Source organism: Thioclava sp. (assembly GCF_048263065.1).
GTDB lineage: Bacteria > Pseudomonadota > Alphaproteobacteria > Rhodobacterales > Rhodobacteraceae > Thioclava.
This window is the reverse complement of sequence record NZ_JBLXEM010000012.1, coordinates 1-57671: the sequence shown is the minus strand read 5'-3', so window position 1 is coordinate 57671 and position 57671 is coordinate 1. Positions and strand designations below refer to the sequence as shown.

Below are 57671 nucleotides of genomic sequence, written 5' to 3'. Positions count from 1 at the left end.
TGGCCCGCCCGGCACGGCATTGCTGCCCTCGCCCGTGATCTTGGTGGCAATCACCAAGTCGTCGCGCTTACCGCGCTTGGCCAGATACGCTCCGATCACCGCCTCGGTGTCGCCCGCTGTCTCTACGCGCACCGGATTAACGGGATACATCTCGGCAGTGTCGATGAAATTTACGCCCCGCTCAAGCGCAAGGTCGATCTGCGCGTGACCCTCGGCTTGCGAGGTCTGCGTGCCCCACGTCATTGACCCCAGACAGATTTCCGACACCATTATTCCGCTGCGGCCAAGTTCCAGCTTACGCATTCCCGCGTCCCTTCTTTTTGTTCCGGCGCGACCCTGCCACCGCGCCTTGCGAAGGTAAAGGCCCGGCCCTACTCGACCTGGTCGATCAGATCGCCATAGCCCTCGGCCTCCATCTCCTCAAACGGGACAAACCGCAGCGAGGCCGAGTTGATGCAATAGCGCAAACCGCCCTGATCGCGTGGCCCGTCGGGAAAGACATGGCCCAGATGGCTGTCGCCATTCTTGGAACGCACCTCGGTGCGCACCATGCCAAGCGAGGCATCGCGCAGCTCGACAACGTGATCGGAGACCAGCGGCTTGGTGAATGACGGCCAGCCGCAGCCCGCATCAAACTTGGTTGATGAGGCGAAAAGCGGCTCGCCCGAGACCAGATCGACATAGATCCCGCGCGCGTCGGTGTCGTTATATTCGCCCGTAAAAGGGCGCTCGGTGCCGTTTTGCTGGGTGACGCGGAATTGCTCGGGGGTCAGTGCCGCCAGCGCCGCTTCGGATTTTTGCCATTTGCTCATAATAGTTCTCCCTTCCGGGCATGATCTAGGGGCGCAGGGCGCGCTGAAAAGCCCTGCACATGTGTTTTACTCGCCTCACACCCGCAAGCGCCCTATCTTTTGGGCAGGAGGAATTCGCTATGACCACGCCAGCCCCCCGTGCCGACCTGTCCACGCATCACGTCGAAAACCAGCCGCCCGCGCGTGGCGATCTGGACTTATGGCAAAATGACCTGCCACTGCGCGAAGCCGTCGCGCGCGAAGGGGGCCAGCCAGATGGGCTTGCAGAGTTCGGCATGACCCTTGGACGAGCCAAGATGCGCGTGGCAGCGCGCGATGCCAATCGCCATTCGCCCGAGTTGCAGCTTTTCGATGCAGGCGGACGCAGGCTGGATGAGGTGCGCTTTCACCCTGCCTATCATCGGTTCCTGCAAACCGGCATCGCGGCGGGCTATGCTGCCGTCGCTTGGGAGGGCGCACCCGGCGGCCACGCCACCCATGCCGCGATGGTCTATCTTGCCTCGCAGGTGGAGCCCGGCACCTGCTGCCCAATGACGATGAGCTATGCCGCCTACCCCGCGCTGGCTGCAAACCCTGATGTGGCCGCGATCTGGCAGCCAAAACTGACGTCGCGGCGCTACGATCCGCGCGTGTTGCCCGTGACAGAAAAGATGGGCGTCACGGTTGGCATGGCGATGACAGAAAAGCAGGGCGGCTCGGATGTGCGCGCCAACACCACGCGCGCTGAAAAGACCGGCGATCACTACCGGCTGACAGGGCACAAATGGTTTTGTTCCGCGCCGATGTCGGACGGTTTTTTGACGTTGGCGCAAACCGGGGTAGGCCTGAGTTGCTTTCTGGTGCCGCGCTGGTTGGAGGGCGCGCGTAATGCGATCCGTATTCAACGCCTCAAGGATAAGCTGGGCAATCGCGCCAATGCCTCGGCCGAGATCGAATACGAAGGCGCAACGGCCTATCTTCTGGGCGAGGAAGGCCGCGGCATTGCGACGATTATCGAGATGGTTCACCACACCCGGCTCGATACCGCCATCGCGCCCGCCGGGCTAATGCGCGCGGCGATTTCCGAGGCGCATCACTGGACCAGCCACCGGGCAGCGTTTCAGCGCCGCCTGATCGACCAACCCTTAATGCGTTCTGTGCTGGCCGATCTGGCGCTGGATTGGGAGGGGGCGCTGGCGCTTGGCCTGCGCGTGGCGCGGGCATTTGATGGCACGACTCCCGAGGACCGCGCCTTCGCGCGCATCGGCGTGGCGCTGGCGAAATATCTCAGCAACAAACGCTGCCCGGTTGTGACTTACGAGGCGATGGAGGTGCTAGGCGGCAGTGGCTATGTCGAAGATAGCGTGATGCCGATGCTCTATCGCGAGGCGCCGCTAAACGGGATTTGGGAAGGCTCGGGCAATGTGATCTGCCTCGACATCCTGCGCACATTGGCGCGCGAACCGCTGGCGGGCGAGGTCTTGCAGACGGAACTCATCGCCGCGACGGGGACCGATCCACGCTATGACGCCGCCCTACAAGCGCATCAGCAACGCTGGCCCGCGCTGCCCCCGGAATCTGAGGCGCGTTGGTTCGCCGAACGTCTCGCCCTATTGCTCAGCGCCTCGTTGCTGATCCGTCATGCGCCGCCCGCCGTCGCCGATGCGTTCGTTGCAACCCGACTGGCAGGAGAAGGCGGGCGCACCACCGGGGCAATGGCAGGCACAGATGTTTCGTCTATACTCGCGCGGATCGCAGATTGAGAGGTCGGAGCCTCCGGCGGGGATATTTCAATCAAGAGGAAGAAGGGATGCCATGACCCAAGACCGATACTTGATCCGCGCCGCTGAAATCGCTGCAATGGAAGGACTCGCCAAGACCCATTTCCTCAATGATAACGCACAAAGGATCAACAAAAGCCTAGGCGATGCGACCGGCCTAACGGGAATCGGGGTGCATCTCATCGAAGTGGCACCGGGCTGCGAGAGCACCGAATTTCACCGCCATTTTCATGAAGATGAGGCGATTTTCGTGCTGTCGGGCACCGCCACCGCCCGGATCGGCGATGCGCGCGAGGCGATCGGGCCGGGTGATTTCATCGGCTATCGTGCGGGCGGGCTGGCGCACGCGATCGAGAATACAGGCACGGAGATATTGCGCCTGCTCGTGATCGGCCAGCGGCTGCCCCATGATGTGGGCGATTATCCCGACAAGGGCAAACGGCTTTTCCGCAATGCCGGGATGGCGTGGCAACTCGTGGATGTCGACGCATTAGAGAAGGTCATCGCTGGGGCCAAGAAATAGCCCCACGCGCCCCTTACGCGTTGAACAAGAAGTGCAGCACGTCGCCGTCTTTGACCTCGTAGGTCTTGCCCTCGACGCGGAATTTGCCCGCCTCTTTGGCGCCTGCCTCGCCCTTGTTGGCGATGTAATCATCATAGCCCACGGTTTCCGAGCGGATGAAGCCGCGTTCGAAATCGCCGTGGATGACGCCTGCGGCTGCCGGGGCCAATGTGCCCTTGCGGATGGTCCAGGCGCGCGCCTCTTTCGGGCCGACGGTGAAGTAGGTTTGCAAGCCCAGCAATTCATAGCCCGCACGGATCAGACGATCGAGACCGGCCTCTTCGAGACCCATCTCGGTCAAAAACATCTCAGCTTCCTCGGCATCAAGCTGGGAAATCTCTTCCTCAATCTTAGCCGAGATCACCACCGCGCCCGCGCCCTGTTCAGCGGCCATTTTCGCCACCGCTTCGGATTTGGAATTGCCCGCAGATGCGTTTTCTTCTTCGACATTGCACACAAACAGCACCGGCTTGGCGGTCAGCAGTTGCAGCATATCCCACGCCTTACGGTCATCTTCCGACACCTCAACCGTGCGCGCCGGGCGGCCTGCCTCTAGCGCCTCTTTCGCCTGTTCCAACAGGCGCGCGGCGTCTTTGGCATCCTTGTCGCCCGACTTGATCTTGCGTGCAAGATTGGCGAGGCGTTTCTCAAGGCTTTCGAGATCGGCGATCATCAATTCAGTCTCGATGGTTTCGGCATCCGCCACCGGATCGACGCGCCCCTCAACGTGGGTCACATCGCCATCCTCGAAGCAGCGCAGCACATGGGCAATCGCATCAACTTCGCGGATATTGGCAAGGAATTGGTTGCCCAGCCCTTCGCCCTTTGAGGCACCCTTCACCAGACCCGCGATATCGACAAAGGTCATGCGCGTGGGGATGATTTCTTTCGAGCCCGAAATCGCGGCCAGCTTCTCAAGGCGCGCATCGGGCACGGCGACTTCGCCGACATTGGGCTCGATCGTGCAGAACGGGAAATTGGCCGCCTGCGCTGCCGCTGTCTTGGTCAGCGCGTTGAACAGGGTCGATTTGCCAACATTCGGCAACCCCACGATACCCATCTTGAAACCCATTGCGCCCTCCTGATTGCGGCTTGGCGCTTCTTATTCACTGGGCATCGTTTGCGCAAGCCAGACGCGCAGAGCCATTGATTTTCCCTCCACCATGGCGCAAACCGCGTCTAAATTGACCGGAGAGACGCCATGACTCGCATCGACGCCAAATTCGCAGACCTGAAAGAACAGGGCAAGAAAGCCTTCGTGTCTTATATTATGGCGGGCGATCCCGATCTGGAAACCTCGCTGGAGGTGATGAAAGGTCTGCCGGGTGCTGGAGTTGATATTATCGAGCTGGGCATGCCGTTCACCGACCCGATGGCCGATGGTCCGACGATTCAGCTTGCAGGCCAGCGCGCGCTTGATGGCGGGCAGACGCTGCAAAAGACGCTCGATATGGTGGCTGCGTTTCGCAAAACTGATGACACCACGCCGATCGTGCTGATGGGCTACTACAACCCGATCTATAGCCGCGGCGTGGACCGTTTTCTGGTGGACGCGAAAGCGGCGGGCATTGACGGGCTGATCGTGGTTGATCTGCCCCCCGAAGAAGACAGCGAGCTGTGCCTTCCCGCGCAGGCAGCTGGCATCAATTTCATCCGGCTTGCCACACCGACCACCGATGATGCGCGCCTGCCCAAAGTGCTACAAAATACCTCGGGTTTTGTCTATTATGTCTCGGTCACCGGCATCACTGGCGCTCAGGCAGCGCAAGCGGGCGAAGTCGGCCCCGAAGTGGCCCGGATCAAAGCGCAGACCGATCTGCCCGTCATCGTGGGCTTTGGCATCACTACGCCTGAGGCCGCCCAAACCATCGCAAGCGTGGCCGATGGCTGCGTTGTGGGATCGGCCATCGTGAAAGAAATCAGCACCGGCAAGCCCGTCTCCGAAGTGCTTGATTTCGTCGCGGGCTTGGCTAAGGGTGCGCATTCCGCCTAAGCAGGTCGGGGGCGCTGCCTCCACCTGCCACACAAGCTCCCGGCGATATTTAGAGAATTTGGAGGCGGCAGACGCGTCCCGGCCTCCAATACGACATGTACCCTTTGCACCAAGCACAGAGCCTTGGAGAAAACCCAAAGCGCCAAGGTAATTGCGAAACGCGCGCGTTATTGGTAAAGAAAACTGACCGAACCGGGGAGGATACCATGCCCGTCATCACCTGTATCGACGACCTCAAAAGGCTGCACAAACGCCGCACGCCGAAAATGTTCTACGATTACGCTGAAAGCGGATCGTACACGGAACAGACCTTCCGCGAGAACACCACGGATTTCGCGCAGATCCGGCTGAATCAGAAGGTCGCGGTGGATATGACCGGGCGCTCGACGCAAGGACCGCTGCTAGGCAAAACTCACGCGATGCCGCTTGCCCTCGCGCCGGTCGGGTTGACGGGGATGCAGCGCGCCGATGGCGAGATCAAGGCGGCAAAAGCGGCTGAGAAATTCGGCGTGCCGTTCACGCTTTCGACGATGTCGATTTGTTCGATCGAGGATGTGGCCGAAAACACCAATGCGCCGTTCTGGTTTCAGATTTACACGCTGACCGACGATGAGTTCAACAAGCGGGTGCTGGATCGCGCGCGTGCGGCGGGATGTTCGGCACTGGTGATCACGGTCGATTTGCAACTGTTGGGGCAGCGTCACAAAGATCTGAAAAACGGGCTGACTGCGCCGCCGAAATTCACGCTGCCGGTGATGATGGATCTGGCGACGAAATGGCGTTGGGGGCTTGAGATGCTGGGCACCAAGCGGCGCTTTTTCGGCAATATCGTGGGCCATGTCGAAAGTGCGGCGGACCCTTCGTCGCTGGCCTCGTGGACGGCTGAGAAATTCGATCAGGCGTTGAACTGGGACCGCATCAAGAAGCTGATGGATATGTGGGGCGGCAAGGTGATCTTGAAGGGCATCCTGAGCCCGGAGGATGCCGAACTGGCCGCAGCCACAGGGGCGGATGCGATCATCGTGTCCAACCATGGCGGGCGACAATTGGACGGCGCGCTCAGCTCAATCCGCGTGCTGCCCCATATCGTTTCGGCGGTGGGCAACAAGACTGAGGTCTGGCTCGATAGCGGCATTCGCTCCGGTCAGGACGTGCTCAAAGCGCTGGCGCTTGGCGCTAAGGGCGTGATGATCGGGCGGGCTTATATTCACGGTCTCGGTGCGATGGGCGAGGCGGGCGTGACCCGCGCGCTCGAAGTGATCCAGAAAGAGCTGGATATCTCGATGGCGTTGTGTGGTGAACGGCGGATCGAGGATTTGGACCGTCACAACCTACTGATCCCGAACGGTTTTTTCGATACCTATAACTGAGGCGCGCGCATCAGCCGGGCCAGCCCAGGCAAGATCGCGATCAAAATCAGCGCGATGGCCGCAAAGGCCCAGCGCAGCCCCACGCCTTGCGCAATCGCGCCCATCACCACCGGCCCGACGAAGAATCCGGTAAACCCGATCAGCCACGCGCGCGACATCGCAAGCGCACGCCCCGCACGCGCAACCCGCTGACCCAGCAGCGAATTGACCGAGGGGACGACGACGGCACTGCCGACTCCAATCAACGCGATACCCGCCACGGCCAGCCATTGCACCGGTGCCGTGGCGCTAAGGGTCGCACCAAAGGCGGCCAACACGGCTGACAGCGCCACAAGCTGTGCCTCTCCCAAACGCGCGGCGGCCATCTGACCAAAAACCCGCCCCAGCCCCATCATCAGCCCGAACATCATTGGGCCGAAAGCGCCTGCCCCCGTAGTCGCGCCGAAACTGCGCTCGATATGCAGCGCAGACCAGCTTTCCGTGGAATTTTCGGCGACGAAGGCCAGAAACAGAATGATCCCCGCCGGAACCACTATGGCCCAAGGTGGATGCCCCAGACTGGCACGCTCAGAAGCCGCTCCCGCTTGTGTCACTCGCTCACGCGTGGCGAGCGCTGCGATCAACACACACACCCCGTTCGCCGCCATGATCGCGCCCGGCCCGACGCCCGCCTGCCGCGCAATCCCCGCAAGCGCCGCAGCGCCCGCAAAGCCAAAGGAAAACAGCGCATGATTCCAGTTCATCAACGGCAAACCGGTTTCAGCCTCACGATGGGAAATCTCGACATTGCTTGCAATATCAAGCCCCGCCATCGACCAGCCAAGCCAGATCAGCACCAATCCAAGACTAAGGGGCGAGCCGATCGCCCATGCCATCAAACCGACGCCCCCAAGCTGCGCCGCCAAAACCGGCAACGAGAGCGCCCCCAAAGCGCGCTGCACCCAAGGGCCAGCCGCCATCGCCGACATTCCGCCAAGGCTAGCCAGCAACAACAATAACCCCAGACCCGCATCTGACACCCCGGCACGGGCCTGCCAATCAGGCATCAACGCGGCAAACCCGCCCCAGAAAAACCCGAGCGCGCCCAGCCCGATCCCGGTGGCGCGGCTCGCCTTGATTGCCGCTCGCAGTGCCATCGCCCGCCCCTCTTTCGCTGTCGCATCTCTAGCGCTATCACTGCCAAAAGCGCACGCCAAGCGCCGCGAACTTGGCCCATACGGGACGAATCTCCTTGCGTTTTGGCTCTAGCCCCAGTATCCGCGCGGTTTCGTGGGCCCGACACCCTTGGAGGCAGCCCATCACTTTGACAAATTGGAGACCAGCAATGGCAAAAGAGATCGAAACTCTCGACGCCGTGGCGCGCACGGGGACAGGCAAGGGGGCCGCCCGTAAAGCTCGCCGCGAGGGCTTTGTGCCCGGTATCGTTTATGGGGATGGCAGCGACCCGGTCGCGATCAACCTTGATTACAACAAACTCCTGACGCGTCTGCGCCGGGGCCGTTTCATGTCCACCCTCTTCAATCTGAAGATGGAAGGCCAGGACGACGTGCGTGTAATCTGCCGCGGCGTGCAGAAAGATGTCGTCAAGGATCTGCCGACCCATATCGACTTCATGCGTACCCACCGCAACTCGCGCATCTCGCTGTTCGTGCATGTCGAGTTCATCAACCACGAGAAATCCCCGGGTCTCAAGCGCGGCGGCACACTTGTGGCCGTGCGTCCCGAAGTCGAACTGAATGTTCTGGCTGGTGATATTCCCGATCAGATCGTTGTGGATCTCGAAGGCACCGAAATCGGCGATACCATTCACATCTCGAACGTGACTTTGCCCAAAGGCGCGAAACCCACGATCGACCGTGACTTCGTGATCGCGAACGTGGCTCAGCCCAAAGGCTTTGGCGGCGGTTCAACCGATGACGAGGCCGAAGGCGAAGGTGACGAAGCCGAGGCCACCGAGGAATAATTCCTCTTTCTTGGCTGACAATTTGAAACGCGGGGCCTCTCATGGCTCCGCGTTTTTCCGTATCCGCGCCGTCGCATTCGCCCGCGCCCCTTTCCTCTTCCCCTTGGTTGAAATATCCCGGGGGTGAGGGCAAGGCCCGAGGGGGCAGCGCCCCCAAGGCCGCCGAAAGCATCAGGAGCAGGCGATGCAACTCTGGGTAGGACTGGGCAATCCTGGCGCGAAATATGCCAGCAACCGGCACAATATCGGCTTCATGGCGCTGGACAGGATCGCGGCCGATCATGGTTTTGGGCCGTGGCGCTCGAAATTCCAGGGTCAGGTCAGCGAAGGGCGCTTTGGCTCGGATCGTGTGGTGTTACTCAAGCCCGAAACCTTTATGAACCTGTCAGGTCAATCGGTGCGCACGGCGGCGGATTTCTACAAATGCGAGACCGACGAGATCACCGTTTTTCACGACGAGCTGGATCTGGCGCTTGGGAAATGTCGCCTCAAACAAGGGGGCGGGCATGCGGGTCATAACGGGCTACGCTCGATCCACCAGCATTTCGGCCCGGATTACGCGCGCGTGCGCCTTGGCATCGATCACCCCGGCCACAAGGACCGTGTCGTCGCCCATGTTCTGGGCGATTTCGCCAAGGCCGAAGGCGAGCTGCTAGACGATCTGCTGCGCGGCATTTCCGATGGCGCCCCGGCGCTGGCAGCGGGTGAGGGCGCGAAATTCCTCAATGCCGTCGCCCTGCGCGTGACCCCGCCGCGGGCCTCGACCGGCACAGCCAAACCCGTGACGGCCCCTGCACCAGCCGCTGCCCCACCCGCGCCGGACAAAAAAGAGGCCACGCCCGCGCGCAGCCCCTTTGAGCGTCTCAAGGATCACTTCAAAAAGTAATCACCATTTCCCCGAGTTTTCCATACTCGACCAAGGCTCTTTCACCGGCAGCGCCTCGCCCATTTGCAGCAGTTCGACCGAGATATTATCTGGCGAGCGCACGAACGCCATATGCCCGTCACGCGGCGGGCGATTGATCGTCACGCCATTATCCATCAAGTGCTGGCACAGGTCATAAATATTCTCGACTTGGTAAGCGAGATGGCCGAAATGGCGACTATCCGAGGGCAGCCCGCTATCGCCGTCCCAGTTCCAGGTCAGCTCAACATCGGCATGCCCGTCTTCCTGACCCGGCGGGCACATGAAAACCAGCGTGAAACGCCCCTTCTCGTTTTCCATCCGCTTGCGCTCTTTGAGACCAAGCAACTCGTAAAACGCGATTGATTTCTCAAGATCAAGCACGCGCACCATCGTGTGCAGATATTCGATTTTCATCTCTGTCTCCTGTCTGAACGCCTTGTTCAGTTAGTGCACATCACAGGGCTTGCAAGCAACCACGGCCGCGCCGCCTCATACTTTCCACGGCCCACATCATCTCGCGGTTCCCGCAGCGCGACTTCGCAGATATAGTCGGTGCGATTCGACATGGAGGACTGACAGATGGCGCTTACCCCCGAACAGATGGCGGAAATCGAGGCGCAGCGCGCCAACACCGCGCAAACCCTGCGGGCGGTCTCGCCGGGGATGGAGGCGCGGCTCTATACCGCCCATCCGGTGCTGGATCACGGGCTGGTGCGCGTCATCGACTATATGGGCGATGACGAGGCGATCTGTCAGGCCGCGCGCGTGTCATACGGGCGCGGCACCAAGGCGGTCAGCGATGATCGCGGGCTAATCCGCTATCTGATGCGGCACTGGCACTCGACCCCGTTCGAGATGTGCGAAGTCAAGCTGCACGTCAAACTGCCGGTCTTTGTGGCGCGCCAGTGGATTCGCCATCGCACGGCAAACGTCAACGAATACTCCGCGCGTTATTCGATCTTGGATCGAGAGTTCTACATCCCCTCGGCTGACCAGTTGGCCGCGCAATCCAAGCAGAACAACCAAGGCCGCGGCGAGGTGCTGCAAGGCGAGGAGGCCGCGCGCGTGCTCGACCTGCTGCGCGAAGACGCGATGCGCAGCTATGACCATTACGAGGACATGCTGACGCCCGACGCCGATACCGGCAAGCTGGGCCTTGCGCGCGAACTGGCGCGGATGAACCTGCCCGCCAATATCTACACGCAATGGTATTGGAAGATCGACCTGCACAACCTGTTCCACTTCCTGCGCCTGCGCGCCGACCCCCACGCCCAATACGAAATCCGCGTCTACGCCGAAACCATGTGCGACATCGTGAAAGACTGGGTGCCGAGCGCCTATGAAGCCTTCGAGGATTACCGTCTGGGCGGGGTAAATTTGAGCGGGAAGGCGGTCGACGTTCTCAAGCGTAAATTGAATGGTGAAAACATTACACAAGAGACCTCCGGCATGAGCAAAGGCGAATGGCGGGAATTTCAGGAGATTTGGGGAAATGGGAATTGAAACCGCACTGAAAATTTTGGCGGATAGAATATCGCAGCACTCGGCGACGATAGGGACAGAAGAGGCAGTTAAAACATCAGTTGTTTTGCCTTTCCTGCAAGCTCTCGGTTACGACGTCTTCAATCCCGCCGAGGTCATTCCCGAATTCACCGCCGATGTTATCGGAAAGAAAGGCGAAAAAGTCGATTACGCGATCAAGATCGGCGATGAAATTCAGATACTAATCGAGTGCAAAGCACTGAACAGCCAGCTCGACAAAAAGCACCTTGCCCAGCTCTATCGCTACTTCTCAGTTACAAAGGCGAAATTTGCGATTCTTACGAATGGTCAAGTTTACGAATTTTATTCCGACCTTGAAGAACCCAACAAGCTGGATGGGAAACCCTTCTTCACCTTCGACATTCTCGACGGTGGTTCAAGCGCTATTGGCGAGCTTTCCAAATTCGAGAAAGCCTCCTTTGACGTTGAGAAAATCCTCGCGAACGCCGAGCGATTGAAGCATGTCTCGGCAGTTAAGAAGTACTTGCTTCAAGAGATTGAAGAACCTTCGGCAGAGTTTGTTAAACTCGTTGCTACTCATGTCTACGAAGGCAGGATCACTGCGCAGGTTCGTGATGCAGTGGGTTCCGCAACAAAATTTGCGTTCCGTGAGATCGTTCGTGATCAAGTACGCGCCCGGCTGTCATCGGCTCTGAATAACAGCGCTGAGAACGAAAGCAGCGAACACGAGAGCATAGAGAAAAGCGAAATTGAGACGACACCTGAAGAAATTGAAGGAATGATGACAATTCGCGCCATCGTCAGGGAAGTAATAAATGCAAAACGGATCAATCTGCGCGACGCGAAGAGTTATTGCGCCGTGCTCGTGGATGATAACAACAGGAAACCGCTTGCGCGATTACATCTCAATAGAAAGCAATGGTATCTCGGGCTTTTCGATGGCGAAAGCGAAGAACGACTGCCGATTAGCGAACTGACCGATATCTATCAGTTCTCGACACGGCTGATAGAGACAGCGAAAGCCTACGCTTAAATCAACCGCCCGCCCGGCGGCAACGCCGGGTCGGTTGCGGCCCTCCTCGCGAGGCAGCAACCGTGCTACACTCTTCAAATGAATCAACGCTTTCACGCCCCGCAATCGCGCGACTATCCCATCGCCCTGCGCGAACTTCGCCAAGGGCGCAAGGTCACGCATTGGATCTGGTGGATATTCCCGCAGCTCGCCGCGCTTGGGCGCAGTCAGCGGGCGCGCGAGTATGGGATCAGGAATCTGGCCGAGGCGCGGGACTATCTCGCTGATCCGATATTGCGCGCGCGGCTGGTAGAGGCATCCGAGGCGGTGCTTGCCCATTCTGACACCGGTATCGAGGACATCATGGGGCCGATCGATGCGCTCAAACTGCGCTCTTGCGCGACGCTGTTCGAAGCTGCCTCAAATGGAAAGGAGCCGGTGTTTTCCCGGCTCCTTGAAACATTCTATAGCGGGCAACGTTGCCCTCTGACACTGGCCGAAATCGGCCCGCAAGCCTAGCCCGGTGACATCCCCCGCAGCCGTTCAGACCTGCGGCGCAATAGCTCGACCGTGGTCAGCAGCGCGATGGAGAAGAACACGAGGATCGTCGCCACGGCGAGGATTGCCGGGCTGATCTGCTCGCGGATGCCGTTCCACATCTGACGCGGGATGGTTTGTTGCTCGTAGCCGCCCACGAACAGCACCACGACGACCTCGTCGAACGAGGACACAAAGGCAAACAGCGCGCCCGACACCACGCCGGGTAGGATCAGCGGCATGATGATTTTAAAGAACGTCGTGCGCGGATTAGCCCCCATATTCGCCGCCGCTCGGCTCAGCGAATTGTCAAAGCCCACCAGCGTTGCCGTCACGGTGATGATCACGAACGGAATGCCCAGCGTTGCATGGGCCATGATGATGCCGGGATAGGTATGGGCCAGCCCGACCTTGGAGTAGAAGAAGAACAGCCCCGTTGCGGTGATGATGATCGGCACAATCATCGGCGAGATCAGGATCGCCATGATCGCGCGGCGATAGGGCATCTCGGGGCGCGACAGACCAAGCGCGGCCAATGTGCCCAGCGAGGTCGCCACAATCGTTGCGAAAAACCCGATGATAAGCGAGTTTTTCGCCACCCCGATCCAGGTCGCGTGCTGCCAGGCATCCATCCACCACGACCAGCCCCGCTCGGCCTGCGGTTCCTGCATGCCGAAGGTCAGCAGCAGATCATACCAGCGCATCGAATAGCCCGCCGGATTGAAGTTGAGCATCTCTTTGGTGAAGGTGAAATAGGGCTGCGCGTTGAACGACAGCGGGATAATCACGACGATTGGCGCGATCAGGAAGAAGAAAATCAGCCCGCACATCACGAGATAGGTGTAATGCCAAACGCGTTCGAGCGGGCTTGCATAAGCGGGAAGTGCCATGTCGGTGTCTCCTCAGCCCAGTTTCATGTTGTCGATGCCCACAAGCCGGTCATAGAGCCAATACAGCACCACGACCCCGCCCAGCAGCAGCGAGGCAAGCGCCGCCGCCAGCGACCAGTTGAGCGAGTTTTGCATGTGGAAGGCGATCATGTTCGAGATCAGCTGACCATCGGCACCACCCACCAAGGCGGGCGTGATGTAATAGCCAACGGACAGGATGAAGACCAACAGTGAGCCCGCCCCGATCCCCGGCAGGGTTTGGGGCAGGTAGATCTTGCGAAACGCCGTCCAGCTTGTGGCGCCAAGACTGCGCGCGGCACGCACATAGCTTGGCGGGATCGTGCGCATCACGGAATAAAGCGGCAGCACCATGAATGGCAGCAAGATATGCGTCATCGCGATGATCGTGCCGGTTTTGTTATACATCATCTCAAGGCGTTGGCCGTTATCGATCAGCCCGCTCCAGACGAGGATATCATTCAGCACGCCTTGCTGTTGCAACAGCACCATCCACGAGGTCGTGCGCACTAAAAGCGAGGTCCAGAACGGTAGCAGCACGAAAATCATCAGCAGGTTTGATTTCGCCAATGGCAAGGTGGCCAACAGATGCGCAATCGGAAAGGCGAGGATCATGCACAGCACGGTGATGATGATCGACAACATCGCGGTGCGGCCAAACAATTTGCCATAGATCGCGCGGTTGGGGTTCACGGGAACGATATTATTGTCCTTGTCGCGCGTGTGATCCATCGCTGCGAGGTAGAAATCAATAGTATAGGGGTTGGAGGCCGAGCGCATCGCGCGCCACAGGTTAGGATCGTTCCAGCCCGCGTCGGCACCCAAGATCGCCTCTTTCCACGGCGGCTCAAGCTTGTCGATCTTGCGCGCGGTCGAGGTAAACAGTGAGCGCGTGCCCGCCACGTCATAGTTAATCCGCGTGCCCGCCTGCCCCTGTGTGCGATCCGTCTTCATCAGTTTGAGGTCTGAGGCCAGCGCCGCATAGGCGCTTTCGTCAATCGGGGTGCCCAGCGGGTTGGCCTTGAACCATGCGTCCAGCGCGGGCGCGGTCGAGGAAAACCCGTCATTATAAACCGATTGCTTGAGCATCTGTCCGATCGGCACGACAAAGGTCACGAGGATAAACAACAAGAGCGGCGCCACGAGGAAAAACGCCCGCCGTTTCGCGCGCACCTGACTTGCTGCCAGCGCCGCCTTTAGCGACTTGCCGTCTGCGGTCCTCAATTCGGTCGTGACATCTGTCATCATCTCTCCTCGGGAAGCGGGGCTGCGCGCGGCAGGCGACGAAATTCGATATTAAAGAGGGCGCGCAATATGGCGTCGGCCCTTGAAAAACGGATCGAGCCGCGCAAGTCACCTCGCGCGGCCCGGTGTCAGATTAGCCAGCAAGCCAAGCGTTGAAACGCTCGCTCAGCTCGGTGTCATGATCGGCCCAGAACTCAAAGTCATTGACCAGCGCGTTCTTCATATTCGCTTCAGCGGTGGGCATTTCGGGGCCCATTTCGGTCTTGCCGTCCTGATACAGGCCGACCAGCGGTGCTGAAGATTTACGTGCCGGACCGTAGGAAATCCATTTCGCTTGATCCGCAAGCTGCTGCGTGCTGGTCGCGAATTTCAGATATTCCTTAGCCTCTTTCATATGCGGTGCGCCCTTGGGGATCACGAAGAGGTCAAAATCCAGAACCTGACCGTCCCAGACGATCTTGAAGGGCTGGTTTTCGGCCACTTGGGCGTTGAAGATCCGCCCGTTATACGCGGTGGTCATGACCACTTCGCCATCAGCCAGAAGCTGCGGCGGTTGCGCGCCGGCATCCCACCAGACAATATCGCCCTTGATCGTGTCGAGTTTCTTAAACGCGCGATCCACACCTTCGGGGGTCGAGAGCACTTTGTAGACGTCCGCTGCGGGCACGCCATCGGCCATCAGCGCCATTTCCATCGTCGCTTTGGCGGATTTGCGCAGGCCGCGCTTGCCGGGGAATTTCTTGGTGTCAAAGAAATCGGCGATGGTGGTCGGGGAGCCTTCAACCTTGTCGGTGTTATAGGCCATGACCGTGGACCAAACGATATTTGCAACGGCGCAATCCGTGAGCGCTCCGTCAATGAAATCCTCCGAAGCAGGCGTTCCATCGGGTGCAGCGGCCAGATCGGTATCGGGATCAATCGGCTCAAGCAGACCTTCGTCGCACAGGCGCACGGCGTCAGATTTCTCGACATCGGCCACGTCGATAGAGACGTTGTTGGCCTCAACCTGCGCCTTGATCGGGGTGCCGGGGTTATCGGCGGCTTGCATATTCACATCGATGCCGGTCGCCTCGGTGAAGGGCTTGTTATAGGCCTCAACTTGGCTTTTCTCATAGGCGCCGCCCCAGGACAGGACGGTGACCGATTCAGCTTGAGCCGCAACGCCGGCAAGGCCGAACACTGCTGTACTCAAAATCAAGATCTTCTTCATGTGTAACTCCCAGTTGGTAGTATTTTACGACTTTTTTGTCGCTTGGCCGCTGGATTGCGGCAGGTCGCAGCAGCGGGTGCCGCTGCGATGTCTTTTACATCGGTTCAAGCGCGCGCGCGTCTTGCGGGTGCCAACCAATTTTCAGCGTCTCACCCGGTTTCAGGCGCACCTGATCCAGCGTGTTGCGCGATTTCATCACGAAATCATCCGAACCCGCAACCCGCATCCGGGTCCGCAGGATGTCGCCCATATAGATCACCTCAAGCACCTCGGCGCTGATCGTGTGCGAGCCTTCTGGCATCATGTCGGGCTTGAATTCCACGCGTTCCGGCCGGATCGAGACAAGGGTTTTCTGTCCTGCCTCACGGATATTGACCGCCGTTGCGTCGATGATCTCACCGGTTTCAAGTCGGACGGTGCAAGTATCGCCATTCAGGGTTTCAACAATTCCCGGCAGCTTGTTATTTTCACCGATAAACTGCGCGACAAAGCTGTTTTGCGGGCGTTCGTATAGTTCGTCCGGCGGCGCAAGTTGCTGGATGCGGCCATCGTCAAACACGGCCACGCGGTCCGACATCGTCAACGCCTCGCCCTGATCGTGGGTCACATAGACCACCGTGATCCCTAGCGAGTCATGCAAGTGTTTGATCTCGAACTGCATATGCTCGCGCAGCTGCTTATCAAGCGCACCTAGCGGCTCGTCCATCAAAACTAGCTTGGGGTCAAACACCAGCGCGCGGGCCAAAGCGATCCGCTGCTGCTGGCCGCCCGAAAGCTGCGCAGGGCGGCGATTAATAAATGCCCCCATCTGCACCATATCCAGTGCACGCTTGACCTTGGTTTCCCGCTCATCCTTGCCCATGCCGCGAACGTTCAGCGGAAAGGCAAGGTTCTCACCCACCGTCATGTGGGGAAATAGCGCGTAATTCTGAAACACCATCCCAATGCCGCGCTTATGCGGGGGCACATTATTGATGTTTTCTCCATCCAGCCGGATCTCGCCATGCGTGGCCATCTCAAAGCCTGCAAGCATCATCAAGCACGTCGTCTTGCCAGACCCTGACGGCCCAAGCATCGTCACGAATTCGCCCTTGCCGATTGAGAGATTGAGATCCTTTACGACGAGCGTTTCGCCGTCATAGCTCTTTTGCACGCGGTCGAAGACGACGAAGCCCTCGTCGTTATCAGCGTTGGTCAAATCGGGCACCCCGTTGGTTCTTATATTTGTTCAATTCCCGTGCACATGACTAAAACAAGGGCGCTTGCAGATTTCAACAGGTTTTTGGACTTAATCAAAATCAGCTGGGTCGCTTGCAGGAATTGCCTGAAAAATCATCGCTTTGCGCGCCAACTCGCGCAAGCCGTGACCAGCCCCTGCAAGCGCCGCGATCAATGTTGACCTTAGGTAAAATAGTGCGGACCCGCGGACCGTAGCGATCACCTAGCGCTTTGTCGGCATACAATATGCTCGCCAAATCGGGCATCGCGCGCAGCAACTCCCAACGCGCAGCAGGGCTAAGAGCGCGCAATGCGACGACGCCCGGCCAAAAGCTCTCGACCCAGATTCCTTGTGCCTGAACCAGCGCGTGGCGCGCCAGCAAGATGTGGGTGTAGTGCACCGCGCGCACCCCGCGCATGACACGCGCGCCACCCCAGCCACAGGCCGCCAAATGCGCAGCACGTCCCAACGCACCCGCCGGCCCGTCTTGCAACCAGACGCAATGCTGCCCCGACAGACGCAGCGGGGCGCGATTGCCCAAGGCCTGCGTGCGAAATTGATGAGGACGAAGGCCCGGTTCGCGCGCATCAATTCCTCGTGCGAAAGGCTGCGCGAGCCAGTCCAAAGCACGGGCATCGGCGGCCCGTCACGCGTGTTCACCAGCCCCCCCCGACGCAGAGATTCAACCGCGCGCGGCCCTGTGGGCATTACAATCTGGGTGCCTGCAACGAAACAAGGAATTTCCATCGCATTGAGCTGCGCGCGGTCGAAACCTGTGCGGAAGACACGCCCCTTAAAATAATGCTCTCACCATTGGGAAAACTAAGAACCGAATTGCGACCGCCATCATCGCTAACCTTAATGTCCCAAGCGTTGATCGGATTGCCATTGCCGTCGGTCAGGCCCGAGACGTCAAACTAATCGACCGTCTGCCCCGCCCCATCATCAGACATATCGAGATCGGAGACCGAATCGGTCCCGTCGCCATCGCCATAAATCAGCGTATCAGCGCCCGCTCCCGTCGCTATCTGATCATCGCCCGCACCACCCGCAATCGTGTCACCGCCTGCGCCGGCCTCAATCGTGTCATTGAGCGCCCCACCTTGTAGCGAGTCGGCATATTGCCCGCCCTGAATGGAATTTGCGTCATCGGGATCGTAATCTGCGCCGATAGTCGTTGCGTAAGTCGCTGCATTGGATGAACTGATCTCGTGTATCTCAGAGACGCTGTAAGTCACCCCCCGGCTGGATCGGCTCCGACGTGACAACCCCATCAATCGTGCCGCCAATTTCAATGACATTGGCATAGACGACCGTGCCATCTGGGGCGCTAAAGGTAAAATACGCCTCAGAATAGGCTTGGCCAGATGCAATAGCATTGCCCTGCGCATCTTCGACTGTGGCGCTCTGATCGCTATCATCGCCAACCTCATCATTGCAGGTATCACCGTTCAGCGTGTTATCATTATCGCTAAGGGTGAACTTTCGCGCATCGGTTGAAGCATCCCAGCCCGGATCAAGCATGACGCGGGACCCGACGAACAAAATGTTGCCGGCCCCCTCAACGACAAAGTCGCCCCCGAAATACCCAATGGCCTCATAGGTCGCCATGATTACAACAGCCCTTATCGCCCTTGCCACCCTAGCAAGAGCCCCCGAGGCCATCATTGAGAAAAACTACAAAAACCAAGCTAATCGATTGCAAACAATGGATTAACTTTGATTCAAATCCATTCAACCGGTGTGAAAAAATGACGAAGGCCCGAACGGAATGCGTCCGGGCCTTTCGGCAAGTCTGGTGCGGTCGAGAAGACTCGAACTTCCACGGGTGTTACCCCACAGCGACCTCAACGCTGCGCGTCTACCAATTCCGCCACGACCGCACAGTCTAGGCTTGGTGAGGCGCGTCTTAGCCAAAGCCTCGCGCGATGGGAAGGGGGTATTTCGGCTTGGGCCATAGTTTTTTTGAACGCAGCGCGCGGGCCGAGGCATGTTTCCTGACCCGCGTGCAAGATTTCGGCGTTACTGCGTGGCGCCCGTTGTGACCAGATCGGCTGCCATATCGACAAAACTGGGCGCACCTGACGCCGCCGGAACCGGGGCCGCTTGCGTGTGACCGTTGATCATCAGCGCGGCCTTGCGGATCAGGCCGTTGCGTTCAGGCTGCGCGGGGGCAAAGACCGGCGTGGCAGCGGCGCTTTTCTCGTACCAGCCCAGCGCCAGATCGCGGCGTTCTTGCGTGCCGATGCCGCGCACCAAGTGGTGACCGATCAGCTCGCCATAGCCGTCTTGGCCCAGCGCGCTGAGAACCAAAGCCGAACCCATCGCTACGCCCATATCATCGGTGCGATAGCCGACCGACAGACAGATTTTGGAAGTGCCCGTTAGTTGAGCGGGGCTCATACCCGAGCCTGCAACAAAGGCTTTGACCTTATCAATCACCACCTCGCGCGGGCTTATCCCGGCTGAGGCAACCTCGGATTTAAGCAACGCGCCGAAATCACGGCATTGGGCGGTGACCTGATCAGGCGTGAAGCCCGAGATTTTCGCTGCCATCGCCTCACCGCTGTCGATTGCATAGCCGCGCGCAAGGCAGAACTGCTCGCCCAGTGCCTGATCAGCATCGCTTAGCGCGGCTTCGGTCATGAACCCGCCGTTGGACGAGGTCACAAGCCCGACCTTGGCGCAATAAGAGGCCAGCGAAACTGTGGGTGCTGCAGCCGCAAACGAAGGCATCGCGGGGGTCGCTGCCGTCGCAACTTGCGCGGCAAATGCAGGCACCTGCGGTTGCATGGTCGAGGTCATCACCGTGTCGGGCAGCCCCTGAGGCTGCGTGGACAGGTTCGAGCCGGGCGCACCTGCCATCACCGGTGCCGTCTGATCAAGCTTTTGGCAGATCGCCTGACGGCAGGTGAACATCGCAGGCGTGGCGCCTACAGCTTGGAAATCGTTGCGCTCATAGCCTTGCGGCGTCGAGGCAAAGATCCGCACGACGCAATTATCGCCATTGCACCAGAACCCCTGCCCCAGAACCGAGGTATCCAGCAGGTAATCGGTGCGCCCATCGGCATTCATATCGGCCAGTTGTACAAAGCCCGCCCGCGCGATCAGTTGATCGGGCTGCACATTCGAGTTGCGCGCAATTTCAAACACGGCTTCCGACACCTCGGGGGGCAGGCCACCAATCGTGCCGCCAGCGTAGGTCTGCGCCCCCCCACCGCCCAGCATCTGCTCGCGGGTTTCGATTAGCAAACCGCGCATCCCTTGGGGATGGCCCGAAACGGTTTGCGCCACGGCAGAGCCGCCCAACCGCGCCTTTTGATAGGCGGTGGTCAGAATAGTGCGTTCCATTTCCCCCAGCGTGCCGGTGATCGGGAACTTCATGAACGCCTGATATTGCGACACACCCGAGCGCGAATTGCGCCCCAGCACTCCGTCAGGCGTGCCCACGTTCCAGCCGAAATGGTTAAGCGAGGTCTGCACTTCGCGATTTTGCTCGCGCTGCGCCGAGGACATCGTGGGCTTCTTGTAATAGCGCTTGGTGACCGTGCGGGGCGTCGTGGTGCGGCGATTGCGATTCGCCTCGTTGACGATGGCACCGCCGATGATGCCACCGATCACGCCGCCAACGATATCAGATCCCCCCGCAGCAACCGGACCCACCGGCCCAAACGTGACGGCCAGCGACAGCGCGCTGATAACTAAAGCCTTATGTTTCATCTCTTGATCCCCCGATCCCAAAATTTCGGCCTTGCTTTTTGATCAACAAAGGCCATTTTCGCAGCGCTAGGCGGTTCCGCCGATTGTCGAGAATGCCATGCACGCGTCACGATTGTGTGAATTTTGGCGCGCGAATCGTATTTATGGCAAGCAAAATTGACGCCGAGTAAGGGATTCCAGCCTCAGAAAGGGTGAAGACATGGTCGAGTGGCGCATCAGCGAGGCTCCTGTGCATTACGGCGAGGCGCTCGCATTTATGGAGGCGCGCGTGGCACAGATTTCCGCTGGTGAGGCGGATGAAATGATCTGGCTGCTCGAACATCCACCGATTTATACGGCGGGCACCTCGGCCAAGCGCGCCGATCTTGTCGATCCTGATCGCTTCCCGGTCTACGAGGCAGGACGGGGCGGGCAGTATACCTATCACGGGCCGGGGCAGCGCATCGCCTATGTAATGCTAGACCTGAATAAACGTGGGCGCGATGTGCGCAAATTCGTGCATCAGCTCGAGGAATGGGTGATCGCGGCACTGGCCGAATTCAACGTCACTGGCGCAATTCGCGACGGGCGTGTTGGGGTCTGGGTGACGCGGCCGGAAAAGCCGCTGGGGGCCGATGGCACACCCGCCGAAGACAAAATTGCCGCGATCGGCGTCAAGCTACGCCGCTGGGTCAGCTTTCACGGTATTTCGATCAATGTAGACCCCGATCTCAGCCATTTTGAGGGAATCATTCCCTGCGGGATTCGCGATCATGGCGTGACCAGCCTTGTCGATTTAGGTATTCCCGCGACGATGGCCGATCTCGACATAGCTTTGGCCGCGACATTCCCGCGCACCTTCGGGGACAAACCCGCTCACGCGCGATAAATTTACTGACATCACCCCCGATTTGCGTGTTAAGAACGCCTTCAAGACAGCGTGACTGTCTGTGAAAGCCGGGTCGGGAGGATCCGCAACACTCACATAGAACAAGGATTACGCGATGAAACTTAGCCTGATTGCCACGATCACTGCCATCGCTCTGGCTGGCCCTGCTTTCGCGCAGGACGTCGCCAAAGGGGAAAAAGAATTCAAGAAGTGCAAAGCCTGCCACTCCATCACTGCCCCCGATGGCACTGCGATCTTTAAAGGCGGCAAAGTCGGCCCGAACCTGTATAACGTCGTCGGCCGTCCGGTCGCGTCGGAAGAAGGTTTCAAATACAAAGACGGCATTAAGGAACTGGCCGCGACCGGCGCAGTCTGGACCGTCGAGGACCTCGCCGCATACATGACCGATCCATCGACCTATCTCGAAGAGAAGACCGGCGATCCCAAAGCCAAATCAGGCATGACCTGGAAGCAAAAGAAGCATCAGGCCGATATCGCCGCCTATCTTGCTACCCCCGAGGTCTCGCCTGGCAACGCGAGCTAAGCAGTGCTCAACCGCTTGCAAACGAACAAAAGGCGGGTCTTTTGCCCCGTCTTTTTTTTGTTGAAATCGCTGCGATAGGCGCAACCACATGCAGATATTCAAGAATCTGCACAAATGATCCCGCCCCTGCGACAATTTTTCACGCTTGCGTGTCCTGAATTGTTGCGATGGGCGCGAATACCCCATAACGTCACCCTATTCAGGCCCATGGGAGGGAGACCCCGGCCTGCAGGGAGATATGGGAGTTTACTATGGCGGACGCAGCCGTTCACGGCGAAGGTGAGCATGAAAGCCGCGGGTTCTTTACCCGCTGGTTCATGTCCACCAACCACAAAGATATCGGTATCCTTTACCTGTTTACGGCAGGTTTTGTTGGCCTGATCTCGGTTCTATTCACTGTCTATATGCGCCTCGAGCTGATGGAGCCCGGCGTGCAGTATATGTGCCAAGAGGGCGCGCGTTTCATCGCGAACGCGGCCGAGGAATGCACCCCAGACGGACACCTTTGGAACGTGATGATCACCTATCACGGCGTTCTGATGATGTTCTTCGTGGTGATTCCCGCGCTGTTTGGCGGGTTTGGCAACTATTTCATGCCGCTCCAGATCGGTGCGCCGGACATGGCGTTCCCGCGGATGAACAACCTTTCCTACTGGTTGTATGTCGCAGGCACCTCGCTGGGGATTGCCTCGTTGCTGGCACCGGGTGGCGGTGGTGGCATGGGCTCGGGCGTGGGCTGGGTGCTCTATCCACCGCTTTCGACCAATGAAACCGGCTATTCGATGGATCTGGCGATCTTTGCCGTGCACGTTTCTGGCGCAAGCTCGATCCTTGGCGCGATCAATATGATCACCACCTTCCTGAACATGCGCACGCCGGGCATGACGCTGCACAAGGTGCCGCTATTTGCCTGGTCGATCTTTGTGACCTCCTGGCTGATCCTGCTGTCTCTGCCGGTTCTGGCAGGCGCAATCACCATGTTGCTGATGGATCGCAATTTCGGCACCACCTTCTTTGATCCTGCGGGCGGTGGCGATCCGATCTTGTATCAGCACATCCTGTGGTTTTTCGGACACCCCGAGGTGTATATCATCATCCTGCCGGGCTTTGGCATCATCAGCCACGTCATCGCGACCTTCTCGCGCAAGCCGGTCTTTGGCTATCTGCCGATGGTCTATGCGATGGTGGCGATTGGGGTGCTGGGCTTTGTCGTCTGGGCGCACCACATGTACACGGTGGGGCTGTCGCTAACACAGCAAAGCTACTTCATGGTGGCGACGATGGTGATCGCGGTGCCCACGGGCGTGAAGGTATTTAGCTGGATCGCGACGATGTGGGGCGGTTCTATCCAGTTCAAGACGCCGATGCTTTGGGCACTTGGCTTCTTGTTCCTGTTCACCATCGGTGGCGTGACGGGCGTTGTGCTGTCGCAAGCCCCGCTAGATCGCGTCTATCACGACACCTATTATGTTGTGGCACACTTCCACTATGTGATGAGCCTTGGCGCAGTCTTTGCGATCTTTGCCGGGATCTATTTCTGGATCGGCAAGATGTCGGGGCGGCAATACCCGGAATGGGCGGGCAAGGTGCATTTCTGGGCGATGTTTATCGGCTCGAACATGATCTTCTTCCCGCAGCACTTCTTGGGTCGTCAGGGCATGCCGCGCCGCTACATTGACTACCCAGAGGCCTTTGCCACCTGGAACTATGTCAGCTCGATCGGTGCGTTCATCTCGTTTGCCAGCTTCATCTTCTTCATCGGCATCGTGTTCTACACGCTGTTCTTCGGCAAGCGCGTGACCGAGAACAACTACTGGAACGAATATGCCGATACGCTGGAATGGACCCTGCCCTGCCCGCCGCCCGAGCATACGTTCGAACAGCTTCCCAAACGTGAGGACTGGGATCACGCCCATTCCCATTAGCGGGGCTCCCGTCTCCTGAACTTGAAACGGCCCCGAATCAATTCGGGGCCGTTTTTGTTGTAACCCGCGCGTGACGCTTTGCGGGGCCTGCAACCCGCGTTAGTCTGAAAGCCCGCGTGACCGAGAGAGTCAATGCCGTATCGCTGGATCGAAACCGCCCCCACCGAGGGGCAGGCGGATGCCACCGCAACCGAGCTGCATTTGTGGCCCTACCGCTCTTTGCCGCGCAAAGGGTTTGTGATTTTCATCGTAATTTTCGTCACACTGATCAGCCTTCCGCTGTTTGCGGTGCTTGGGCGCGTGGAAATGTGGTGGCTGTTGCCCTTCATCATCGCCACCGTAGCCGGCGTTTGGTGGGCGATCTCACACAGCTATCGCACCGGAGAAGTGCGCGAGGTACTATCATTTGGCCCGCAAAAGCTGCGCCTGATCCGCCGTGATCCGGGGCGCGCATCTGTGCGCGACTGGGAGGCCAATGTGCATTGGGCACGCGTTGAGATGCACGCGAAGGGCGGGCCGGTGCCGAACTACCTTACGCTGCTCGGCGGCCCGCGCGAGGTTGAGATTGGCGCGTTTCTGACCCCCGAGGAACGGCGCGAATTACATGGCGAATTGACCCGCCATATCGCCAAGGCGAGCGCGCCGAATCCGCTCTAGCGCCTAAACCTGCACACCCACACCGGGGCCGGAAATCAGCAGACATTCATAGGTTTTCTCAATCTTGAATGCGGCTTGGCGCGCCCAAACAGCGCTGTCGCTTTCGGTGAAGTCCCCGCTTTCAGCGTCCCCACCAGCTCTGCGGCAAAGGTGTCATCATAATTGCGAATCTCGACCTCATAGGCCGCAGGAATCTTGCGCGCACGTGCCTTGGTCGCGCGGCGAGGCACGGGGGGGGCCGCACAAAGATAGCCGAGCTCCCCGCCGGCAACGCTGGAGGGGAACTGAAACATTTGCCGATCGGGTAGCTGCGTTTGATATCGTCCAGCCCAGCAGTGGGCACGCAGGCGCCAAGCAGCGCCGTAGCGCCCAACACGCGCGGCTTTAAACGGTTGAAATTATCTCGACCCCCTCACTCACACAGTCGCAAACTGCGAGAGCGACCGCCCTCGCCCGCCAGTTTACGAGGCGAGGCGATCTTTGACCTGCGGGCCGACTTTAGAAAAATCCATCTGTCCGGTGTATTGCGCTTTCAGCTCGCCCATGACCCGGCCCATATCGCGGATCGAATCTGCGCCGAGCTTGGCAATCGCGCTATCAATAGCCGCTGCCACCTCGTCATCGCTGAGCTGACGGGGCAGGAAATCTTCGATCACCGCGACTTCCGACAGCTCTTTTTCGGCCAGTTCCAGCCGCCCGCCCTCTTCATAAGCGCGCGCGCTTTCTTGGCGCTGCTTGACCATTTTTCCCATGATCGCAAGCACTTCAGGATCACCGACGGTGCCATCACCCTCGCCTTCTGATCGCATCGCAATCTCGCGGTCCTTGATCGCCGCATTGATCAAGCGCAGCGTCGAAAGCCGCTCGCGGTCCTTTTCCTTCATCGCTGACTTCAGCGCCGTTGCGATCCGTTCACGCATTTGCATAACCTACGTCCTTTATGCAGCAAGACGTCAGAATAGCCGCTTTGCGAAATGCACACAACCGCTGCAAATCGTTGATTTTGTTGATAAATACAAATCTCTCGCTAGCCCTTGACCCGCGCGTGGCGCGCGCCTAAGTTCCGTCGAATTTTGCCTCGGGGAGTCGCGCCATGCCTGCAAGTCAGACTGCATCGGAAAAACCCACCGCATTGATCGCGCTGGCGGATGGACAACTCTTTTATGGTCGCGGATTTGGCGCAACCGGTGAAACGGTCGCCGAGTTGGTGTTCAACACTGCGATGACGGGCTATCAGGAAATCATGACCGATCCGTCCTATGCGGGTCAGGTCGTGACCTTTACCTTTCCCCATATCGGCAACACGGGCGTGAACCCCGATGACGATGAAACCGGCGATCCGGTGGCGGCTGGCATGGTGGTCAAATGGGACCCGACCGAGCCGAGCAACTGGCGCGCAAGCGAGGATCTGGTGGACTGGCTGGCAAAACGCGGCCGCATCGGTGTGGGTGGCGTTGACACCCGCCGCCTGACCCGCGCGATCCGTCAGCAAGGCGCGCCCCATGTCGCGCTGGCCTATAACCCCGACGGCGAGTTTGACATCGAAGCGCTGGTGAAAAAGGCGCGCGATTGGTCGGGGCTTGAGGGGCTGGATCTGGCCAAGGACGTGACCTGCGCGCAAAGCTATCACTGGGATCAGATGCGTTGGGCTTGGCCTGAGGGCTACACCGCAGCCAAGGGCAATGACCTCAAGGTTGTCGCGATTGATTATGGCGCAAAGCGCAACATCCTGCGCTGTCTGGCCTCTGCGGGCTGCGATGTGACTGTGCTGCCCGCAACCGCGACCGCCGAAGATGTGCTCGCGCTTAATCCCGATGGCGTGTTTCTGTCCAACGGTCCGGGCGATCCGGCGGCAACGGGCATTTACGCGGTGCCGATGATCAATGGCGTGCTGGATGCGCAATTGCCGGTTTTCGGGATTTGCCTTGGTCACCAGATGCTGGCGCTTGCGCTGGGGGCCAAGACGATCAAGATGAGTCACGGCCATCACGGGGCCAACCATCCAGTGAAGGATCTGACCACCGGCAAGGTTGAGATCACCTCAATGAACCACGGCTTTACCGTCGATAGTCAAACGCTGCCTAAGGGGGTCACTGAAACGCATATCTCGCTGTTTGATGGCTCCAATTGCGGCATCGCGCTGCAAGATCGCCCGGTCTTCTCGGTGCAACACCACCCCGAAGCCAGCCCCGGCCCGCAAGACAGCTACTACCTGTTTGAACGCTTCGCCGATGCGATGCGCGCCCGCAAAGCCGGTTGAATTCGTGGCATTTTTGCGCCCTCTCGGTGCGAATGCCACGCAATGCCCTTGATGCGTTAACCCCCCGTTAACCCTGCGTCCGCATGTTGAGTGCGGGACAGTGGTTAGGGGCGACTCATGGCGCAGGCCAAGGCAAGTATCGTGGAACCGTTTGAAAGTGTCGCACAGGATGCGCCGCCGCTTTCGTCGCTGCAAAACGTAACGCCCGCGCCACGTCGGCAGCGGGTGCTCCCGAAATCTCATTCGGGGCCAGCGCTGCGCACGCCGCTGGGCCAAATCCTGCTGGAAATGGGCGAGGTCGAGCCGGGCAACCTGCTTAAGGCACTTGCGCTGCGTCAGCGGGAAGACGTGCGGCTTGGGGATATTCTGCTCACCCATGGTTGGGTTGATGAGCCCGCCTTGATGGCCGCTTTGGCCCGGCAATGGCAGGTCTCGGGCGTTGATCTGACGCGCGAGCACCCCGACCCGCGCTTGATTGACGCGCTTGGGGCAGAGCTGTGTCTGGCGCAGGCGATGGTGCCTTGGCGTCAGATCGGCGGGCACACCGTCATCGCCACTGCGCGCCCCGAAAGTTTTGCGGCCCTGAAATCCGAATTGCCCGCCAAGTTTGCGCCTTATCGCATGATGCTGTCCCCCGAACGCGAGGTGCATGAAAGCCTGCTGCGCCGTCGCCAAACCGCGCTGATCCGGCGTGCCGAGGTTAAGGTCGATCTTGCCGAAAGCTGCCGCACCCATAATGAGGCCCGTGCCGCCCGGATCGCGATGGGGTTTGTCATCTTTGCTTTGCTCGGGCTGTGGTTCGCGCCGCAATGGATTTTAGGGCTGCTGTTTGGCTGGGTCATGCTGACCTTGATCGGCTCGATGGGGTTAAAGCTGATGGCCTTTGCCGCCGAATTTAGTGCCCAGCGCAAGGTCGACTCGCGGCCCATTCCAGCGCCCCGTCCAAAGGCGGGCCCGCCGCCGCGCCTGCCTATTATTTCGGTGATGGTGCCGCTGTTTCGCGAAAACGATATTGCCGCGCGGCTGATCGAGCGGTTAGGGCGGCTGAACTATCCACGCGAATTGCTGGATGTCATTCTTGTCGCCGAGCAAAGCGATGCAATCACGCGCGACGCTTTGGCGCGCGCGCGCCTGCCGCGCTGGATGCGGGTCGTGAGCGTGCCCGACGGCCCGATCAAAACCAAGCCGCGCGCGCTGAATTACGCGCTAAGCTTTTGTCGTGGCTCGGTGATTGGCGTGTGGGATGCCGAGGATGCGCCAGATCCCGATCAGCTCCATATCGTAGCGCGCCACTTCGCCCAGGCACCTGCTGATGTGGCATGCCTGCAAGGCATCCTCGATTATTACAATCCGCGCACCAACTGGCTGTCGCGCTGTTTCACGATCGAATATGCAACTTGGTTTCGGATGTTCCTGCCGGGACTCGCGCGGCTTGGTTTCGTGGTGCCTTTGGGGGGAACGACCCTGTTTTTCCGCCGCGACGCCCTAGAAAAACTGGGCGGATGGGATGCCCATAACGTCACCGAAGATGCCGATCTGGGCGTGCGTCTGGCGCGCCACGGCTATCGCACCGAGCTGATCCCCGCCGTCACCTACGAAGAGGCCAATTGCCGCGCCATCCCGTGGGTCAAGCAACGCTCTCGCTGGCTCAAGGGCTATGCGATGACGTGGTCGGTCCATATGCGCAACCCGCTACAGCTTTGGCGCGATCTTGGCACCAAACGCTTTATCGGCGTGCAAATCCTGATCCTTGGCTCACTGTCGCAATATATACTCGCCCCGGTCCTGTGGAGCTTCTGGATCACGCTGTTCGGGCTATGGCATCCGATTGCGTCGAACATGCCAGCCGTTCTGTTTTGGCCGATGATGGCGCTGTTCGTGGCGTCAGAACTGATCAATATCGCCGCTGGCATGTGGGCCGTGCGCCATGAGGAACACCGCCATCTGATCAAATGGGTGCCCTCGCTGCATCTCTATTTTCCGCTTGGCGCATTGGCGGGATGGAAGGCGATTTATGAGGTGATCGCGATGCCGTTTTACTGGGACAAAACCCATCACGGCATCTTTGACACCGCGCAATCGCATGATGCGTTAGGGCCAGCACCGAGCGAGACAAGCCTAATTCCGGCCATCGCCTTGGTCAGTGACCGGATGTCACAACCTGCCCCGCGCACCGTACGCGCACCGCTGATTGATTAAAGGTAGGCGGCCTAAAGAGCCTCGGCCCAGTGGCCAGCCGTGCCATGCCCCGCCGCATCCAGCTTGAGACGGGTCTCAAATGCGCGCGAGATATGGGCACGCAGCGCCGATGCTGCAGCCTCTTCGTCGCCCTCGCGGATCGCATCAACAATGGCCTGATGTTCGTCAAGCGCGGCCTTGCCCCGCCCCTTCACGCCAAGCGATGTGGTCGCCAAAAGCGCCATCGAGCGGTGTACAAGATCAAGCTGCTGCACCAGATAACGATTATGTGAGGCCAAATGGATCTGGTGATGAAAGCGCCGGTTGGCACGGCTCAGCGCCTCGGGGCTGTTCAATTGGCCGCGATCCTCATCGATCATGTTTTGTAACACACGCACCTCTTCGGGGGCTGCATGTTTGGCGGCCAGTCGCGCGGCCAGCGCCTCTAGCTCGGCGCGCACGACATAAAGTTCCGCCAGCTGGTTGTGATCAAGTGAGGCTACGATCAGCGAGCGGCCATCACGCGCCAGCATCTGCTGCGTTTCAAGTCGTTGCAGCGCCTCGCGCACGGGGGTACGTGACACGCCGAACCGATCAGCCAGCTCAGATTCCACTAAACGGTTTCCGGGCCGGTAAATCCCCGCGTCGATCGCTTCAAGAATAAGCGTGTAGGCGTCTTTTTGCATCTGTCCTGCCTTGCGTCTTTTGGCAGATTAGGCCCGCGTGGACGCCTAAGACAAGCAGATTGCACCTGCGCGCCTCTCGGCCTACCTTTCGTGCCATGAGCACACATGACTTTTTGCAAGTGACTGACTGGGTCTTTGACCTCGACAACACGCTTTATCCGCCCTCGGCGCGGCTGTTTGACCAGATTGAAATGAAGATGACCGATTTTGTGATGCAGGCACTTGGGGTTGATCGCGCCCATGCCGATCACCTGCGCGGGCATTACTGGCAGCTATATGGCACCACGCTTGCCGGGCTGATGCACGAACATGGCGTCGATCCCGGCCCCTACCTGACCGAGGTGCACGAGATTTCGCTGGATCATCTGCAACCCGATCCGGCCCTGCGCGCAGGCATTGCAGCCCTGCCCGGTCGGCGGATCGTGTTCACCAATGGCTCGGCACCCTATGCCGAGCGGGTTCTGGCGGCGCGCGGTCTGTCGGGAATATTTGACGGGGTTTACGGTGTCGAACATGCCGAGTTTCATCCCAAACCCTCGGCGCAGGCTTTTGATACGGTCTTTGCGAAGGCAGGGATCACGCCCGCGAAAGGTGCGATGTTCGAAGATGATCCGCGCAATTTGCGCCACCCTCATGCGCTGGGAATGCGCACGGTGCATGTCGCGCCCAATCGCGGCCCCGATGATCACATCGAGTTTCACACGGATGATCTGGCGGCTTTCTTGACGCATATGGCGCAAAAGTGACGCTGCGATCACGAAACTGCGACATTATGGCGCGCGTTGCGCTATATAAAATATATCCACCTCCCGTTAAGCCCTAGCGGGCTATCAGGGAGATAGCGAAGGGAGATTCGACAATGAACACCATCACGGCCGAGTCTGGCGTTACGGCCTCTGTTGCCGACACCCATGACCACTCCGACGACAAAGCGCATGTGAAACCGCGCACGATGTATTTGATCGCATTTCTGGTAGTCGCGATTGCTGCTGGCTTGATCGCGACGATGGGCCTTGGCGGACTAATCCTTTGGGGCGTTGGTGCAACCTGGATCATGCTGGCCTTGCTGGTGGTGATGACAGCAGGCAGTTGACCTGACCCGCTGAGCGCAGCCAGTCTACGACTTGAGAGCAGTGTTTCAAATGCGGCCCGACCAGATCGTTCGCGGCCGTTTTTGTTGTAGAGCGGCGCTGCGACAGTCTGGGTAATGGCGACAGCCCCGCGCCCATGCTATCAAGAAAGCGCTACTTGTCTTTAGCGCATCATAGCCTCTGGAGATCCTCATGAACGCAGCCATCGTTCCACAGCCCAACAAAGGCGCGCTATCGCTTTATCTCGTCGCAGCTCTGATCGTGGCCGGGTTAGTATTTGGCACGCTGCTGCTTGGTCTGTTGGGCACGACCGTTTGGATGGTCACGATGACCTTTGTGGTTTTCGCCGTGCTTGTGGGCATCTCGTTTAGCTAGGCCGGCATCGCAACTTTACCCAAACGTCGTCTAAGGGTGGCTTTCGGTGATTGCAGACGCGACCCAATCGGCGCAAATTGGGGGCGTCTTAGACCGGGGTTTTCCATGTCACAACCATGCCACATCCAACACACCGACATCCTGATTTCCGGCGGCGGAGTAGCAGGCCTGACTGCGGCTGCGGCCTTTGGTGCGGCGGGATTTACCACGATCTGCGTCGACCCCGCACCGCCAGTCACCTCGGAGGGCGATGACGGCGCAGATATGCGCACGACCGCGTTGCTGCACCCCTCGCGCAAACTGCTTGAGGCAGCCGGGCTTTGGGCGCGCCTGACACCCTATGCCGCGCCGTTGCAAATTATGCGCATCATTGATGCAGGCGGCGAGAAATCCGAGGCGCGACTGTCGCGCGATTTCGATGCTGCCGATCTGTCGGACGAACCGTTTGGCTGGAACTTTCCCAACTGGTTGCTGCGCCGCGAAATGGTGTCCCGGCTTGCGGAAATCCCGCAGGTCGATTTCCGCCCCGGCGTCGCAACGACCGGGCTGGTAACGCGCGAAAGCGGGGCGGAGGTCACGCTGAGCGATGGCAGCCATGTGCGCGCCCGGCTGGTGGTTGCCGCCGACGGTCGCAACTCGTTTATCCGCGAGGCGGCGGGTATTCCCGTCAAAACAACGCATTACGGCCAAAAGGCGCTGGCCTTTGCGGTCACCCACCCGATCCCGCATGGCAATGTCTCGACTGAAATCCATCGCTCGGGCGGGCCGTTTACCTTGGTGCCGCTGCCCGATCGCAACGGTGTGCCCTCGTCAGCCATCGTCTGGATGGAGCGCGGGGCCGAGGCCGAGCGCTTGGCCGCCCTGCCCGTCGCGGAGTTCGAAGCCGCGATGCTGGAACGTTCGACCGGTATTCTTGGGCCGCTTACGCTGGAAACGCGCCGCTCAGTTTGGCCGATGCTGACGCAGATCGCGCGTCGCTTTAGCGCCCAGCGCGTGGCCCTGATCGCCGAGGCCGCCCATGTCATCCCGCCAATCGGGGCGCAAGGGCTGAACATGAGCCTTGCCGATCTATCCTATCTGCTTGAGCTGTGTGACCGCGATCCGGCGCATTTGGGCGAACCCGCGATGCTGGATGCCTATCACCGCCGTCGCTGGCCCGAGGTGAAGGCGCGCGAAATCGGCATTGATTTTCTTAACCGTGCCTCGATGGTACAGGCCCGCCCGTTGCGCGATCTGCGCGCGGGGGTTTTGGGCGCGCTTTATTCGCTTGGACCGGTGCGCAAATCCTTGATGCGCGCGGGACTTGGCGTCAAATAGCGCCGCTGCTCGGGGTTTGACGCAGCCACGGCCCGCGCCAGAATCGGCGCATCATCAGCGCACCCGCACAGGCCAGCCCCAGCACCAGCCCAAACCACAGCCCAACCCCGCCAAAGCCCAGCGGAAAGGCCAGAGCATAACTTGCCGGAATACCGACCAGCCAATAGCTCAGCACTGCCATCCACATCGGCACACGCGTATCCTGCACGCCGCGCAACAGGCCCAACGCCATCACCTGCATCAGATCAAATAGCTGAAACACTGCCGCGACCATCAGAAAGCTCACGCCGCTCGCGATAATCTGCGCGCTTGCGGGATTGGCGCGATCCAGAAACAGCGCGGTGAGCGGCCCGCCCAATGTGATGAACAGTGCCACCGTCGCCAATCCATAGACCAGCGACAAGCCGATGACCGCCAGCGCCCCGTCGCGCAGTAAACGCTGATTGCGCGCGCCATGCGCCCGCCCTGCGCGCACCGTCGCCGCATTGGACAGCCCGACATGCACCATGAACGCGATGGAGGTAATTTGCAGCGCGATCCCATGGGCGGCCAGTTCGACCGTGCCAATCCAGCCCATCATCAGCGCCGATGCCTGAAACATCGAGCCCTCCGCAACAGAGGTCAGACCCACCGGCACGCCCATTTTCAGCACGAGCCAGAAGGCCTCCCAATCGGGGCGCCAGAAGCGGGCGAATAGCTCGATATGCGTCAAACCGGGCGCGCGCGCAGCATAATTCGCCTGCGCAACAAGGCTCAGGCAAGTGACAGTGAGCGAGGCAATCGCCGCACCGCGCACGCCCATTTCGGGAAATCCCCAATTGCCGAAAATCAGCAACCAGTTCAGCGCGATATTGACCCCGATACCCGCCAGCGTGATCCAAAGCAGAACTTGTGTGCGCTCTTGCGCGGACAGGTAAGAGCGCAGCACCATCATCGCCAGCGCAGGGGCCAGCGCAAAGCCAAGGATACGCAGATAGTCCTGAGCGAGGCTCGCGATTTGAGGTTCCTGACCCAGCATTTGCAGGATCGCGCCGGAATACCACGTCACCGGCAACACCGCGATTCCATACAGGATCGACAGCCAGATCCCCATCCGCGTGTCGCGGCGCGCCTGCACCTCATCATCCGCGCCAAGGCTGGCCGAGACCCGCCCCATAACCGCCAAAGCGATGCCATTACCCAGCATAAACAAAGAGAAAAAGAACGACGAGCCGAGCACCAACGCCGCCAATGCCTCGATCCCGTACCAGCCCACCATCACCGTATCGGTGACGTTGAGCATCATCAGCGCAAGGTTGGACCCAATCAGCGGCAAGCCAAGCGCAAGGATCGCGCGCAGGTGGCGCGTGATCGGCATCGGGGAGGCTGTGGTCGGGAATTGCGCGCTCATCCAAGTTCGCTAGACGCGCGCGCAGGCCCGGTCAAGAGTTGGGTCAGTCTTCCTCGACGACCTTCTTGCCGGTGATCATCGGGCCAACAAGGTTTTCGCCCTTCCACCGCTTGTAAAACAGGATCGCGGAGATATGCACGCCAACCACGATCAGCAGCAGTTTCGAGATAATACTGTGCAGCTTCACCGACAGGTCGCTGATGCTACCGGGCACATATTGCGCCAAGGGGCCGACATTGATGTAATCCTTAGGATCAGACATCAGCCCGGTCGCGATCTGCGCGATCAACAGGCCCAAAATGATAAAGACCGACCACCCCCCCATAGGGTTGTGGCCGATCCAGTTTGACGGCTCGCGCGAGGGCAGATGGCGCAGATAGGCCACCACCTTACCCGGTCCGAACAGAAAGCTTGAAAAGCGCGCGGTGCGCGTGCCCACAAAGCCCCAAATCAGACGGACGCCCACCAGCCCCGCAATGAAATAGCCAAAATAGAAATGCCATGTCATCTGGTTCGGCCCCCATTCCCCCAAGCCCCAAGAGCCGGCGAATGCCAGCACCAGAAGCCAGTGGAAAGAGCGAACGACCGGGTCCCAAACCTTGACGGTCCGGGTTTTGGGGGAGGTAGTGTCACGCATCGTGCTTATCGCCTTGTTGCTTACTTCGCGCGGAAATCGTCATGGCAGGCCTTGCACGCGCCGCCAAGTTTGCCAACTGCGGGCTGAAGCGTCTCAAGACTACCAGCCGCGGCAGGCATTGCTGCGGCCGCCTCGTGCAACCCGGTCGCTTTGGCCATGAAATCATCGCCTTTTTCCCAGATCGCGGGCAATGCGCTGGTTTTGCTGCCCAGATCATCGGTCGAGGTGCCCGACATGAAGAGCGGCGAGACATCAACCTTGGCAAGGGCTGCAAGGTTGTCAGCAGCGACCTTGGCCTTGGCCGCATCAAATTCCATTTTGCCCTGAGCCATCGGTGCCAGTACCGCCATCTGCGCGCCAAGCATATCAAAGTAGCCCTGACGAGCCTTGACCGCATCTTCGGGCGATTGTGCTGCGACCATACCGGCGGGCAGAACGAAGCAAAGGGCGAGGAGGGTTTTACGCATGATAGTCTCCCAAAAGGTTTGATTTCAGATAGTTCCCGTTTCGCATGTTACACGAACGCGTGAAACTCTAAAAACATATCATTTGTGCGCAGAAGCACATGCGGCGTGCTGACGCTGGCGCAAAGCATTTGATTTTACGCGATTTTCCGCCGAGTGCGCGGAATTTCATCACCAGTACGACGGAAACCCTTCGACGCCTCGTTTGAATGGGTTCGTGCAGGTTTCCGGGCGCGTCATCCGCGCCTGCGCACTGGCTTTCGTGCCACGAAATCGACCAGTGCGGCACGACCGGAATGGCCCGCGCCCTCGTCCAGATCGCCATCATAATCGGCTTGATGCAGCACATCCCAGCGCGGAAACGCGCCATGCAGCAAATCCAGATCGTAAAGCTGCTCGACCACGCCCGGCCCGCCCGTGCCATAGCGCGGCTGGCGTCTGGCAAAGCCATGAATCAATACCAGCCCACCGGGTTTGAGTGCCCGGGCGAGACCGTCAAAAATCTCGGCGCGAAACGCGGGATCGGCGAATTGGATATAGCAGGCCAGAACCGCGTCATAGCCTGCCTCTGGCCAATCATACCCACGCAAGTCCGCGTCGATGAAATCAAGCGCCACGCCGCGCTCTCGCGCCAGTTTATGTGCCTTTGCAAGGGCATTGGGTGCCGCTTCCAGCGCGGTCATTGCCACACCCTGCTCGGCCAGGAACACCGCGTTGCGCCCTTCCCCCTCGGCAATCGAAAGCACCTTGGACCCCGGCGCAATACGCCAAGCCTGCGCCGCCACAAAGGCGGCGGGCGCTTTGCCGTAAACATAGTCCTCACCTGCGAACCGCGCGTTCCAACTCATCGTGACCTCCTGCGTAAGACCTGATGAGATGGAGCGCGATTGCGGTGTGACAAGAACACGGAATCGAGACTATGACGCAGAGGGTGCCTTTCTCGCCGTTTTTCGCTGGTCGGGATGCAGCGACGCTCCCAAAATGTGATCGGCGGAATGCACCACATGGCTGGCATTGCCAACGATCAGTGGGTCGGGGCCTGACGCGATCTCATAATCCTTATCGGGATAGTCCAGCGTCGACAGGAAATGACGCATGCAATTGAGCCGTGCGCGTTTCTTGTCGTTCGATTTGACGATGGTCCAAGGCGCATCGGCGGTGTCGGTGTAAAAGAACATCGCCTCTTTTGCCTCGGTGTAGTCATCCCATTTGTCCAGCGAGGCCAAGTCGATCGGCGACAGCTTCCAGCGTTTGAGCGGATCGGTTTCACGTGATTTGAACCGCGCGCGCTGTTCATTCTGCGTCACCGAGAACCAGTATTTATACAGCCGGATCCCCGAGCGCACGAACATCCGTTCCAATTCTGGGGTCTGGCGCATGAATTCCAAGTATTCGCTTGGATTGCAGAACCCCATCACCCGCTCAACACCAGCACGGTTATACCAACTCCGGTCGTAAAAGGTCATCTCGCCAGCCGTGGGCAGATGGTCGATGTAGCGCTGGAAATACCATTGGCCACGCTCTTCTTCGGTCGGCTTATTGAGCGCCACGACACGGGCAAAGCGCGGGTTAAGATGTTCGTTAAAGCGCTTGATCGTGCCGCCCTTACCCGCCGCGTCACGCCCTTCAAACAGAATCACAAATTTCTGGCCCGTCTCAAGCGCCCATTTCTGGACCTTCAGCAATTCAGCCTGAATCTGCGCCTTTTCGTGTTCGTATTGGGCGCGCTTTAGCTTGCTACGATAAGGATATTTGCCGGTTTCAAAGGCCAGTCGAACGGCATTTGGATCAACGCGCGGAAAACGTTGCGGACCTTTCTTGGCCTGATCGCCCGCTGCGATTGCAGGATGGGGATCAGCCGGATCTGCTGGCTTCTCGAAGACGCTCGTGGCCTCCGTTGCCAAAGTCGTCACGGATTTTGCGTTGGCGTCTTTAGAATTGGTCACGGTTTCATCCTTCATGCGCATCCCTCCTGTTCGAAATCAGTCGTCAGACTAAAGCAAAGCCCCGTGATCTGCCTTGATACGCATCAAAAATATCGCACTTGGGGCTATGCAACGGCTCCGAAAAGCCTCCATATCACTCAAAAGTGGAGAATCGGATGCTTACAGTCTACGGAAACTATCATTCCCGCGCGAGTCGCACGCTTTGGCTGCTTGAAGAAACCAAGCTGGCGTTCAAGTTGACGCGTGTGGTGCAGGCCAACCGCTTTAAAGATCCGCTCGCACCCGATGCGCCGCTCAACACCCGCTCGCCCGAGTTTCGCCGCCTCTCGCCGATGGGCGCGATCCCGGTGCTGGAAGACGACGGGCTGATCTTGTCAGAATCACTGGCGATCAATCTGCATCTGGCGCGCAAGGCAGGTGGGCCGCTTGCCCCAGCCAATGAACGTGAACTTGCCCTGATGGAGCAATGGGCACTGTTCTGCGCCACTTGGATCGAGGCAGATTCGCTTGCGCTGAGCTTCGTGTATCGGCGTAAGGAACAAGACACCGAGGACGGGCGCAGCGAAATCGCGCGCTTAACCGCCAAGCTTGTCCGCCCGCTTGAGGCGCTAGAGGCCCATCTGGAAGATCACAGCCATATGGTCGGCGGGCGTTTCACCGTGGCCGATATCAATACGGCCGAGATTCTGCGCTATGGCACCGATCATGCGGAATTCCTTACCCCTTATCCGCGTCTCGCCCAATGGCTGAAGTTTTGTCACGCCCGCGCAGGGTTCCGCGCGATGTGGAGCAAGTTCCAAGCCGAACCGGTATAAGCGCGAATCGTGCTCAAGCGATCAGGCGATTCGCTGGCACGTTCTCCCGCCAAAAACAGGCATTGCTCGTCACTTGGGCAATTGCTCAGCCTTAGCCTAGCCTTTTGGTCAGGTTGCCCTGCACACTCAGTCGGGAATTCCTCTATCGACCCGAATTCTTCTTGGTAAACGCACTTCCCTTACGTCAATGTAGGGGAGTGAAAAGATGTGGAGTTCGGAGATGTCGGGCCTTCTGGCGTATGGGATTTGTTTACTTGCAGTGCTTGGGGTGATTGCAAGCGAGCGCTTCCTGAAGCCAGTGTCTGATAGGCGCGTGACCCTGCATGGGCCAACTATCTTCCTTGGTGCCATGTGCTTTGTCGCTACTGCGGCAGCTTGGGTTCTTGCGTTGCGTAACGTCTCTATGGCGCAAAATGCGGGTTCTGCATCACTTTTCACATTGTTGGCGCTTGTGACGATTGGTGTGCTTTTGTTCGGTGGAAAACGTGCCGTGCTTGAGTCGCTCGGGATAGCCATGGCTGTGGGGTCGATGTTGCTAATGTCGAGTATTGCCTGATCGTTGTTGATCCGTAGGGGTGGGGCCCGCGGTGATAACGGGGGCGGAGGGGCGTTCTTGCCCCCCCGCCCCTACCTGCTGTATCTGTGGTTCAACAAACCACAAGAGGATGCGAGCATGGCCGACGATCTTTTGACGCCCAAAACCGATAGCTATGACGCGTCCTCCATTGAGGTGCTCGAGGGGCTGGAGCCCGTTCGCAAGCGTCCCGGCATGTATATCGGCGGAACGGATGAGCGTGCGCTGCACCATCTTGTCGCCGAGGTCCTTGATAACTCGATGGATGAGGCGGTCGCAGGCCACGCCACGCGCATCGAGGTTGAATTGTTGGCGGATTACTCGGTTGTCGTGCGCGACAATGGCCGTGGCATCCCGATTGATCCGCATCCGAAATTCCCCGGCAAATCCGCGCTTGAGGTGATCTTGTGCACGCTGCATGCGGGTGGGAAATTCTCGGGCGATGCCTATGAAACCTCAGGCGGTTTGCACGGCGTTGGCGCCTCGGTCGTGAACGCGCTTTCAGACGTGATGATCGTGCAAGTTGCGAAAAACAAAGAGCTTTACGAGCAACGCTTTTCGCGCGGCATCCCTGACGGCCCGGTGCAAAAGATCGGCGCCGCCCCCAATCGGCGCGGCACCACCGTGACCTTCCACGCCGATGAGCAGATCTTTGGTCATCACCGCTTCAAACCCGCGCGGATGATGAAGATGGTGCGTTCCAAGGCCTATCTGTTCTCGGGCGTCGAAATTCGCTGGAAAACCGAAATAGACGATGGTGAGACACCCACCGAGGCCGTGTTCCATTTTCCGGGCGGTTTGTCGGACTACCTGACCGAGACTCTCGGCGGTGCCAGCACCTATGCCGATCGCCCCTTCGCCGGGAAGGTGAAGTTTCAGGAAAAATTCGGCGTGCCCGGTCAAGTCGAATGGGCAATCAACTGGACGCCGTCGCGCGATGGCTACATCCAGTCCTACTGTAACACCGTTCCCACCCCCGAGGGCGGCACCCATGAGGCCGGGTTCTGGGCTGCGATTCTCAAGGGGATTCGCGCCTATGGCGAGTTGGTGAACAACAAAAAGGCCAGCCAAATCACGCGCGAAGACCTGATCACAGGGGGCTGTGCGCTGGTCAGTTGCTTTATCCGCGAGCCAGAATTTGTCGGCCAAACCAAAGACCGCCTTGCCACCGTCGAGGCCCATCGCCTTGTCGAGGGCGCGGTGCGCGATCACTTCGACAACTGGCTGGCCTCGGATACGAAATCGGCCGGTGCGATTCTTGATTTTCTGGTGCTGCGCTCGGAAGAGCGGCTCAAGCGGCGTCAGGAAAAGGAAACGCAACGCAAAACCGCCACCAAAAAGCTCCGCCTGCCCGGTAAGCTGGTCGATTGTTCGGCCACCAACCGCGCCAATACCGAGCTGTTTATCGTCGAGGGTGACTCGGCAGGCGGCTCGGCCAAGATGGCACGCGATCGCAAAAATCAGGCGCTGCTACCGCTGCGGGGCAAAATCCTGAACGTGCTGGGCGCAGCAAGTTCCAAGCTGGGCACGAACCAAGAAATTAGCGACCTGACGCAGGCTTTGGGCGTGGGTCTGGGCACCCGATTCAATGTCGATGATCTGCGCTATGACAAGATCATCATCATGACCGATGCAGATGTCGACGGTGCCCATATCGCGGCCCTTTTGATGACCTTCTTCTTCACGCAAATGCGCCCGATGATTGATCAAGGCCATCTATATCTGGCCTGCCCGCCGCTTTACCGGCTGACCCAAGGGGCGAAGCGGATTTACGTCTCCGATGATGCCGAGAAAGAAGAGATGCTGGCCAAGGGACTGGGCGGCAAAGGGAAAATCGACGTGCAGCGCTTTAAGGGCTTGGGCGAAATGGACGCCAAAGACCTGAAAGACACCACGATGAACCCCGAAACCCGCAAACTGATCCGTGTCACCATCCACGACGACATGCCCGGCGAAACCGACGATCTGGTCGAGCGCCTGATGGGCAAGAAACCCGAACTGCGGTTCCAGTATATTTCCGAAAACGCGCAGTTCGTGGAGGAGTTGGATGTTTGAGGTAGTAATTTGATTAGAAAATTCATTAGACACCCTTGCCCTCACTGTAAAACACAGGGCTCAAGTTTCGAACTTCTTGCGGCAACTAGAGTTCCGCGTGATCGATATCTATGGAACATTTTAAGTAAATGCGGCGTGTGCGAAGATTCCATTCTCATGACAATTCGCAGCAGAAATTCGGACTCCAACCCGTTAGAGACTGACGAAAGATTTTCTGAACAAGCCGTGCGGACAACGTACCCGAGCAAGAAATCTGCACGAAACATTGATGCCGCACCAGACAACGTTTTAAAGCCTTATATTGAGGCAGAAACCTCTTTCAACTCGGGCCTATATAGCGCTGCGGGCGCAATGTATCGAAAAGCTATGGAACGTGCTATAAAGCATATCAATCCGGACGCTACTGGGATGCTGAACAAACGCATTCGCGAACTTGAGAACAACTCGATCCTTCCTCATCCGATGATTGAACTTCTCGACCAAGTCCGCTTGTTCGGCAATGACTCGATGCATGAAGAGGAATATGACCCGAGCAAAGAAGAATGCGAAGCGGCGCGAGAGTTTGCATTTCTTTTTCTTACCTACGCATTCGCAATGCCAGCCCTCGTAGCAGAAGCGAAACAAAAACTGGCCCAAGAAACGTGATTCTGAGGGAGAAGCCCCCAAGGCTCGGGCGCGGCCCTCATCACACTGAAACATACGACACTCCCCCTCCCGCGCCTATGGCTCCAACCTAATTACTGCGCGCCGTCCCTCTGCGCGGGTGATTGGCGTAGCGCGCCTACCCAGCCACAACCTCGATTTCTCGACATACGGGCGGGGCGGCGTGAACACGGGTTAACGCGGCACGATATTGCCCCCCTCCTGCCCGACCCGCACCGGATCGCGCGACATTCCGGCAGGCGCGCGCAAGAGGGCAGCGCAACGTCATAGCGTTTCTCCGCAATTTCGATCATCGCGCCGCCGCCCGAGATGAATTGGTTTCGCATCGCGTGCAGCGGGGCCAGCACCTCTGCCACATCTTCCTTGACGATCAAAGCCAGGCGCGTGCCGTGAATATCAATCGGCTGGGACTGCGTAAGCGGCTTTCACAGCCGCATCGAGTGCCTTTATCGGCATCTGATAAGCGAGACCTCCGACCAGTTTACCCGCTCGTCAAACGCTGCGCGCGCCATGAACGCTGCCGATGCCTCGCCGCTGGCGGTATAGGAGGCGAAAGCATCGTAAGCGGCTTGCCTATCTTTTGCCCCCAGTGCCGCGCGAAACGCCTTGGCCAAGCCGGAATCTTTATACGGTCCCGTCAGTAGATTGCTCGCGCGATCCGCCGCGTTGGGCACCGTATAGACAACATCTCCCTAGGCATTGATGAGGAAAATATCATGGTATTCCTTGTCGTTCAGAATCGAGTCGAGCCCGCGATGCAACCGCGCGCGCACTTGATCATAGGCATGCAGATCACCCCGAATCCGGAAGCTTGGTGAGCGATCTCCCACTTCACCTGAGGCTTGCTCTTGGGGGTAAATTTCCGCACCAGCACATAAAAAGCGGGCACCATGAACACCCCGATAAAGGTGGCCGCGGCCATACCGCCCATCACGCCAATCCCGATCGCGCGTTGCGCCGCCGCCCCGGCCCCGGTGGCAATCGCCAAGGGCAGCACCCCAGCATAAAGGCCAGCGAGGTCATCAGGATCGGCCGCAAACGCAGCCGTGCGGCCTCAAGAGTGGCGTCGATCAAATCGCGCCCTTGCGCCTCAAGATTGCGCGCAAATTCGACGATCAGAATAGCGTTTTTCGCCGCCAGCCCGATGGTCGTCCAGATGCCAACCATAAAATAAACATCGTTCGCCTGAGCCGTCACCCAAGCCGCAGCCAGCGCGCCCAACACGCCCACCGGCACGGCCAGCATCACCGAAAGCGGGATCGACCAGCTTTCATAAAGCGCTGCGAGACACAGGAATACGACCAGCACCGACAGCGCATAAAGATAGGACGCCTGATTGCCCGATTGGCGTTCCTGATAGCTGAGCCCCGTCCAAGCCAGCCCATAGCCACTTGGCAATTTATTCACCAGCTCCTGCATCGCATCCATCGCCGCCCCCGAACTGGAACTGGCCGATGACTGCCCCGAAATTTCCACCGCATCAGTGGCATTGTAGCGCGAGAGTTTCGGCGCGGCAGACACCCATTGCGTCGTCACAAAGGCCGAGAATGGCACCATGTCGCCGCTCGAATTGCGCGCATACCAGTTGTCGATGTCGCCGGGCTGCATCCGATAGGGCGCATCGGCCTGTACGATGACCGGGCGCAAATTGCCGTTGATCTTGAAATCATTGACATCTTTTCCCGCGAAAATCACCTAGAGCATCGCGTTCAGATCGCTCAAACTCAGCCTTAAACTCTCGGCTTTTTGCTGGTCAATGTTTAGCTGCAAGGCTGCGTTATCCTCATCGCCATTCACCTGAACGTTGGGTAGGCGGCCGTCAATTCTCGCCTCGCCAACCAGTAGATCTGCCGCTTGGCGCAGGGCAGTCACTCCCGCGCCAGCCTGATCGACAAAATACAATTTAAAGCCTGACGTATTACCCAAACCCCGGATTGATGGCGGTTGCAGGAAAAACACCTCACCTGCACGCAGTCGGGCGAAATACTTGTTGGCACGCGCGGCAATTGCCTCGGCGCTTTGATCTTTGCCTGTGCGTTCGCTGAACCCCTTCAGCATGGCGAACACCATCGCGGTGTTCTGCCCCGACCCGCGAAATGAAAACCCAAGCGTAGCAAGGACCGAAGACACATCGCCTTTTTCCTGCGTTAGAAGGCAGTTGGTAATCTTATCAACGACATCAGACGTCTGCGCATTGGTCGACTCCTCTGAGAGACTGACCATCACCATCAGAAACGGTTTGCGCAGGATCCGCCTGACGGCCGCTACATATCCCGATTGCACCTTGGCAAATCCGCTATTGAATGCGCGCGCAGGCGCGTTTGGCGGCGTGGTCGCGGGGTGCAGCAGTTTCGCCGCCAATGCCGGCGACAGTGGGAGCGCCACGATCGCTGACAGCACCATCGCCGTGATGATCGTGACCGAGAACTGGCGGTAAATCACACCGGTCGAGCCGGGAAAGAATGCCATCGGCAAAAACACCGCCGAGAGCACCAGCGCCACACCCACCAGCGCGCCGGTGATTTGGCTCATGCTTTTCTCGGTGGCGGCCATCGCGGACAGGCCGTCTTCTTCCATCACGCGCTCGACGTTTTCCACGACGACAATGGCGTCATCCACCAGCAAGCCGATGGCCAGCACCATCGCGAACATCGTCAGCGTATTGATCGAGTAGCCCGCAATCAACAGCACGGCAAACGTGCCCATCAGCAGCACCAGAACAATCGCCTCGCCTAGCGTGTGATACACTTTCTCGATGGATTGCTGCACGAAAGGCGAGGTGTCATAGGCGATGTGAAAACTCACGCCTTCGGGCAGCGACGGGGCCAGACGCGCCAGCGTCGCGCGCACGGCCGCCGCCGTGTCCACCGCATTCGCACCATTGGCGGGGTTCACTCCTAAACCCGATGCGCTCAGCCCGTCAAAGCGCGAGTTCCTGCCGTAATCTTCTTGCCCGATTTCAATAAGCGCCACATCGCCCGCCGAGCCGTCCGTCTCGGTCTTGAGCAGAATTTTCTCGAATTGCTCGGTCGAGGTAAGCTAGCTTTGCGCAGTAATCGTGGCAGTGAATTGCTGGCCATTCGTGGTCGGCCTCTCGCCAAGGCTGCCAACCGACACGGTGGTGTTTTGCGCCTTCACAGCCGTTGTCACGTCGTTCGGCGTGAGCTGATATTGGTTGATCTTGTTGGGGTCCAGCCAGACCTGCAACGCATAGCCCGAGCCAAAGATATTAAGCCCGCCAACCCCGGCGGTGCGTTCGACCGGGCCTTGCACCTCGGTCGCTAGAATATTGCCCAGCTCGAGTGTCGAATATTTGCCATCCGCCGAGACCAATGTGCCGACCATCAAAATATCCGAGGATGAGCGCGACACGTTCACCCCGGCCGTCTGCACCGAGTTGGGCAACTGGCTTTCGATCTGGCGGATTTTGGTCTGCACCTCGTTTTCGGCATCAATCGGCGTGATGGAACTGTCAAAGGTCAGCGTCACCCGCGCCGAGCCTTGGGTCGAACGGCTCTCCATATAGAGCATCCCGTCAAGGCCCGTCAGCGCGTCTTCAATCGGCGTGGTGACCGAGTTTTCGACGGCAAGCGCGGTTGCGCCTGAATAGCTGGCCGAAATACGGATCGTAGTCGGCGCGACCTCGGGATATTGCGAAACCGGCAGTTGGGTGACGCTATAGCCGCCCGCCAGAATGGTGACCAAGGCCAGAACGATGGCAAAGACGGGACGGTGGATGAAAAAGCGGATCATGCGGGATTACTCGCTTTTCGCCGCTGCGCGGGTTTGGGCCGCCTCTGCACGCTTTGGCACGGCATCCTTCACCACACCCTCGGCGTTGATCGTCACGGGCACGGTTTTGATCTCTGCGCCATCGCGCAGGTTTTTCAGCCCATCCAGGATCACCGCATCGTCGCTTGCGACCCCGTCGGTCACGATCCGTGCGTTATCGTAGGTTCCACTGGTGGTGAGCGTTACTTTCTTGGCCTTGCCATTGAGCGCGATGAAGGCTGAAAGCGAGCCATCCCCTTCGCGCGTGGTTGCGCCTTGCGGCACAAGGATCGCTTGCGTGTCGCCCAGCGTGATCTTGGCACGCAAGAACTGGCCGGGCATGATCTGATGGTTTGGATTGTCGAACTGAAAGCGGAAATCAACCGTCCCGGTCGTCGTTGATACCGTTGCGCCGGGGCTGATCAGCGTGCCGGTGCCGTCATATTCCTCACCCGGTTCCAGCAGCAGCGACACCTTAAGCTGCGCCCCGCGCGTCAACGACCCCGAGGCGATACGCTGGCGCACCCGCACAATGCGCGCCGAGCTTTCGGACTCATCGACATAGATCGGATCGAGCCGTGTCACAGTGGTCAGCGCGGTGGTTTGATTGGCCGTCACGAGTGAGCCAACCGAGACCGCCGCCACATCGGGCACCCCGTCGATCGGCGAGCGGATCACCGTGCGATCCAGATCAAGCTGCGCCGTTTGCAGGTCAGCCTTGGCTTGCAGCGGCGCAGCCTTGGCCTGTGCCAGCGCCACCTGCGCGCTTTCCAGATCGCTGACGGAGATCGAGGTCTTTTCCAGTTTTGTATAGCGATCCACCTGCGCTTGGGCGGTTTGGACATTGGCGTCGGAACTTGCCTGTTCGGCCTGCGCCGCGGTCAGTGCGGCTTGATAGGTGTCATCGTCGATGTGAAACAGCGCATCGCCCGTCGTGACTTTATGACCCGCGTCTTAGTCGATGGATTTGATCTACCCGTTCACACGCGGGCGAATATCGGTTTGCTCATAGGCGACCGCGCGCCCCGGCAAGGTGACGATATAGGGCACGTCCTGTGTCGTGAGCGTCATCACGCCCACTTCGGTCGGGCCAGTGGCATGTCCACCGGGCGCGCCCTGAGCAACGGCTTGGGTTGCTATCATGAACACCGCTGTGATCAGCGTAAACCCACGCGCCTGCTTCGTTCCGCTCACCATCCTACGAAACTCCCAGTCACCATGTTCCCGCCGATTTGCTATCGGCTTTGCAATCTCTTCATAAGCTGAGGCGCGCGACTTCCGCCGCTCGAATTGCGCAAACCTGCGCGCCCAAGCGGCTAACGCCAAAATGCAGAAAGGGACGCAGCGCGCCCCCTTCAACTGATTGATTTAGCTTATTTTACAGCGTGATCCGGTAGCGCGCAAAGCCACCCTCGCCACCATCCGCTGGTTCGATCTTAAGCCCGCGCGACTTCACATCTTCGAGATACGTCTGCGCCTTGGGGCCAGTTTCAAACAAAACCGTCGCCCCGCCTGCGGGCGCGAACGACCAGTTGGCATCGGCCTGCGGGCTGATCGTGCCTTTGTCATGGATATAGCGCACGATCACATCGCGGTTGGTGTCAGGCGCGCGATAAATCACGGTCGAGCCATCGGCACCGGGGAATTGCCCGCCACCCGAGGCGCGATAATTGTTCGTCGCGATCACAAACTCGGCCTCGGGGTCGATCGGCTTGCCCTCGAATTGCAGATCCACAATGCGGTTTGTATCGGGGTTCACCACATCGCCGTCTTTGCCGAATTTCGAGGGCTGCGTGATGTCGATTTGATAGGTCACCCCGTCAATCACGTCGAAATTATAGCTGGGGAAATCGGGGTTGAGCAGCATCGCGTCTTTCGCGCCTGCATCGACCTGATTGAACATCCCCGCCGAGCGTTCCAGCCAGTCCTTGACCTGCGCACCCGTCACTTTCACCGCCTGCAAGGTGTTGGGATACAGGTAAAGATCGGCCACGTTCTTGATCGCGACCGGACCTGCGGGTACATCGGTGTAATAATCGGGGCCGCCGCGCCCGCCCGCCTTGAACGGAGCCGCAGCCGAGAGCAGCGGCAGTTTGCCCTCGGGCGTGCCCTCCAGCAGTTGTTTGACATACCAAAGCTGCGCGTTGGACACGACCTGCACCGAAGGATCATCGGCAACCAGCGCGAAATAGGAATACAGCGGCGCGGTGGTTTCGCCGACCTTGGCGCGGACATATTTCAACGTCGCCTCATGCACCTGATCGGAGCTGTGCAACACCGGGCCGTAATCGTCGGTCAGGGCCGTGATCGAGCGATCCTCGCCGCGTTTGAAAATCGGACGGATCTCAGACGTGTGCGTCGCGATCTTCCACTTGCCGCCGTCTTGTTCCAGCATCAGATCAATCAGACCCATGTGGTTGCCCCAGAACCCGGCCTGCACGGCAGGTTTGCCTTGCAAGGTGCCCTTGTCATTGTCGATGCCGGGGCCTTCAAAATCCTTGCCGGGGAAGTTCAGGTGCTGGTGACCGGTGATCACAACGTCGATCCCGTCAATGCCCGCCACATACAGGGCGGCGTTCTCCATCCCCTCGCTTTGCGGGCCTGCATCGATGCCGGTATGAGAAAGTGCCACAACGATATCAGCACCTTCCTCGCGCATTTGCGGCACCCAAGCGGCACCCGCCTGCACGATGTCACGGGTGTTGTAATTGCCCTCAAGATGGCTGCGATCCCATTGCATGATCTGGGGCGGCACAAAGCCGATCACCCCGACCTTGATCGGCAGCTTGTTGCCCGCGCCATCAGTCAATTCGCGATCCAGAATGATGTAGGGCGGCAGATACAGATCATCCTCGCGCGGGGTGGCCCCCAGTTTATGGGCGAAGTTCGCACAGACCAGCGGGAAGCCCGCCTTGGCGTTCACCTTGCCCAGAAATTCCATGCCGTAGTTGAATTCGTGATTGCCAAGCGTGCCACAATCATAGCCCAAAACATTCATCGCCGCGATGACGGGGTGCGTATCGCCCTCTTTCATCCCCTTGGAATAGGCGATGTAATCGGCCATCGGGTTGCCCTGCATGTAATCGCCATTATCGAACGTCATCGTATTGGCGGCCTCGGCGCGCACACCCTCGATCAGGGTGGCGGTACGCGACAGGCCGACCGTATCGACGGGCTTGTCGGCGTAGTAATCATAGGGGCGGATATGGCAGTGAATATCGGTCGTGCACAGCAAACGCAGATGCGCCTGACCCGCAGCCGCAGCAGCGGTGAACGGGTGCACCATGACCAAACCACCCGCAGCGGTGGTGGTCAGCAAAAACTGGCGGCGTGAAAGCAAAGACATTGGGGGAACCTCCGATATATGGCTTCTTGTCGAAGCGCTCTATCGCAGGATCGTAACAGCGTTTTGACCGTACGGACAAACCCTGTTCTGTCCAAGGGCACAAAACCGCGTGAGCGGGCGGCGGTCAGGCCGCCCGCGTTGCATTCTTCAGCCATGTTCCAAGATCGCCTGCACCTCGGGCGCGGGGCCGGGATGGTGGCAAAACACCTCGCGCCCCTCGATCGTCGCGGTGGGCGGGGTGGTGGCGCAGATCTCGGTCGCGCGCGGACAGCGGTTGCGCAGCGGACAGCCCGAGGGCGGGTTCAGCGGGCTGGGTAAATCGCCCTCCAGATGGATCAGCTTCTTGGCTCGCTCCACCGCCGGATCGGGGATTGGCACAGCCGACAGCAGCGCCTGCGTGTAGGGGTGCTGGGGGGCGGCGAACAGGTGTTCGGTTGGCCCGGCCTCCATCATCTGGCCCAGATACAGCACCATCACCTCGTCGCAGACATGGCGCACTACCGACAAATCATGGGCGATAAAAATAATCGTCAGACCCAGATCGCGGCGCAGATCCTCGAGCAGCGCAATCACCTGCGCCTGAATCGACACATCTAGCGCCGAGACGGGTTCGTCGCAGATCAGCAGTTTCGGCTCCACCACCAGCGCGCGGGCGATGCCGATGCGCTGACATTGACCGCCTGAAAACTCATGCGGGTAGCGGTTGATCTGGTTGGGCAGCAAGCCGACCTTTTCCATCACAGCGCGCACCTTTTCGCGCCGCTCTTTGCGGCCCATCTTGGGACGATGCGTGCGCAGCGGTTCGGCGATGATTTCGCCCACCGTCATGCGCGGATCAAGCGAGGCCAGCGGGTCTTGAAAGATCATCTGGATATCGGCGCGATATTTCAGCATCGCGCGCGGACCAAGCGGCACAAGATCGGTTTCGCCTTGCCAGATCACCTGCCCCTCAGAGGGCAACATGCGGATCAACGCGCGCGCCAGCGTGGACTTGCCACAACCACTTTCGCCCACGATGCCCAGCGTTTTCCCTTCTTCAAGCGTAAAGCTGACGCCGTTCACGGCGCGCAGCTTTGGCGGCGTGCTCCATGGCAGGTCCGAGGCGCGGCGAATGTCGAAGGTCACCCGCAGATCACGAGCCTCAATCAGTGGAGCACTCATGCGGCGACCTCCTCGATAGCGCGGTGACAGGCACGCGCACGGCCCGGCGCGAAGGTGGTGAGCGGGGGCATTTCCACTGCACAAATATCCTCGACGAAATCACAACGCGGACAGAACGGGCAGCCCGTGGGCGCGCCGGTCATGTTAGGCGGATTGCCCCGGATCGGGATCATCGTGCTATCGGCATCCAGCCGCGGGAGCGCCGCCAACAAGCCCTTGGTGTAGGGATGTGTGGGCTGTGCAAACAGCGGGTCAATCTCGGATTGCTCCATCACTTGGCCGCCATACATGACGATCGCGCGCTCGCAAAAGCCAGCAACGACGCCTAGATCATGGGTGATCAGCACCGTCGCCATGCCAAGTTCACGACGCAGATCGCCCAGCAGATCCATAATTTGCGCCTGCACGGTCACATCCAGCGCGGTCGTGGGTTCGTCCGCGATCAGCACGTCAGGCTTGCACAGCAGCGCCATCGCGATCATCACGCGTTGCCGCATCCCGCCCGAGAACTCATGCGGAAACAGCCGCACCCGGTTTTTCGCATCAGGGATTTTCACCGCATCCAGCATCACCACCGCCTGCGCCACTGCATCGCGTTTGGACAGGCCTTTATGCTGCATCAGCGTCTCGGCCATCTGATCGGAGATCCGCATATAGGGGTTGAGCGCAGTCATCGGGTCTTGAAACACCATCGCGATCCGGTCGGCGCGGATTTTGTTCAATTGCCCCTCGGGGAGATTCAAAATCTCGGCCCCGTCAAAGCTGACAGAGCCAGACGCGCGCCCGTTGGCGGCCAAAAGCCCAAGGATCGAAAAGGCGAGCTGGGATTTGCCCGACCCGCTTTCGCCCACAATGCCCAGCGTCTCGCCTTTTTCCAGCGCGAAACTGACACCGTTGACGGCATGCACCGCGCCCTCTTGCGTGGCAAAGCGCACGTTTAGATCTTTTACGTCCAACAATGCCATATCAGCGCTCCTTCGGGTCCAGCGCGTCACGCAGACCGTCCCCTACGAAATAGAAACCAAACAGGGTGATGATGAAGAAAAACAACGGGAAGGCGAGCTGCCACAACGTGCCATAGCTCATCGTGCCTGCCCCTTCCGAGATCAGCGCCCCAAGCGAGGTTTGCGGTTCCTGCACGCCCAGCCCGAGAAACGAGATGAAGCTCTCGGTCAGGATCATCAGCGGCACCAGCAGCGTCGCAAACACTACCACCACGCCCACAAGGTTGGGCAGGATGTGGCGGCGGATGATGGTGAGGGCGGGCACACCGATGGCGCGCGCGGCCTCGACATATTCGCGGTTCTTCAGCGTCAGGGTTTGCCCACGCACGATGCGCGACATTTCCAGCCATGAAATCAGCCCGACGCCGACAAACAGCATCCCGATCGAGCGGCCATAAATCACCAGTAGCAAGATCAGGACGAACATATACGGAATCGCCAGCAAGATATCGACGAGGCGCATCATGAACCCGTCGATACGGCCGCCGAAATAGCCCGACACCGCGCCGTAAACCGTGCCCACGATCACCGCGATCAACGATCCGATCACCCCCACGAGCAACGAGATTTGCGTGCCCTGCACGGTGCGCGCAAAAAGATCGCGCCCCAGATCATCTGCGCCGAAATAATGGCCATTGGCGAAGGACGGACCAGAGGCGCTGGCATCGCCCATCACGTTGTAATCGATATCAGAATTGTTCCACGCTGAAATCCAGTTGCCAAACAGGGCAAACGTGATGACGAAGATCAGCAATCCCAACCCAAAGATTGCCGCCCTGTTACGAAAGAACCGCCGCCGCGCATCGGCCCAAAGCGAGCGTCCCGCTACGTCTTCGCGCGATGTGGCCTTGGCCAGCGAGGCCATTTTGCTTTGATCTATGACCATATCAATACCGGATTTTCGGGTCGATCCATCCGTAGACGATATCGACGACAAGATTGAACAGGATGGTCAGCGTACCCAACAGGATCGTCACCCCCATCATCACCGCGTAGTCGCGATTAAGCGCACTATCGACAAAGCTTTTGCCGATTCCGCCAGTGGTGAAATACACGTCAATAATGACTGAACCGGTGATCATCGAAACGAAGGCCGGCCCGAGATAGGAAATCACCGGCAGCAGCGCGGGTTTGAGCGCGTGACGGAAGATGATTTTACGGTTCGGCAGCCCTTTGGAGCGTGCGGTGCGGATGTGGTTTGACCCCAGCACCTCAAGCATCGAGGACCGCGTGATCCGCGCAATCGAGGCCATGTAGGACGTGGACAGCGCAATCACCGGCATGATCCAGAAGCGCGGGTCGGAAAAGCTCCAGCCTCCGCCGGGCAGCCAATGCAGCGTCAGCGTGAAGACCAGCACAAGGATCGGGGCCATCACGAAATTGGGCAGCACCTGCGCGCCGATCGATACGCCGACGGCGATGTAATCAAGCCACGAATTGCGCTTGATTGCGGCGGTCACACCAAGGCTCACGCCCACAACCACCGCTGCGATGAAGCTAAGAAACCCGTAGGTTAGCGTGACCGGAAAGCCCTGCGCGATGATGTCATTCACGGTGCGGTCCTTGTAGCTGAAGGACGGTCCGAAATCGAAATGCAACACCACATTGGACAGGTAGGTCGCGATCTGTTTCCACAGCGGCAGATCAAGGCCGTATTTCGCGTTGAGGTTGGCCAAAACCTCGGGCGGCACGGCGCGTTCAGACGAGAACGGCCCGCCCGGTGCAGCATGCATCAACGCAAAGCTTGCGATGATCAGCACCAGCAGCGTCGGGATTGCGATGGCCAGACGCTTGAGAATGTAGACAATCATTTAGGTTACCCCGGAAATTCATCGGGCGGGCCGCGCTTGCAGCCCGCCCTGTTTCCCTGTCTGCGGCTTACTTCGCCGTGCGATACATGTTCTTCGCGTACCAGTTGAGCTGCACGTTATCGAACGGGTAGCCCTTGATATTTGAATTCAGCAGCATCGGCAGCGAATAAGCGTAGATCGGTGCCAGCGGCATTTGATCGGCAAGAATTTTCTCGGCTTTGGTGTAGTCGCTTTGCGGATCGGCTGCAGTCTTGCTGTCTTTCATCAGCGCGTCATACGCCGGGTCTTTCCACTGACCCGAGTTCTGATCCGACCACGAGGTATTCACGTCGAGATAGGTCGAGGCCTCATTGTAATCGGCACACCAAGCGGTCCGGGCTACATCAAAATCATGCTGCTGGTTGAGCTTGTCGAGATAAACCTTCCACTCGAAATTCTCGAGCGTGGCATCGACCCCGATCTGTTTCCAGAACTGCTGCACCGCAATCGCGATCTTTTTGTGATCGGACGAGGTGTTGTACATGATCCGCAGCTTGAGCGGGTGATTGGGGCCATAGCCTGCTTCTTTGAGCAGTTCCTTGGCCTTATCCATGCGCTCTTTGTCAGTCCACTTCGCATATTCGATATCAGGGGCTTCGAAGCCCGCAGTCGCCCAATGGGTCCAGCTATAGGCTGGTTTCTGCCCACCCTTAAGGATCTTGTCGATGATGATGTCGCGATTGATGCCATAAGACAGCGCCTGGCGCACCTTCACATCTTTAAGTGCCTCCGGTCCGTTCGGGCCAACATTGAAGCGGTAGGCATAAACACAGGAGCGCGGCGGAGCATGCGCCTGGTCGGGGTATTCATCCTTCAGGCGCGGATATTGACCTGCCGGGGTCTGCACGAAATCCAGTTCGCCTGCCTGATAGCGCGTCAGCGCTTGATTGAGATCTTGGATCGGGATGAACTTCAGGTCGGTCAGCGTCGTATTCGCCGCATCCCAATATTTGTCGTTCTTGGTCAGCTCAATGCTCTCGCCGATCTTCCAGCTTTTCAGCGTGTAGGCACCGTTCGTGACCATATGCTCGGGCTTGGTCCAGTCAGAGCCATATTCTTTCACCACCTTCTCTGGCACCGGGAAGGTCGAGGACAGCACCAGCATCTGGCGGAAATAGGGAATCGGTGTTTCCAAAGTGACCTGCAACGTGTGGTCATCAAGCGCCTTGACTCCCAGATCCGAGACCGGCTTGTCACCCTCGATCACGGCATGGGCGTTCTTGACCTGCATCAGCTCAATATACCACGCATATTCCGAGGCGGTATTGGGATCGGCCACCCGCTGCCATGAGTAGACAAAATCCTGCGCGGTGACTGGCGTGCCGTCCGACCAGTTCTCGTCGCGCAGATGGAATGTGTAAGTCATCTTGTCATCGGAAACGTCAAAGCTCGTGGCCGCAGCGGGCACGAGATTGCCGTGCTCGTCTTGATTGTAGAGCCCCTCGAACATCTGCTGAAGGACGTCATTGCCATCCTTCGACGTGTTCAGATCGGGATCTAGCGTCTTGAGATCGTCCTGCAACCAGTAAGTAAAGCTCTGGTTGGCCGCCAGCTTGGTGTCGGCGGGGACGTGATCGGATTGCGCGAATATGGGTGCGGCGCCGCCCATCATCAGGGCAAAAGCGGAAATCGCGAGGATTGGCTTCAAGGAATACCTCCATTTGGTGGGATTTGATGCGTCAGGTGGCATGCTAACATCACAACCTATGATTGCTCAAATCTCTTGTTGATGCGCCATCAAGCGCAATCACCGCGCCGAGGGCAAGCCCGACCGCGCAGAGATAACATTGATGTGAGCGCGCTGTTTTCATCGAGAGCGTAGGGGTTAGCATGACTTAAGCGTTGAGCGCGTTGAATTCACTCGTGAATCGGTTTTCCACCTCGCGAGCACCGTGAACGCCGTTAACCTCGACGTCAGCATCGAGACGCGGCGAGGTCACACACCCCTCATCATGCCAAGTCTCACACCGATACATCGCGCGCAGCACGCAAACGCGCCGATTCTTCAGCACGAAAGACACGGGGGCTATGCGTCGGACAATGTGCGAATGCGTTCCTTTTTAAATAAATTCTTAACGAATTGTCCGTAGCCTCAACCTGAGGGCGACTTCGCACTCCTAACGCAGGCCAGCGGGGCAATCCTTGTTACCGACGACGTTCTGGCACCCTGCAGGATGGATTGCGACGTCTCGGATGCGCAAATGTTGGAAAACACACGATGAATGCTTGGTATTTTACCTTTGAGTATCCACCCGAGTTCGGTGGCGGCCTCAGTACCTATATGCGCATCGTCACCGAAGCCTATGCGGAACGTTCAGACGCATCATTGGTGGTCTTCACGCTTTCCAACCGTCAGTCGGGCCTTATGTCCCGGCGATATCTGCATGACAATGTCCAGCTGATTACAATCAATCCAAACCAGTCTTTGGAAAAAGATGAACTTGGGCATTGGGTAAATGTCGCACGGCTTTTCGAACGATTTTCAGATCTATTTATGATGCAAATTGATACGGGGCTGAGGGATCTTGTGCACCCCGACTACGTCGAATTTGCGGATGGTTTTGGGATTGGGTCGTTGACGATTCAGCAAAAGCTATGCCTGAATTCGCGTCTCCAAGATGTACCGATTATTGTTACGGCGCATACCCCAACTTACTTGATTGATCGCCTGAATCAAATTCCAACTTTCAAATTGCCACACTATTGGACTGGTCAGCTTGAATTGCAAGCTTTGTGTGGCGCTGATCTCGTTATTGGCTGCGCGAAGGCTATCTTGGATCTTCTCGATAAAGAGGTCGGGCGGACAGGCGCGAAATTAGGCCCGTGCAAAGTTTTGCACAATCCTTTTCCGGTAGAAGACTCTGCCGCGCTGGATGCGCCCCCAAGAGGAAGTTATGACCACTTCTATATGGCATCACGCCTCACCCATTGGAAAGGGGTGGAGTCGGCCATCAGAGCCTTCGAGATCCTCTGGAACGAAGGCATAAAAGTTCCATTTTATATATATGGTGAAGATACATTTTTCACAGTTACAGGCACAAATTACTCAGAATACATCGAGAAACGGTACAAAAAATATATTGATGGCGGATTGCTAACGCTCAAAGGAAAATGCCCGCGTAGCGAAATCTCCAAAATCTCGAAAACCGCCTACGCGCAAGTGCACCCCTCTCACTTCGACAATTTCCCTTATAGCGTACTCGAAGCGATGAGCGAAGGCACCAAATGTGTCGCAGGTTCCAACGGTGGGATTCGCGAAATTGCGACGGATGAGGATGATATTTTTCTTACAAATGTCGAAGATCCTCAAAAATTTGCCGCAGCTTTGCGAAAAGCATATAACCTTTCCGAAAACACTCGTATCACGATGCGATCGAATGCTAAATCAAAAATTAAAAGGCACTGCGACCCTAAGATATTTCTTCTCGAAAAGGAAAAGATGGTTCGTGAGTTGTCAGCGCAGAAATGCTCCGCTCCGAAAAGTTTCCCGTTCCTCTCTCCACCTAAGGAAAGCTGTGTTTTCGAAGCCGCAAGCATTTCTGATGGTAATCCCGAGCTGTCAATCATTGTTCCCTATTTCAATATGGCGGATTACATTGATGAAACTCTTGATAGCATTTCAAATAGCACGTTCAAAAATTTTGAAACCATCCTTATCAACGACGGCTCAACAGATCAACGATCCATTGAACTTCTGGGTCAACTTCATACCACGCACGGGCTAAATGAAAAACAACTCCGAATTATTAACATCCAAAATGGAGGGGTCGCGAATGCACGCAATACAGGCGTTAAACATTCTCTCGCACCCTTCATTGCACTGTTAGATTCAGATGATCTAATTGGCGCGCGCTATTACGAAAAAGCAATGCGAATTTTAAAGACATACGAAAATGTGTCTTTTTGTGGCGCATGGATCGAAGACTACAATGCTGATGGTCGCATTCGAAACTGGGCGACATGGAACGCCGAGCCGCCGATCCAATTGATTATGAACCAGACCAACTGTCAATCGCTAATCTATAAGCGCGCGGCTTTCGAACAAAGTGGATGGCACGACCCCGATTTGCGCATGTTTCTAGACGATTGGGAAGGCATGATTTCATTGCTTGCCGGCGGCCATCGCGGCGTCATGATTCCCGAAGCACTTTTTGAGTATCGCATTCGTTCGGAATCAATTTTTCGCTCGGGTGGCGGACTTTGGGATATTAATTATGAAAAAATCACTCAGAAGCATCGAGAACTTTATAACGAATGGGGGGCCGACATAGCGGCTTTTCTTAATGTGAATGGACCAAATAATTTCTACCATGTGGCAGGAAAAGAAGGAAGCCTCAGGAAGTGATGCTATTTTCGACATTCGGCACGCTTGACGTAAAATTCGACCAGAAATATGTGGGACAGCATCATGCTTGAAGCACTTGGAGAGTTCAGAGTTGACCCGAATGATCCCAGCTTTGTGTCTCTGGCTCAATCGGACCACCCCTATACCAAAGACGTCTTGATCCAAGATAGCTTACGCGTTAACTGCGGCGATCGAAGTGGGGAGAAGCTCAAGGTTTCAGCGATGGAACCAAACAACTGCGATCCATTCTATCGAATAAATCCAATAAACATGGGCGCATCTGAATGGTATTCTATGGAATATGTTCCCTCGACCAAAAACGTTGCAGGCTCAGGCCGTATTGTAGCCTTGCTAGATGCCGCAAGCGCACAATCCGCAACTATTTTCGCGATTTGTCGAATTTTTTACAAGAACGGTCGAAGCGAAGACATTAGTTCACGACAGATGGAAATTCGGAAAAATCGAGAGAAGCGGATCTTTACGATTGACATCGATGATGCATTATTATTTTCTGCCAATAACATTACATCTTTCCACTTACTTTTTTTCATTGAAGCTCGCAATGTAGCAATTGATGTTTATGGACTGAGTATCACTTCAATTGCGACAACAAATTCACTACATAGTGCGAACGATATAAAGCGAATTCGTTTTTCTCAAAAAGCAAAAACTTTATCTCGCTTCCAACGCGTCTTGGGCTCAAACGTCAGACGTGTTTGGAAGGGAAAAACAAACAAGCACCGGGCACTCGCAAAAGATGTCTTTATCGATTTTGAGCAGGGCTCAGCAATCCAAACGAGTGTGATGCATAACGATAATAAATTGATTATTGATTTCTCTAAGGCGACCGGTCGATGGCGCACACTTGAGTTTCGATTTAACGAAGTAAAAAATACGGGAACAACTTTTGCGCTTCTGCATTTCAAAGGAATGAGTCTCCCTGCATCACTTCTAGGGTCAGGATGCATTGATTTCGACACTCAGTTCTGATTCACGGCTCTGCAAAAGGGAGCGGTGATATGAGTGAT

Annotated in this window: 50 protein-coding genes, 1 tRNA gene and 4 pseudogenes (1 of these 55 running past the window's edge); 25 read left to right on the top strand and 30 right to left on the bottom strand. The window is 58.3% G+C overall.

Annotation, left to right across the window (positions count from 1 at the left end; genetic code table 11):
• Positions 1–303: the 5' end (the start) of an aldo/keto reductase gene (locus ACN0SD_RS14585; protein WP_417808961.1), read on the bottom strand. It extends 744 nt beyond the left edge of the window; only the first 303 of its 1047 coding nucleotides appear in the window; its start codon is at positions 301–303; the stop codon falls past the left edge of the window.
• Between the two features lie 68 nt (positions 304–371).
• Positions 372–812 (bottom strand): peptide-methionine (R)-S-oxide reductase MsrB, encoded by a 441-nt coding sequence (gene msrB, locus ACN0SD_RS14580; protein WP_417808960.1) that lies wholly within the window; start codon positions 810–812, stop codon positions 372–374.
• 119 nt (positions 813–931) lie between these two features.
• Between msrB and ACN0SD_RS14575 the strand changes: the two genes are divergently transcribed.
• Complete coding sequence (locus tag ACN0SD_RS14575) at positions 932–2554, top strand: acyl-CoA dehydrogenase family protein (protein WP_417808959.1); 1623 nt, start codon at positions 932–934, stop codon at positions 2552–2554.
• Between the two features lie 52 nt (positions 2555–2606).
• The gene (locus ACN0SD_RS14570) at positions 2607–3095 is read left to right on the top strand and encodes a cupin domain-containing protein (protein ID WP_417808958.1); all 489 of its coding nucleotides are present in this window, start codon (positions 2607–2609) and stop codon (positions 3093–3095) included.
• A 13-nt stretch (positions 3096–3108) separates the two neighbouring features.
• Here ACN0SD_RS14570 and ychF read toward each other — a convergent pair whose 3' ends face one another.
• A complete protein-coding gene (gene ychF / locus ACN0SD_RS14565; RefSeq protein ID WP_417808957.1) occupies positions 3109–4206 on the bottom strand; it encodes a redox-regulated ATPase YchF in 1098 nt (365 codons plus the stop codon).
• 129 nt (positions 4207–4335) lie between these two features.
• On the opposite strand from ychF, the gene trpA reads away from it, so the two are divergent.
• A complete protein-coding gene (trpA, locus tag ACN0SD_RS14560; RefSeq protein ID WP_417808956.1) occupies positions 4336–5127 on the top strand; it encodes a tryptophan synthase subunit alpha in 792 nt (263 codons plus the stop codon).
• Positions 5128–5333: 206 nt separating this feature from the next.
• Positions 5334–6497 carry an alpha-hydroxy acid oxidase gene (locus ACN0SD_RS14555; RefSeq protein WP_417808955.1) on the top strand — a complete coding sequence of 388 codons (1164 nt, stop codon included), beginning with the start codon at positions 5334–5336 and terminating at the stop codon, positions 6495–6497.
• On the opposite strand, the gene ACN0SD_RS14550 is transcribed toward ACN0SD_RS14555, so the two are convergent.
• Positions 6488–7633, bottom strand: a complete 1146-nt coding sequence (locus tag ACN0SD_RS14550; RefSeq protein WP_417808954.1) for an MFS transporter — start codon at positions 7631–7633, stop codon at positions 6488–6490. The two genes, ACN0SD_RS14555 and ACN0SD_RS14550, sit on opposite strands and share 10 nt — an antisense overlap.
• Before the next feature lie 188 nt (positions 7634–7821).
• On the opposite strand from ACN0SD_RS14550, the gene ACN0SD_RS14545 reads away from it, so the two are divergent.
• Complete coding sequence (locus ACN0SD_RS14545; RefSeq protein ID WP_417808953.1) at positions 7822–8460, top strand: 50S ribosomal protein L25/general stress protein Ctc; 639 nt, start codon at positions 7822–7824, stop codon at positions 8458–8460.
• A gap of 184 nt (positions 8461–8644) precedes the next feature.
• On the top strand, positions 8645–9346 hold the full coding sequence (gene pth, locus ACN0SD_RS14540) for an aminoacyl-tRNA hydrolase (RefSeq protein WP_417808952.1): 702 nt from the start codon (positions 8645–8647) through the stop codon (positions 9344–9346).
• Here the strand turns inward: pth and ACN0SD_RS14535 are convergent, their stop codons facing one another.
• Positions 9347–9781, bottom strand: a complete 435-nt coding sequence (locus tag ACN0SD_RS14535) for a VOC family protein (protein WP_417808951.1) — start codon at positions 9779–9781, stop codon at positions 9347–9349.
• A gap of 165 nt (positions 9782–9946) precedes the next feature.
• Between ACN0SD_RS14535 and thyX the strand changes: the two genes are divergently transcribed.
• From thyX to ACN0SD_RS14520, 3 genes are all read left to right on the top strand, one after another.
• Positions 9947–10870 carry an FAD-dependent thymidylate synthase gene (gene thyX, locus ACN0SD_RS14530; protein WP_417808950.1) on the top strand — a complete coding sequence of 308 codons (924 nt, stop codon included), beginning with the start codon at positions 9947–9949 and terminating at the stop codon, positions 10868–10870.
• Positions 10860–11903: a type I restriction endonuclease gene (locus tag ACN0SD_RS14525; protein WP_417808949.1), complete on the top strand. Its 1044-nt coding sequence runs from the start codon at positions 10860–10862 to the stop codon at positions 11901–11903. The genes thyX and ACN0SD_RS14525 overlap by 11 nt, the downstream gene beginning before the upstream one ends.
• Positions 11904–11981: 78 nt before the next feature.
• The gene (locus tag ACN0SD_RS14520; protein ID WP_417808948.1) at positions 11982–12401 is read left to right on the top strand and encodes a DUF1810 domain-containing protein; all 420 of its coding nucleotides are present in this window, start codon (positions 11982–11984) and stop codon (positions 12399–12401) included.
• Here the strand turns inward: ACN0SD_RS14520 and ACN0SD_RS14515 are convergent.
• The 9 genes and pseudogenes from ACN0SD_RS14515 to ACN0SD_RS14475 all read right to left on the bottom strand — a co-directional run bounded on the left by ACN0SD_RS14515 (position 12398) and on the right by ACN0SD_RS14475 (position 20721).
• Positions 12398–13309, bottom strand: a complete 912-nt coding sequence (locus ACN0SD_RS14515; protein WP_417808947.1) for an ABC transporter permease — start codon at positions 13307–13309, stop codon at positions 12398–12400. The genes ACN0SD_RS14520 and ACN0SD_RS14515 overlap by 4 nt on opposite strands.
• 12 nt (positions 13310–13321) lie before the next feature.
• Complete coding sequence (locus ACN0SD_RS14510) at positions 13322–14572, bottom strand: ABC transporter permease (RefSeq protein WP_417808946.1); 1251 nt, start codon at positions 14570–14572, stop codon at positions 13322–13324.
• 133 nt (positions 14573–14705) lie between these two features.
• Entirely contained in the window at positions 14706–15782 is a 1077-nt protein-coding gene (locus tag ACN0SD_RS14505; protein WP_417808945.1) for an ABC transporter substrate-binding protein, read from the bottom strand.
• A gap of 94 nt (positions 15783–15876) precedes the next feature.
• Positions 15877–16980, bottom strand: a complete 1104-nt coding sequence (locus ACN0SD_RS14500) for an ABC transporter ATP-binding protein (protein WP_417808944.1) — start codon at positions 16978–16980, stop codon at positions 15877–15879.
• A gap of 100 nt (positions 16981–17080) precedes the next feature.
• Positions 17081–17709 (bottom strand): annotated as a pseudogene (locus ACN0SD_RS14495) (Hint domain-containing protein).
• A 209-nt stretch (positions 17710–17918) separates the two neighbouring features.
• On the bottom strand, positions 17919–18239 hold the full coding sequence (locus ACN0SD_RS14490) for a calcium-binding protein (protein ID WP_417808943.1): 321 nt from the start codon (positions 18237–18239) through the stop codon (positions 17919–17921).
• Entirely contained in the window at positions 18220–18612 is a 393-nt protein-coding gene (locus ACN0SD_RS14485; protein ID WP_417808942.1) for a hypothetical protein, read from the bottom strand. Before ACN0SD_RS14485 ends, ACN0SD_RS14490 begins: the two co-directional genes overlap by 20 nt.
• 185 nt (positions 18613–18797) lie before the next feature.
• A tRNA-Leu gene (locus tag ACN0SD_RS14480) sits at positions 18798–18884 on the bottom strand.
• A 139-nt stretch (positions 18885–19023) separates the two neighbouring features.
• A complete protein-coding gene (locus tag ACN0SD_RS14475) occupies positions 19024–20721 on the bottom strand; it encodes a peptidoglycan-binding domain-containing protein (protein WP_417808941.1) in 1698 nt (565 codons plus the stop codon).
• Between the two features lie 193 nt (positions 20722–20914).
• Here ACN0SD_RS14475 and lipB point away from each other — a divergent pair.
• From lipB to ACN0SD_RS14455, 4 genes and pseudogenes are all read left to right on the top strand, one after another.
• A pseudogene (gene lipB, locus ACN0SD_RS14470) lies at positions 20915–21589 on the top strand (lipoyl(octanoyl) transferase LipB); the annotation flags it as partial.
• A 115-nt stretch (positions 21590–21704) separates the two neighbouring features.
• A complete protein-coding gene (locus ACN0SD_RS14465) occupies positions 21705–22133 on the top strand; it encodes a c-type cytochrome (protein ID WP_417808940.1) in 429 nt (142 codons plus the stop codon).
• Positions 22134–22384: 251 nt separating this feature from the next.
• Entirely contained in the window at positions 22385–24058 is a 1674-nt protein-coding gene (gene ctaD, locus ACN0SD_RS14460) for a cytochrome c oxidase subunit I (RefSeq protein ID WP_417808939.1), read from the top strand.
• Between the two features lie 132 nt (positions 24059–24190).
• The gene (locus ACN0SD_RS14455; RefSeq protein ID WP_417808938.1) at positions 24191–24715 is read left to right on the top strand and encodes a DUF2244 domain-containing protein; all 525 of its coding nucleotides are present in this window, start codon (positions 24191–24193) and stop codon (positions 24713–24715) included.
• A 461-nt stretch (positions 24716–25176) separates the two neighbouring features.
• Here the strand turns inward: ACN0SD_RS14455 and ACN0SD_RS14450 are convergent, their stop codons facing one another.
• Positions 25177–25641, bottom strand: coding sequence for a GatB/YqeY domain-containing protein (locus ACN0SD_RS14450; protein WP_417808937.1), 465 nt, complete (start codon positions 25639–25641; stop codon positions 25177–25179).
• Between the two features lie 167 nt (positions 25642–25808).
• Between ACN0SD_RS14450 and carA the strand changes: the two genes are divergently transcribed.
• On the top strand, positions 25809–26975 hold the full coding sequence (gene carA, locus ACN0SD_RS14445; RefSeq protein ID WP_417808936.1) for a glutamine-hydrolyzing carbamoyl-phosphate synthase small subunit: 1167 nt from the start codon (positions 25809–25811) through the stop codon (positions 26973–26975).
• 117 nt (positions 26976–27092) lie between these two features.
• Positions 27093–29174, top strand: coding sequence for a glycosyltransferase family 2 protein (locus ACN0SD_RS14440; protein ID WP_417808935.1), 2082 nt, complete (start codon positions 27093–27095; stop codon positions 29172–29174).
• Between the two features lie 11 nt (positions 29175–29185).
• Here the strand turns inward: ACN0SD_RS14440 and ACN0SD_RS14435 are convergent, their stop codons facing one another.
• Positions 29186–29839: a GntR family transcriptional regulator gene (locus ACN0SD_RS14435; protein ID WP_417808934.1), complete on the bottom strand. Its 654-nt coding sequence runs from the start codon at positions 29837–29839 to the stop codon at positions 29186–29188.
• A gap of 95 nt (positions 29840–29934) precedes the next feature.
• Here ACN0SD_RS14435 and ACN0SD_RS14430 point away from each other — a divergent pair, with 95 nt between their 5' ends.
• From ACN0SD_RS14430 to ACN0SD_RS14415, 4 genes are all read left to right on the top strand, one after another.
• Positions 29935–30585 carry a pyrimidine 5'-nucleotidase gene (locus ACN0SD_RS14430; RefSeq protein WP_417808933.1) on the top strand — a complete coding sequence of 217 codons (651 nt, stop codon included), beginning with the start codon at positions 29935–29937 and terminating at the stop codon, positions 30583–30585.
• 113 nt (positions 30586–30698) lie between these two features.
• Positions 30699–30932, top strand: coding sequence for a hypothetical protein (locus tag ACN0SD_RS14425; protein WP_417808932.1), 234 nt, complete (start codon positions 30699–30701; stop codon positions 30930–30932).
• Positions 30933–31122: 190 nt separating this feature from the next.
• Positions 31123–31305: a hypothetical protein gene (locus ACN0SD_RS14420; protein WP_417808930.1), complete on the top strand. Its 183-nt coding sequence runs from the start codon at positions 31123–31125 to the stop codon at positions 31303–31305.
• 105 nt (positions 31306–31410) lie between these two features.
• Entirely contained in the window at positions 31411–32622 is a 1212-nt protein-coding gene (locus ACN0SD_RS14415) for a UbiH/UbiF family hydroxylase (protein WP_417808928.1), read from the top strand.
• On the opposite strand, the gene ACN0SD_RS14410 is transcribed toward ACN0SD_RS14415, so the two are convergent.
• From ACN0SD_RS14410 to ppk2, 5 genes are all read right to left on the bottom strand, one after another.
• A complete protein-coding gene (locus ACN0SD_RS14410) occupies positions 32615–34012 on the bottom strand; it encodes an MATE family efflux transporter (RefSeq protein ID WP_417808927.1) in 1398 nt (465 codons plus the stop codon). The two genes, ACN0SD_RS14415 and ACN0SD_RS14410, sit on opposite strands and share 8 nt — an antisense overlap.
• Before the next feature lie 43 nt (positions 34013–34055).
• On the bottom strand, positions 34056–34649 hold the full coding sequence (locus tag ACN0SD_RS14405) for a cytochrome b/b6 domain-containing protein (protein WP_417808926.1): 594 nt from the start codon (positions 34647–34649) through the stop codon (positions 34056–34058).
• 20 nt (positions 34650–34669) lie between these two features.
• Entirely contained in the window at positions 34670–35116 is a 447-nt protein-coding gene (locus tag ACN0SD_RS14400; protein ID WP_417808925.1) for a c-type cytochrome, read from the bottom strand.
• 233 nt (positions 35117–35349) lie between these two features.
• The gene (locus ACN0SD_RS14395) at positions 35350–35961 is read right to left on the bottom strand and encodes an SAM-dependent methyltransferase (protein WP_417808924.1); all 612 of its coding nucleotides are present in this window, start codon (positions 35959–35961) and stop codon (positions 35350–35352) included.
• 69 nt (positions 35962–36030) lie between these two features.
• Complete coding sequence (gene ppk2 / locus ACN0SD_RS14390; RefSeq protein ID WP_417808923.1) at positions 36031–37074, bottom strand: polyphosphate kinase 2; 1044 nt, start codon at positions 37072–37074, stop codon at positions 36031–36033.
• Positions 37075–37214: 140 nt separating this feature from the next.
• Here ppk2 and ACN0SD_RS14385 point away from each other — a divergent pair, with 140 nt between their 5' ends.
• The 4 genes from ACN0SD_RS14385 (at position 37215) to ACN0SD_RS14370 (ending at position 41148) form a co-directional block, all read left to right on the top strand.
• A complete protein-coding gene (locus ACN0SD_RS14385) occupies positions 37215–37874 on the top strand; it encodes a glutathione S-transferase family protein (protein ID WP_417808922.1) in 660 nt (219 codons plus the stop codon).
• Between the two features lie 220 nt (positions 37875–38094).
• Complete coding sequence (locus ACN0SD_RS14380; RefSeq protein ID WP_417808921.1) at positions 38095–38430, top strand: hypothetical protein; 336 nt, start codon at positions 38095–38097, stop codon at positions 38428–38430.
• A 117-nt stretch (positions 38431–38547) separates the two neighbouring features.
• Positions 38548–40503: a DNA topoisomerase IV subunit B gene (gene parE / locus ACN0SD_RS14375; protein ID WP_417808920.1), complete on the top strand. Its 1956-nt coding sequence runs from the start codon at positions 38548–38550 to the stop codon at positions 40501–40503.
• 156 nt (positions 40504–40659) lie between these two features.
• Complete coding sequence (locus ACN0SD_RS14370) at positions 40660–41148, top strand: DUF4145 domain-containing protein (protein WP_417808919.1); 489 nt, start codon at positions 40660–40662, stop codon at positions 41146–41148.
• A gap of 865 nt (positions 41149–42013) precedes the next feature.
• Here ACN0SD_RS14370 and ACN0SD_RS14365 read toward each other — a convergent pair.
• From ACN0SD_RS14365 to ACN0SD_RS14325, 9 genes and pseudogenes are all read right to left on the bottom strand, one after another.
• Positions 42014–44919: pseudogene (locus ACN0SD_RS14365) on the bottom strand (efflux RND transporter permease subunit); the annotation flags it as partial.
• Positions 44920–44925: 6 nt separating this feature from the next.
• Positions 44926–45876: pseudogene (locus ACN0SD_RS14360) on the bottom strand (efflux RND transporter periplasmic adaptor subunit); the annotation flags it as partial.
• Positions 45877–45909: 33 nt separating this feature from the next.
• Positions 45910–46131, bottom strand: a complete 222-nt coding sequence (locus tag ACN0SD_RS14355; RefSeq protein WP_417808918.1) for a hypothetical protein — start codon at positions 46129–46131, stop codon at positions 45910–45912.
• A 184-nt stretch (positions 46132–46315) separates the two neighbouring features.
• Positions 46316–48283, bottom strand: a complete 1968-nt coding sequence (locus tag ACN0SD_RS14350; protein WP_417808917.1) for a bifunctional 2',3'-cyclic-nucleotide 2'-phosphodiesterase/3'-nucleotidase — start codon at positions 48281–48283, stop codon at positions 46316–46318.
• A 147-nt stretch (positions 48284–48430) separates the two neighbouring features.
• Positions 48431–49444: an ABC transporter ATP-binding protein gene (locus ACN0SD_RS14345; RefSeq protein ID WP_417808916.1), complete on the bottom strand. Its 1014-nt coding sequence runs from the start codon at positions 49442–49444 to the stop codon at positions 48431–48433.
• Positions 49441–50409 (bottom strand): oligopeptide/dipeptide ABC transporter ATP-binding protein, encoded by a 969-nt coding sequence (locus tag ACN0SD_RS14340; RefSeq protein ID WP_417808915.1) that lies wholly within the window; start codon positions 50407–50409, stop codon positions 49441–49443. Before ACN0SD_RS14340 ends, ACN0SD_RS14345 begins: the two co-directional genes overlap by 4 nt.
• A gap of 1 nt (position 50410) precedes the next feature.
• A complete protein-coding gene (locus ACN0SD_RS14335) occupies positions 50411–51313 on the bottom strand; it encodes an ABC transporter permease (protein ID WP_417808975.1) in 903 nt (300 codons plus the stop codon).
• 22 nt (positions 51314–51335) lie between these two features.
• Positions 51336–52259: an oligopeptide ABC transporter permease OppB gene (gene oppB, locus ACN0SD_RS14330; RefSeq protein ID WP_417808914.1), complete on the bottom strand. Its 924-nt coding sequence runs from the start codon at positions 52257–52259 to the stop codon at positions 51336–51338.
• A gap of 67 nt (positions 52260–52326) precedes the next feature.
• Complete coding sequence (locus tag ACN0SD_RS14325; RefSeq protein ID WP_417808913.1) at positions 52327–53946, bottom strand: peptide ABC transporter substrate-binding protein; 1620 nt, start codon at positions 53944–53946, stop codon at positions 52327–52329.
• 570 nt (positions 53947–54516) lie between these two features.
• On the opposite strand from ACN0SD_RS14325, the gene ACN0SD_RS14320 reads away from it, so the two are divergent.
• On the top strand, positions 54517–56643 hold the full coding sequence (locus tag ACN0SD_RS14320) for a glycosyltransferase (protein WP_417808912.1): 2127 nt from the start codon (positions 54517–54519) through the stop codon (positions 56641–56643).
• Between the two features lie 63 nt (positions 56644–56706).
• Positions 56707–57633 carry a hypothetical protein gene (locus ACN0SD_RS14315; protein WP_417808911.1) on the top strand — a complete coding sequence of 309 codons (927 nt, stop codon included), beginning with the start codon at positions 56707–56709 and terminating at the stop codon, positions 57631–57633.
• Positions 57634–57671: the final 38 nt, after the last annotated feature.

What these genes read in the sequence shown, in the direction of transcription:
- msrB (WP_417808960.1), bottom strand. Translation starts at nt 812, where the DNA reads ATGAGCAAATGGCAAAAATCCGAAGCGGCGCTGGCGGCACTGACCCCC.
- ACN0SD_RS14575 (WP_417808959.1), top strand. Translation starts at nt 932, where the DNA reads ATGACCACGCCAGCCCCCCGTGCCGACCTGTCCACGCATCACGTCGAA.
- ACN0SD_RS14570 (WP_417808958.1), top strand. Translation starts at nt 2,607, where the DNA reads ATGACCCAAGACCGATACTTGATCCGCGCCGCTGAAATCGCTGCAATG.
- ychF (WP_417808957.1), bottom strand. Translation starts at nt 4,206, where the DNA reads ATGGGTTTCAAGATGGGTATCGTGGGGTTGCCGAATGTTGGCAAATCG.
- trpA (WP_417808956.1), top strand. Translation starts at nt 4,336, where the DNA reads ATGACTCGCATCGACGCCAAATTCGCAGACCTGAAAGAACAGGGCAAG.
- ACN0SD_RS14555 (WP_417808955.1), top strand. Translation starts at nt 5,334, where the DNA reads ATGCCCGTCATCACCTGTATCGACGACCTCAAAAGGCTGCACAAACGC.
- ACN0SD_RS14550 (WP_417808954.1), bottom strand. Translation starts at nt 7,633, where the DNA reads ATGGCACTGCGAGCGGCAATCAAGGCGAGCCGCGCCACCGGGATCGGG.
- ACN0SD_RS14545 (WP_417808953.1), top strand. Translation starts at nt 7,822, where the DNA reads ATGGCAAAAGAGATCGAAACTCTCGACGCCGTGGCGCGCACGGGGACA.
- pth (WP_417808952.1), top strand. Translation starts at nt 8,645, where the DNA reads ATGCAACTCTGGGTAGGACTGGGCAATCCTGGCGCGAAATATGCCAGC.
- ACN0SD_RS14535 (WP_417808951.1), bottom strand. Translation starts at nt 9,781, where the DNA reads ATGAAAATCGAATATCTGCACACGATGGTGCGCGTGCTTGATCTTGAG.
- thyX (WP_417808950.1), top strand. Translation starts at nt 9,947, where the DNA reads ATGGCGCTTACCCCCGAACAGATGGCGGAAATCGAGGCGCAGCGCGCC.
- ACN0SD_RS14525 (WP_417808949.1), top strand. Translation starts at nt 10,860, where the DNA reads ATGGGAATTGAAACCGCACTGAAAATTTTGGCGGATAGAATATCGCAG.
- ACN0SD_RS14520 (WP_417808948.1), top strand. Translation starts at nt 11,982, where the DNA reads ATGAATCAACGCTTTCACGCCCCGCAATCGCGCGACTATCCCATCGCC.
- ACN0SD_RS14515 (WP_417808947.1), bottom strand. Translation starts at nt 13,309, where the DNA reads ATGGCACTTCCCGCTTATGCAAGCCCGCTCGAACGCGTTTGGCATTAC.
- ACN0SD_RS14510 (WP_417808946.1), bottom strand. Translation starts at nt 14,572, where the DNA reads ATGACAGATGTCACGACCGAATTGAGGACCGCAGACGGCAAGTCGCTA.
- ACN0SD_RS14505 (WP_417808945.1), bottom strand. Translation starts at nt 15,782, where the DNA reads ATGAAGAAGATCTTGATTTTGAGTACAGCAGTGTTCGGCCTTGCCGGC.
- ACN0SD_RS14485 (WP_417808942.1), bottom strand. Translation starts at nt 18,612, where the DNA reads ATGGCGACCTATGAGGCCATTGGGTATTTCGGGGGCGACTTTGTCGTT.
- ACN0SD_RS14475 (WP_417808941.1), bottom strand. Translation starts at nt 20,721, where the DNA reads ATGAAACATAAGGCTTTAGTTATCAGCGCGCTGTCGCTGGCCGTCACG.
- ACN0SD_RS14465 (WP_417808940.1), top strand. Translation starts at nt 21,705, where the DNA reads ATGAAACTTAGCCTGATTGCCACGATCACTGCCATCGCTCTGGCTGGC.
- ctaD (WP_417808939.1), top strand. Translation starts at nt 22,385, where the DNA reads ATGGCGGACGCAGCCGTTCACGGCGAAGGTGAGCATGAAAGCCGCGGG.
- ACN0SD_RS14455 (WP_417808938.1), top strand. Translation starts at nt 24,191, where the DNA reads ATGCCGTATCGCTGGATCGAAACCGCCCCCACCGAGGGGCAGGCGGAT.
- ACN0SD_RS14450 (WP_417808937.1), bottom strand. Translation starts at nt 25,641, where the DNA reads ATGCAAATGCGTGAACGGATCGCAACGGCGCTGAAGTCAGCGATGAAG.
- carA (WP_417808936.1), top strand. Translation starts at nt 25,809, where the DNA reads ATGCCTGCAAGTCAGACTGCATCGGAAAAACCCACCGCATTGATCGCG.
- ACN0SD_RS14440 (WP_417808935.1), top strand. Translation starts at nt 27,093, where the DNA reads ATGGCGCAGGCCAAGGCAAGTATCGTGGAACCGTTTGAAAGTGTCGCA.
- ACN0SD_RS14435 (WP_417808934.1), bottom strand. Translation starts at nt 29,839, where the DNA reads ATGCAAAAAGACGCCTACACGCTTATTCTTGAAGCGATCGACGCGGGG.
- ACN0SD_RS14430 (WP_417808933.1), top strand. Translation starts at nt 29,935, where the DNA reads ATGAGCACACATGACTTTTTGCAAGTGACTGACTGGGTCTTTGACCTC.
- ACN0SD_RS14425 (WP_417808932.1), top strand. Translation starts at nt 30,699, where the DNA reads ATGAACACCATCACGGCCGAGTCTGGCGTTACGGCCTCTGTTGCCGAC.
- ACN0SD_RS14420 (WP_417808930.1), top strand. Translation starts at nt 31,123, where the DNA reads ATGAACGCAGCCATCGTTCCACAGCCCAACAAAGGCGCGCTATCGCTT.
- ACN0SD_RS14415 (WP_417808928.1), top strand. Translation starts at nt 31,411, where the DNA reads ATGTCACAACCATGCCACATCCAACACACCGACATCCTGATTTCCGGC.
- ACN0SD_RS14410 (WP_417808927.1), bottom strand. Translation starts at nt 34,012, where the DNA reads ATGAGCGCGCAATTCCCGACCACAGCCTCCCCGATGCCGATCACGCGC.
- ACN0SD_RS14405 (WP_417808926.1), bottom strand. Translation starts at nt 34,649, where the DNA reads ATGCGTGACACTACCTCCCCCAAAACCCGGACCGTCAAGGTTTGGGAC.
- ACN0SD_RS14400 (WP_417808925.1), bottom strand. Translation starts at nt 35,116, where the DNA reads ATGCGTAAAACCCTCCTCGCCCTTTGCTTCGTTCTGCCCGCCGGTATG.
- ACN0SD_RS14395 (WP_417808924.1), bottom strand. Translation starts at nt 35,961, where the DNA reads ATGAGTTGGAACGCGCGGTTCGCAGGTGAGGACTATGTTTACGGCAAA.
- ppk2 (WP_417808923.1), bottom strand. Translation starts at nt 37,074, where the DNA reads ATGAAGGATGAAACCGTGACCAATTCTAAAGACGCCAACGCAAAATCC.
- ACN0SD_RS14385 (WP_417808922.1), top strand. Translation starts at nt 37,215, where the DNA reads ATGCTTACAGTCTACGGAAACTATCATTCCCGCGCGAGTCGCACGCTT.
- ACN0SD_RS14380 (WP_417808921.1), top strand. Translation starts at nt 38,095, where the DNA reads ATGTCGGGCCTTCTGGCGTATGGGATTTGTTTACTTGCAGTGCTTGGG.
- parE (WP_417808920.1), top strand. Translation starts at nt 38,548, where the DNA reads ATGGCCGACGATCTTTTGACGCCCAAAACCGATAGCTATGACGCGTCC.
- ACN0SD_RS14370 (WP_417808919.1), top strand. Translation starts at nt 40,660, where the DNA reads ATGACAATTCGCAGCAGAAATTCGGACTCCAACCCGTTAGAGACTGAC.
- ACN0SD_RS14350 (WP_417808917.1), bottom strand. Translation starts at nt 48,283, where the DNA reads ATGTCTTTGCTTTCACGCCGCCAGTTTTTGCTGACCACCACCGCTGCG.
- ACN0SD_RS14345 (WP_417808916.1), bottom strand. Translation starts at nt 49,444, where the DNA reads ATGAGTGCTCCACTGATTGAGGCTCGTGATCTGCGGGTGACCTTCGAC.
- ACN0SD_RS14340 (WP_417808915.1), bottom strand. Translation starts at nt 50,409, where the DNA reads ATGGCATTGTTGGACGTAAAAGATCTAAACGTGCGCTTTGCCACGCAA.
- ACN0SD_RS14335 (WP_417808975.1), bottom strand. Translation starts at nt 51,313, where the DNA reads ATGGCCTCGCTGGCCAAGGCCACATCGCGCGAAGACGTAGCGGGACGC.
- oppB (WP_417808914.1), bottom strand. Translation starts at nt 52,259, where the DNA reads ATGATTGTCTACATTCTCAAGCGTCTGGCCATCGCAATCCCGACGCTG.
- ACN0SD_RS14320 (WP_417808912.1), top strand. Translation starts at nt 54,517, where the DNA reads ATGAATGCTTGGTATTTTACCTTTGAGTATCCACCCGAGTTCGGTGGC.
- ACN0SD_RS14315 (WP_417808911.1), top strand. Translation starts at nt 56,707, where the DNA reads ATGCTTGAAGCACTTGGAGAGTTCAGAGTTGACCCGAATGATCCCAGC.